We start from the raw sequence: 56,601 nt of genomic DNA on the forward strand, positions 1-56,601 counted from the left end.
ATGAACAAGACTCCTCAAAGAAGCACGAGGACAATGGCCGCAGCCGTTATCCCCGCATCGTGTAAAGAACATTGAACGTGCCGCGCAGCGTCAACCCATGGAATTACCAGAGATAGCGCACGCCCACGTTGGCCCCCCACGGCTGCTCGATCTTATTGCCGTTGCTGTAATCGAAATCGGCGTGGACCGACACTTTGTCAGTCAACGTCATCGCCACACCCGCGCCCAGCTCACCGCGCGAACCGGAGAGGTCATTGCTGAACTTGTTATCGTTGACCTGCACGTCGTTGTTATTGGCGAACTCGTGCACATACGCGGCACGCAGGTACGGCTGCAGCACGTTGCCTTCGCCCAGGTCGAAGTTGCGCCCGACCGTCGCACCGACCTTGCCCAGTAACGAGTGCGTGCGGTCGCCTTCGGCGGACAAGCCATTATCCAGGCGATAGTCCTTGCCCTCGATGATCACGCCCGACAGCTGTGTATAAGGTTCGACGAAGTAGTCGTCTTCCAACTTGATATGACGACCGAACTCCAGGGAGCCACCGACGCCGTGGCTGTCGTAGCTGCCCTTGGCCTTTTTGCCATCGCTCAGGCGGACGTCGGATTCGTTCTGGAAGCGGTTGAACTTGAGCACACCATCGAAGTAATAGCCGCTTTCCTCGTCCAGCCACGTGGTGTAGGCACCAAGGTAGAAACTGTCGACTTCACCGGTGGTACCGCGACTCAAATCCAGGTCGGACTTGCTGTAGCCACCCATCACCCCCACCAGCCACTGCCCGTCACCGACCGGCAACGGCGCATCGGCACCCAACGACAAGCCCTGCTGGGTTTGCTTATAAGCCACGCCAGAATTGGCGCTGACATTGAATTTGTTACCGTAGGCACGCATCCAGCCACCGGTCTTGCCTGGGTCACGGCGCACTTCGCCCATGCGACTGCGCAAAGTGCTGAGTTCGCCGTACCAGACCGTGGGTGCGGCATTGAACAGCGCCATCACTGATCGGGTACCGGGGCTTATCACTTTCGAAGCGGTGTTCAGGTACCAGTCGTTGTCGCCTTGCTTGATCAGGTTGTAGGAATAAGCGCCCAAGTCCACTTCCCCACCCAGCAGGGAGAACTGGGCATCACCGCCCCCGATGTGGACCACAGGAATCGCGCTCGCCGCCCCAGGTTCGGTGCCACTGCTGTCGAGCGCCACCACATGATTGCCGGTGGCCGTGCCGGTCACCGTCAACGTATCGACCTGGCCCGTGGTGAAGTTGGTGTGCATGTAGAACGTACCGTTGCCCGACAGCTCGCCCACGGTCAGTTTGAAGAACTCACCCGGGTTACCGAACTGGATGCCACCGCCGTTCATAGAGAGTTTCTCAACCTCGCCGTCGCCGACCATGATCCAGCGGGCTTCGTTGTTGACCGCCAAGCTCTCGACGTTTACCAGGTGACCGGTGAGTATCGCGAAGTTGTCCAACACCACGTTGGCGCTGCTGCCATCTTCCACGATGATGTCGCCGACCAGTTGACTGTTATCGGCGCTGAATTTCGCCGAAGAGCCATTGACGACTTCCAGCAGCGTACCGTTACCGCCCACCAGGGTAGAGCCGTTGTTGACCTGGATATTCACCCGTTCGGTGTTGGTCTGGGTCTGGCCGTCGACGATGATCGCCGAGCCGGCCAGCCCTTCGACACGGGAATTGTCCAGGATCAACGCGTTGTCGGCGGACAGGTTGAGGTCGGCGAACAGGTACACACCGTTGAGCCCACCGATGATGGTGCTGTCGGTGGCGGAGATCTTGCCGCCGAAACTACGCACGCCAATGCCATCGGCGTTGCTGCCAGTTACGGTGGAGCCTGCTTCGAGTGTCAATTGGCTGAGGGCACTGAGGGTTGCCCCCACTTGTCCACCGATGATCTCACTGTCGCTGACCACCGCGGTAGATCCACCGCTGGCCGTTTGCGCCAGGCGCAGCCCGATACGGCTGCTGACTATTTTGCTTTTATTGGCGATGGTCGTTTCACTGGCAGACAGATCGACCCCGTTGGTCGTGTCCTGAGCGGTGACCTGAGTCCCGTTGAGTGTGATATTCGACCCTGTGGTCGCCCGGATCTGGTGCGTCGTGGCGCCATTGGCCGTCAGCTTGCTTTCGTTCTCCACCAGGTAATCATCGGGCGTGGTGGTGGCGTCGATGGTCTTGGACGCACCATTGTCGATGAGTGTCTGCGCCAGACCGGTGGGGCTGAGCAACAACAATGGCGCGAGGGTCACGAGTTTGAGAAAACGCGCAAGCGGTGTGATGGAGAATGAGTGGCTAACGGGCATGGATAACTCCTGGATGAACAAGCGGTCTGGCAACCGTCGTGCCTGGCGTCTTACTGCCCGGGGCCGAACGATCAAAAGGCGGCAATCCTAAGCACTCGCTTCCTGGATATATGTAGGATTTATCCTTGTGTTTGTGAGACTTTTCTTGTTGCTTCCGTATGAAATATCAATCTAGGCGCCTTTCCTACAGGTCCGCACGGCAGGCGCGCCCGGGCAACAGGGGCCCGGGTGCCAGCTTCGAGGTTAAGGCCTTGGGATCTCGCACGGATCATTCGGTCGGTGGAAGGCTGTGCGGGTTGTCAACGGCGTCGATTCAAGCGTCTCCGAGCCGTCATCGTGGAAATACTGGATCTTCGCCCGGCCCCTGCGATTCGATGCGGCGTTCTCGTCATAAAGCGGCAGGATATGGGTCGTGTAAGGTTCCACCCGGATGGTGAAGCCGGTGAGAGGTGTACCGGCATCGCCCAACTTATAGGTGTCCCTGAATATCGCGGCGGTGATGGGATCTTCAGCTGCGCTGAGATCCTCCCCTCTCATGGGGGTGAACACCAATTCAATTTCATCACCATCCTCAAGCACTCCGGTTAGGTCAGGGATGGCGACCTGGAGCGCGCCATCGGCATCAAGCACCGAGCAGCCTGGATAACCGGTCGGGTTAGGGATGGTGGGAAAACTCGCAGGTGGCAGCTCAACCGCAATGGCATTGACATCGACCAAGGTTGGCGTGGATTCGAGATCATTCTCAATGCCTGGCGCGCTCAATTGATAGTGCACCGGCACGGTCCGGCCATTGCCACCGTCCTTGATGTAGTTCCAAGGAATGTCGACGGTTTGATCCTGGCCAGGTACGTGATCAGGATCTGTATCATCAAAGATGATCTGGGCCTCAACGACACGCGCGCCATTCCAGAAAAAATCGATGACATGACCGTTAACAGCCGCGTCGTACCAGGTAAAGGTGAATTTCGCGTCCTTGTCCTTGTCGGCCCGCGTCAACTGGTTGGTCTGGCTATTATCCCAATTCTTGACTTCACCTACGGTCAAGCTTGGATGCACCGGATCCGGCCAATCGGGAGACGGCCAGGGGACCCAGGGGATCGGCACCTCGAAGTTGACCTCGATATCGATGTCTTCAGGTCCGAATAGCCGACCTTTACGCACGACGTGATAACTGACGTTGGTCGTCTTGTTGCCGGTGGTGTTTTCGCCGTATTCCTCGAGCATGAGGAGTTTCGGTTCCACCAGTATCTCGATCCTGGGAGGTGGATTGGGGCCAACGGGTTGGTCGGCCAAGGTTGTATTTCCCCACTTCAACCGAATGTCGTCGTAGCTCTTGGGATCGTCATACATGGGAATCCACACGCTCACCCCCGACAAAGCATGCTCAACCACCAAGGGGCCCGGATCTGCCTGGGGGACTTCCGGATCTTTTAGATTGGTCGGTAGCGGCCCGAAGGTGAGGCTTATTTTCTGCCAAAGCGACAGAGCGCTGGGATTGGTCGCCTTGTCGATCAGGACGTAGATGAACACGCATTCGGCATCGCCAAACGCACGAATAAGATCGCCGTCGATTTCGATCGGGGTGTCTGAGATGCCCGGGGAGGGAACATCGTTGAAGAAAATCGGGGAGAGTCCACTCAGGTCCTCGGGAATGTCGGCGGCATCCACCAGGTAAACGGCGATTTTATCCGTCGCTTGCCAATCAGCGTAACCAGGAATTGTGGCAGTCAATTTGCTGCCAGGCGCCAGGTTTGTGTCGTCGAGGTACACGTCCGAAAACTTCAACGCCTCTGGCGGGTCGTGTCTATAAGGTGGTTGTTGATCGATAACGATCGGGGATATTGGTGAATCGTCTTCTTCATCCTGATAAGAGTGGTGGCGATACTTAAGACGACACGCAGCAAGTTGCGGAAGATCACTCGGCTGGATGAGCATCTCGTAAGGAAAGGTTTCCGTAAAGTCGGTAGCACCTGCCGGGATTACAAATTCATGATCAGCCACGACTTCAAAACGACCGGTGCCCCGATCAAGCAGAACTTCGATTTTTTCCGGGGCCTGGGGAGGCGGCAAGTTAGCCCACTTGGGAATTTTCACCTTCATTCCGTTCTTCAGACTGGGGCCGTTGATCAGACCGGTCGCAATGTCGACTATAGGATGATCGATGATTATCGACTGATCGCCCAACCCCGACCGGTGCTCGGTGCGCATCCTGAGATAAGCGCTGTGCGCCTCACGTCGCGCCAGTCTGTTATCCGCATTTGCCATGCTATCGCTCTCCCATTGACAACGTTCAGCCGTTGAAACGTCAACGGCCATCCAATTTTTCTGGCAGATCGATAACACCGGGCACGACACAACGCTTCCCATCGCTCTGCGCGGCAGCTGAGGCCTTGAGCGAATTAAGCACGCGTTTTCAATGACGCGATACTGTCAGAGTTGACAGGTAGCCAGGGCAAACTCAGCCCAACACCACAGCCACCAACACTGCCACTTCAAGCAACTCCAACAACGCCCCAGCCGTATCCCCCGTGCAGCCTCCGAGCCTGCGCAGCATCATCCGCCGCACGCCGACAAACACCGCGAAGGCAACAACCAGCCCACAGACACCCGCCCACCCCGCAAGCAGCACGCAGCCCAACGCGCACACCAATAACACCCACCAACCGGCACGCCGGGGCAGATGATCGGCCAGCGCCTGACCCAACCCGCCGGCCCGCACGTACGGCGTGGTGAGGAACAAGCCCAGCAACGCCGAACGCCCCAACACCGGCACGATGATCAACATCATGCCCTGCCCTTGCTCGCTCAACGCCAGCAGCGCGGTGAACTTGAGCAGCAGCACCAACACCAGGGTGATCACAGCGATCGGCCCACTGCGCGGATCTTTCATGATCAGCAGCGTGCGCTCGCGGTCGCCAAAACCGCCGAGCCAGGCGTCGGCACTGTCTGCTAGGCCATCGAGGTGCAGGCCGCCGCTGAGCAGCACCCACGCGGTCAGCAAGAGTGCGGCGTGCAGCAACGGCGGCGCACCCAGCAGCAGTGCATCGAGCAGCCACAACACGGCGCCGAACACCAGCCCCACCACCGGATAGAACAGCAGCGAACGGCCCAGCTGTTCAGGCTCGGGCATGCCGGGCAGGCGTACCGGCAGGCTGCTGAGAAATTGCAGGGCGATCCAGAACGGCAACATGTTCAAAGCACCTCTTCGAGCACTGAACCTGCCGCCACGGTCAGGGAAAACAGCGCGCCATGGGCCACTTCGACGTTGAGCAACTGCTCCCGAGGCAGGCCTCGGGCCTGGGCCAGCAGCAGGCGCATCACGCCGCCGTGGCTGACCAGCAAGACCCGTTGGCCAGCGTAGGCCACGTGCAGGCGTTCGATCGCCGTCAGGACGCGACTGGAAAATGCCAGCACCGGCTCGCCTTCAGGCGGCGTGAAGGCATAAGGGTCGGCCCAGAACCGGCCCAGCGCCTCGGCATCGGTGTCCATCAACGCCGCCGCGCTACGCCCTTCCCAGGCGCCGAAATGCAGCTCTTGCAGGTCTTTATCGACGTGCACCGGCAGGTTGAGCCGGGCGCCGAGTTGTTCGGCGAAACGGGCGCAGCGCTGCAAGGGCGAACTCACCAGGCGATCCCAGGGCCCGCCTTGGGCGACGGCTGTGTGCATCTGCTCCCAACCCTTCGTCGTAAGGGCGTCGTCGAGGCTGCCACGCAAGCCGCCGCCCAGTTCGGTTTCGCCGTGACGCAGCAGGTCCAGGCGCAGGGTCATGCCGGGCGATCCGCCACGGCCGCTTCGGCAAACGTCGCCATTTGCCCATGAAGGTCACAGGCCAGGCGCAACAGCGGCACTGCCAACGCCGCGCCACTGCCCTCGCCCAGGCGCAGGCCGAGGTCCAGTAGCGGTTCGGCGCCGAGGGTTTCCAGCACGTGGCGATGGCCCGGCTCGGCGCCGCGATGGCCGAACAGCAACCATGGTCGGCACGCCGAATTGATCCGCACCGCCACCAGGGCCGCGACGCTGCAGATGAAGCCGTCCACCAGCACGGCGACGCCCTGCTGGGCGCAGGCCAGGTACGCGCCGACCAACGCGGCGATTTCAAAACCGCCGAGGTTGAACAGGGTCTGCAACGGGTCGTGGCCCTGGGCAGCGTGCAGCGCCAGGGCCCGTTCGATCACCTGGGCCTTGCGGCTGACACCCGCCGCGTCCAACCCGGTACCCGGCCCGACCAGATGCGCCACCGGGCATTCGAGCAAGGCGCAGGCCAGGGCGCTGGCGGCGGTGGTGTTGCCGATGCCCATCTCGCCGCCGATGAACAACTGCGTCCCGGCCGCGACCGCCCGCGCCACGCTGTCGCGGCCGGCGTGCAAGGCTTGCTCGCCCTGGCTTACCGTCATGGCCGGGCCCTGGGCGAAATTCGCCGTGCCCGGACCGACGTTCAGGTGCCGTACGCCGGGCAGGTCCAGCGAAGGCGTGACGGTGCCCAGGTCCACCACTTCCAGCGACGCGCCCAGTTGCCGCGCCAGGACGCTGATGGCCGCGCCACCGCTGACGAAGTTGAGCAGCATCTGCCCGGTGACTTCCTGGGGATAGGCCGATACGCCTTCAGCGACCACACCATGGTCACCGGCAAAAATCGCGATCCATAGCTGATCGAGGCTCGGCTTGACCTGCCCTTGCAGGCCGGCCAGTTGCACCGCCACCGACTCCAGCCGGCCCAGGGAACCCGCCGGCTTGGTCAGTTGTTGCTGACGGGTCGTGGCCAGTTCCACGGCCTGGCTATCGACGGGCTTGCACGGGTCCAGCCACCAGCGATGATTCATAACGCAGTACCTTTGAGAGTCAGGGGCAGGCCGGCGACGCTCAGCACGACGCGCTGACAACGTTCGGCCAAGGCTTGATGCAGCCAACCGGCTTCATCGACGTAACGGCGCGTCAGCTCGCCCAGGGGCACGACACCCAGGCCGGTTTCGTTGCTGACGAAAATGACTTCGCCGGGGAGCGCGCTGATGCAGTCCAGCAGCGCTTCACGCTCGGCGACCAGCCGGTCGGGAGCGTCGAGCATCAGCAGGTTGGTGAGCCAGAGGGTCAGGCAATCCACTAGTAGGCATCGATCGCTTGTGGCGTTTTCCTGCAGTACCCGCGCCAGGGCCAAGGGCTCTTCCACCAGCGCCCATTCGGCCGGCCGCCGGGCGCGGTGCTGGGCGATGCGCGTGTTCATCTCGCCGTCCAGGGGTTGGCTGGTGGCGATGTAGGTCACGGGCAATTGGAAGTCTGTGGCGAGTTTTTCAGCCAGGCGACTCTTGCCGGAGCGGGCGCCGCCGAGGATCAGTTGCAGCATGGGTTGTTACCTTTTATTTGGCGGTGTTGCGACTGGCGCCATCGCGAGCAAGCTCGCTCCCACAGGGGACTTGTGTATGCCCACAAATCCAATGTTGGAACATTGGCTATCTTTTGTTAGCGGTGTGGCTGCCGGCCTCATCGCGAGCAGGCTCGCTCCCACAGTTGATCGAGGGTGTACATGAATGCTGTGGTCATCAGAGATCCAATGTGGGAGCGAGCCTGCTCGCGAAGAGGCCAGCCCAGCTACCCTTGGTTCCACAGAACCCACAAGAAATCTCCTGAGAACACAAATCCCCTGTGGGAGCGGGCTTGCTCGCGAAGGGGTCGGTACAGGCCCCTCAAATCCCACAGAGTTCACGCAACACCCCAGTATCCAGATGCCGCTCCACCAGATCCGCCAACCGCTCGATGTCCCGCTCGCGCAACCCGTGGTAATCCACCGCCTGTACATCCTGCAACCCGGCCCAGCGCAACAACGCGCTACTGGCCGCCGGTGATTCGAACAACCCATGCAGGTAAGTGCCGAACACCTGTCCGTCGAGGCTCTGGGCGCCGTCACAACGGCCGTCCTCCAGATGCACCGCCGGATTTTCCAAGGCCGGGCCGCTGGTCACGCCCGCGTGGATTTCGTAGCCGCTGACCTCAGCCTCTTCCAAGGCCAGCCGCCCGCGCACATTGCGCAACTGCTTCTCGTGTTCCAGCGTCGTTTCGAAATCCAGCAGGCCCAGCCCGGCACTGGAACCGGCCGCGCCTTCCAGCCCCAACGGGTCGTGAACCTGCTGGCCGAGCATCTGCAAACCACCGCAGATGCCCAGCAACTTGCCGCCGTAGCGCAGGTGACGATGGATCGCCGTCGCCCAACCGTTGGTACGCAGGTAAGCCAGGTCGCTGCGCACGCTTTTCGAACCGGGCAGGATGATCAGGTCAGCCGGCGGGATGGGCTGGCCGGGGCCGATGAATTGCAAGTCGACCTGCGGGTGCAGGCGCAGTGGATCGAAATCGGTGTGGTTGCTGATGCGCGGCAACACCGGCACCACCACCTTGAGCACCTGTTCAGCCTTGTCGGTTTGGCGCTGGTCGAGGCCGTCCTCGGCTTCCAGGTGCAGATCCATCACATAGGGCAACACGCCGATCACCGGTTTGCCGGTGCGCGCTTCCAGCCAGTCCAGGCCCGGTTGCAGCAAGGCGATGTCACCGCGAAAACGGTTGATGATGAAACCCTTGACCCGTGCCTGCTCGCTGGGGGAAAGCAACTCCAGCGTGCCCACCAGATGAGCGAACACCCCGCCGCGATTGATATCGGCGATCAGCAGCACCGGGCAATCCACCGCCTCGGCAAAGCCCATGTTGGCAATGTCACCGGCACGCAGGTTGATCTCCGCCGGCGAGCCGGCGCCTTCCACCATCACCACCGGATAGGCCGTGCTCAAGCGCGCATGAGAGGCCAGCACCGCTTGCATCGCGATGGCTTTGTAATCGTGATAAGCCACGGCGTTCATGGTGGTGACGGCGCGGCCATGAATGATGACCTGGGCGCCAGTGTCGCTGTTGGGCTTGAGCAGCACCGGGTTCATGTCGGTGTGCGGTTCAAGGCCGGCGGCCTGGGCCTGCACTGCCTGGGCGCGACCAATTTCGCCGCCGTCGGCCGTGACGGCGCTGTTGAGGGCCATGTTCTGCGGCTTGAACGGCACCACGCTTACACCCTGGCGTCGGACCCAGCGGCATAAAGCCGTGACCAAGGTACTTTTGCCGGCATCGGACGTGGTGCCCTGCACCATCACTGTGGTCATCGGTTGTCCTTGGCGTAGGCGTCGAAAGCCTGTTCGAGGCGCAGGAATTCGCTGTCATCGGCCGGCAGCCCAAAGCGCAGGCTGCTGGTATTCACGAACAGACGCAGGAGAATGCCGCGCTGGGCCATGAAATCGTGGAGCCCTTGGGCCTGTTCGGTGACCAGCCACTGGAACAATCCGCAACCGCCTTGCGGCTTGAAGCCTTGACGTTCGAGCAACAGCGCCAGGCGTTGGCTGGTGGCTTCGCAGCGTTGGCGCTGGCGCGCATGGGCGTCGGTGTCCAGCAAGCACGCCTGGCCCAGCACCCGGGTCGGCCCGCTGACCACCCACGGCCCGACCTGTTCGGCGAGCAACTTGAGCAAGCGCCGCTCGGCCAAGACAAACCCCAGGCGCACCCCGGCCAGGCCAAAGAACTTGCCGAACGAACGCAGCACGATCAACCCGACCAGCTGGGTATGCGCCGCCAGGCTCAGCGACGGCGTGACGTCCATGAAGGCCTCATCCACCACCAGCCAGCCACCGCGCTGGGCCAGGCGCGCATGCCAGTCCAGCAAGCGCTCGGGCGCCAGGCTCAGGCCCGTGGGGTTGTTCGGATTGACCACCACCAGCACGTCGAGGCTGTCGAGAAAGAAGTCCACTTCCGCCTCCAACACTTCGCGCACGATGTAGCCGCTGCGGCGCCAGGCTTCGGCGTGCTCGGCGTAACAGGGCGACAAGACGCCGACCTTGCCGCTGCGACGCAGGCGCGGCAACAGCTGGATGGCCATCTGCGAACCGGCCACCGGTAGCACATTCAGCGCACCGTAATAATCGCAGGCGGCCTGTTCCAAGCCGTCATCGGTTTCCGGCAAACGCGCCCAGGCCCGCAGGGGAATCGCCGGGACGTCGAACGGCCAAGGCGCCAGACCGCTGGACAAGTCGAGCCAATCCGCTTCGGCAATGCCGTATTGCCGGGCTGCGTTGCGCAAACGGCCACCGTGCTCAAGCATAAAACTCAGCTCCCAGGCAGAGAATCAGCAACCACAACCATACCCCGCGCTGGACCAATTGCCAGCCGCGGTCGATGGAATCGGCACTCGCCGGCACGCCCTCGCCCAAGGGCGGACGTTGGTGCAGTTCACCGTGGTAAACCGCCGCCCCGCCCAGCTCGACACCCAGCGCTCCGGCACCGGCGGCCATCACTGGTCCGGCGTTGGGGCTGTCCCAGGTCGGACCCTGGGTGCGCCAGCACTTGAGCGCCAGGCGGGTTTTGCCGAGCAGCGCGTAGGTCAATGCCACCAGGCGCGCCGGAATATAGTTGAGCACATCGTCGATTTTTGCCGCCGCCCAGCCGAAGCGCTCGAAGCGTTCGTTGCGATAACCCCACATGGCGTCGAGGGTATTGCTCAGGCGGTACAGCACCACCCCGGGCGCGCCGGCCACGGCGAACCAGAACAACGCGGCGAACACCGCGTCGCTGCCGTTTTCCAGCACCGATTCGGTGGCGGCGCGGGCCACGGCGGTTTCATCCAATTCAGCCGTTTCGCGACTGACCAGATAACCCACACGCTTGCGCGCCTCCTCCAGATCGCCGCTGCGCAACGCCCGCGCCACCGGCTCGACATGTTCACCGAGGCTGCGCAGGCCGAGGGCACAGTACAACGCCAGAATCTCCACCAACCAGCCCACCATCGGCGCCCACGAAAGGGCCGTGGCGAGCAAGGTCAACGGCACCACGGCGATGATCCACGCCGTCACCCCATGGCTGCGCCAACCACGTCCGCCGGAATTGAAGCGCTGTTCGATGCGCTCGGCAAAACCGCCGAACGCCACCAGCGGATGCCAGCGCCGGGGCTCGCCCAGCAGCGCATCCAGCGCCACCGCGGCGGCACTGAGCAGGGCCACACTCATGGGCTCGTTCCCCAACGGTTTTCATACAGCAGTTCATTGAGCGGACGGGGTTGCGCCCAACCTTCCAGGGCGAGCATCGGCGCCGGATAGAAACCCTCGACCGGGCCCAGGCAAAGAATCGCCAGCGGCTTGGCCCCGGCGGGCAACCCCAGCAAGTCGGCCAGGGCCTGGGGCTCGAACAACGACACCCAGCCCATCCCCAACCCTTCGGCACGGGAGGCCAGCCACAGGTTCTGGATCGCGCAGGACAGCGAGGCCAGGTCCATTTCCGGCAAGGTCCGGCGACCGAAAATGTGCCGCTCGCGATCCTCCATCAAGGCCGCCACCAGCACTTCGGCGCAGTCGTCGATGCCTTCGACCTTGAGCTTCATGAACTCGTCGCTGCGCTCGCCGAGGGCCTCGGCGGTACGGATGCGTTCTTCTTCCACCAGTTGGCGGATCTGCCCACGCAAGGCGCGATCGCTGATGCGGATGAATCGCCATGGCTGCATCAGGCCGACGCTGGGGGCCTGGTGCGCGGCTTCCAGCAGGCGGCGCAGCAAGGCCGGCTCCACCGTGCCACCGCTGAAATGGCGCATGTCGCGGCGCTCGGCGATGGCACGGTAGACGGCGTCGCGTTCGGCCTGGGAAAAAGTGGTGTTTGTCATGGCCTCTTCGCGAGCAGGCTCGCTCCCACAGTGACAGGCGCTGTACTTGAGATCACACAATCCCCTGTGGGAGCGAGCCTGCTCGCGAAGGCGGCCTCAAGGTCAGGCGCAAACAACGCCGCAATCGCCCGCGGATTGGACGGGAAATATAAATGCACATAGGAAGCCGTCATCCGCCCCTGTCGGAAAACCGCCTCCGCCCCTCGCCCGCCATTCGGGCTATGGCCACGGGCAATCGGCTTGAGCTCGGTGCTGGTCAGGGAGTGATGATAGGTATGCCCACGCAGGTTGCCTTCCGGCAAATCCACCGATTGCAGCGCCAGGGCTGCCAGGCGCTTTTGCATCTGCGCATCACCGGCCAGCAACCCCAGCAGTTCCGCGCGCACGCCGTCGACGTCGGTCAGTGAATCGAGCAGATACAACATGCCGCCGCATTCGGCGAGCAACGGCTTATTGGCGGCATGGTGCGCACGGATCGCCGCCAGCATCGGCGTGTTCCGGGCCAGCGCAACGTGGTGCAGCTCCGGATAACCGCCGGGCAAATAAAGGCTGTCCGCCTCGGGCAGTTCGCCGTCATGGATCGGCGAAAAGAAGCGCAACTGCGCGCCCATGGCCCGCAGCAGATCAAGGCTGGCGCCATAGGTGAAGGCGAACGCTTCGTCACGGGCCACGGCGATGCGCACCCCATCGAGCCACGGCTCAACGGCGACCACCTCGGGCGCGGCGAACGCCACGGCGGGCGGCAGCGCCACTTCGCAACTGCCGGCCAGGGCATCGGCGGCCGCGTCGAGGCGCGCGTCCAAGTCGTTCAACTCGCTGGCCTGGACCAACCCGAGATGACGACTAGGCAATTCGATGCCGGTTTCCCGGGACAGCGCGCCGTACCAACGCAGGCCTTCGGTCAGGCTGCCTTCGAGCAATTGCGCGTGACGCAAGGTGCCGACCCGGTTGGCCAGGACACCGGCGAACGGCAGGTCCGGTTGATAACGCGCCAGGCCCAGGGCCAGGGCACCGAAGGTCTGGGCCATGGCCGTGCCGTCGATCACCGCCAGCACCGGCACGCCAAAATGCCGCGCCAGGTCGGCGCTGGACGGCGTGCCGTCGAACAGTCCCATCACCCCCTCGATGAGGATCAGGTCCGCTTCAGCAGCGGCTTCCCACAACAACCGGCGACTTTCCTGCTCGCCGACCATCCACATGTCCAATTGATAGACCGGCGCGCCGCTGGCCCGCTCCAGGATCATCGGGTCGAGAAAGTCCGGGCCGCATTTGAATACGCGCACCTTGCGGCCCTGGTTGCGATGCAACCGGGCGAGCGCTGCGGTGACGGTGGTCTTGCCTTGGCCCGAGGCCGGCGCTGCGATCAGCACCGCCGGACAGCGGCGGCTGGTCATGGCGGGATCACTCACAGTTCGACGCCTTTCTGCGCCTTGATACCCGCCTGGAACGCGTGCTTGATCATGTCCATTTCAGTCACGGTGTCGGCCAGCTCGATCATCTCGGGCTTGGCGCCGCGACCGGTCACCACCACATGCTGCATCGGTGGGCGGGCCTGCAGATCGCTCAGCACCTGATCGAGGTCGAGGTAACCGTGCTTTAGGGCAATGTTCAACTCGTCGAGCACCACCAGGCCAATGGACGGATCACTGAGTAATTGACGCGATACGGCCCAGGCGGCTTCAGCGGCGGCGATGTCGCGCTGGCGATCCTGGGTTTCCCAGGTGAAGCCTTCACCCATGACGTGAAAGCGCACCTGCTCCGGGAAGCGACGGAAGAACAGCTCTTCACCGGTGCTGTTGCGGCCCTTGATGAACTGCACCACGCCGCACTGCATGCCGTGGCCCATGGCCCGTGCCAGCATGCCGAACGCCGAACTGCTCTTGCCCTTGCCGTTACCGGTCAGCACCAGCAGCAAGCCGCATTCGTTCGGCGAGTTGGCGATGCGCTCGTCGATCACGGCTTTCTTGCGCAGCATGCGCGCCAGGTGGCGTTCGTCGCGATCAGACGTATCGGTGATGAGGGAGTCGGTCATGGGGAAGCCTCCGCTGGGGATTGGATAACGGCGGGCGGGCACAAAAAAAGACGGCAACAAGCCTGGCATCGCCCACCGTGATGCCGTTGGATGGATCAGGCCGGTCTCCGGGCTCATGAGCGGCGTGGTGCCTGGCTGCGCGCCTTCCCATGTCATCCGACACAGTGGCCTGTACGCAGCGTTGACTCATTTACCGTTGCGGGGGCAGCGCCGGGTTCGTGTGCACTCACCGGCTTCCCTGTTTCACTCTGTCGAACTTGGTCACAGAGCACCTGAAACAAGCGGCGAAGGTTAGAGGGTTGGGGGTGGAGCGTCAATTAAAGCCGCCATCACTCACGCGCGGAACATTGGCCCGGATCAATAAAGTGACGTCAATCTTGTGCCACGCTACGGCAAGTGATATCAAATAGGCATCATGACCCGATATCACAAGAACAAGAGGGCAAAAACATGCAAGGCATGCTCATCAGCAATCCAAAGCTGGAATTCCTGCGCCCGCTGCTGGAACGCTGGTTTGATTGTATCGACCGCTACAACGCCGTGCGCGGCGATAACGACACGCCCTATTGGTTCGATGAACGGGCCAACCTTGGGTTGCTGTCGGCCGCTGCCTGGATGGCCGAAATGGTTACGCTGCAGAACGCCCCGACCCGCAAGCAGAACGAAGAAGGCGAACGTAACGTCAGCGCCGACCTGTTCATCGCCAGCACGGAAGAACGCGCCTTCATCCAGGCCACCCAACGCTGGCCCAAGGTCAACAACCTGAACCTGACCCAACCGCTGCTCGAAGCCACCAGCGATGCCAAGCGCATCAGCTACGCCAGCGACCTGAAGCTGGGCTGCCTGTTCGTCTCGCCGCAAAAAGCCCAGCAAAGCGCCACGCCCGAAGAACTGCAGGACATGATCGACGACCTGCAGAAAGAAAATACCTGCGCCGTGGCCTGGTACTTCCCTTACGCCTATCGCAAATTGCGCAACGAAGCCGGGCAGTACCATCCTGGTATCGCGGTGCTGTTCAAGCAGGCCCATGGTTGATTCGTTCAGCAAGGATCGGTGAGAGACCACTGTGGGAGCGAGCACTCGGATACTCACAAATCCTGCGCTCACCACAGTTCTCCTGTGGGAGCGGGCTTGCTCGCGAAAGCGGTGTGTCAGTTGGCGTTGATGTTGGATGTGCTGCCGTCTTCGCGAGCAAGCCCGCTCCCACAAAGGGTTGTTCAATGGTCACCAAATCTGCGTCCACTGCGGGATCTGCCTGAGTTGAACCATCGCGCGTCTACGCTCCTCTATGAATAACCACATGCATTCATAGGGACGCCAGCATGCTCAAGCCACCTCATCTTCTGATCGTCGCCCTTGCCGCCGGGCTTGTCGCTTGTGGCGAATCGTCCACCTTGCAAGTCTCCGACGGCACTGGCCCTGCACCGAAACTGCCCGAACCGAACAAGACCCTGATCCCCACCGTCAACATCGCCGAAGCCATCGGCTGGCCGCAAGGCGCCAAGCCAACCCCGGCCCAAGGCCTGCAAGTCGGCGCCTTCGCGGAAGGGCTGGACCATCCGCGCTGGCTCTACGTGCTGCCCAATGGCGATGTGCTGGTGGCCGAAACCAATGCCCCGCCCAAGCCAGACGATTCCAAGGGCATCCGTGGTTGGGTGATGAAAAAAGTCATGGGCCGCGCCGGTGCCGGGGTGCCCAGCCCCAATCGCATCACGCTGCTACGCGACGCCAACCACGACGGCATCGCCGAAACCCGTACGGTGTTCCTGGAAAACCTCAACTCACCGTTCGGCATGACCCTGGTCGGCAATGACCTGTACGTGGCCGATACCGACCGGTTGATCCGCTTCCCCTACAAAGAGGGTGACACGCAAATCAAGGCACAGCCGACCAAGGTCGTCGACCTGCCCGGCGGCACCCTCAACCACCACTGGACCAAAAACGTGATTGCCAGCCGCGACGGCAGCAAGCTGTACGTCACCACCGGCTCGAACAGCAACGTCGGGGAAAATGGCATGGAGGCCGAGGAAGGTCGCGCCGCCATTTGGGAAGTGGACCGTGCCAGCGGCAAGCACCGGATCTTCGCCTCAGGCCTGCGCAACCCCAACGGCCTGGCTTGGGAACCGCGCACTGGTGCGCTCTGGACGGCGGTGAACGAGCGGGACGAGATCGGCAGCGACCTGGTGCCGGACTACATCACCTCGGTCAAGGACGGCGCCTTTTATGGCTGGCCTTATAGCTATTACGGGCAGAACGTCGATGCCCGGGTCGAGCCACAAAACCCGGCCCTGGTGGCCAAGGCCATCGCCCCAGACTATGCCGTCGGCCCGCACACGGCATCATTGGGACTGACCTTCGCCGAGGGCAGCAGCTTGCCTGCACCGTTTACCGAAGGGGCTTTCATCGGCCAGCACGGCTCCTGGAACCGTAAGCCCCACAGTGGCTATAAAGTGATTTTCGTACCGTTCAACGGCGGCAAACCGGTGGGACAACCGATGGATGTGCTGACTGGTTTCCTGGACGCCGACGAAAAAGCCCAAGGCCGGCCAGTGGGCGTGGTGATCGACAAGCAGGGTGGGTTGTTGGTGGCTGATGATGTGGGGAACAAGATTTGGCGGGTGTCGAAAAAACAGGACTGAAACCGATCCCCGTGGCGAGGGAGCTTGCTCCCGCTCGGTTGCGTAGCAACCGCTAAAAGCTTGGGGCTGCTGCGCAACCCAGCGGGAGCAAGCTCCCTCGCCACAAGAGCGCTCCTGCGGCGCAAAAACTCAATCGTCAGGGATTGCGCGCCAGGTGCTCCGGTTGCAGCACACGCTTGGCGCCCAGATAGGCCCTCTGCCAATAAGCCTTGGACAGGCTGTCGAGCTTGACCGTGCCGCCCGTCGCCGGCGCGTGGACAAAGCGCCCTTCGCCGACATAGATCCCGGCGTGGCTGACCTGGGAGCCGCCGTTGGTGGCGAAGAACACCAGGTCACCGCTCTGCAACGCGTCCTTACCCACTTCTGGCGCCCGCATGCTGATCATTTCCCGGGTGGAACGTGGCAGGGCAATGCCGGCGGCGTCGCGGTATACATAACCGATCAAGCCACTGCAATCGAAGCCCGAATCCGGCGTGTTGCCACCCCAACGATAAGGCGTGCCCACCAGGCCCAGCGCCCGGAACAGTACGTCTTCGGCGGCCGGAGAAAAGGTTTGCGAGGGAGCAAAGACCACCGGGGCCCGTACGGGTGCTGGCGGCGGGGTACGGCTGGCACATGCACTGAGCAGTGCGGCGAGGAAGATGAGCGCGAGGCGGGCCGACGTCGACATATGCAGACAATCCTGATCTGGATGCGGCTTTTCTGCCGTGGGCATGAAAACAAGTCCGCCTGCGGAGTACGCAGGCGGATTGCCATCAATCAATGATCAAGGATTCTAGCGGCTATATGGCAAACTTCAAGTAAGACTTTAAGTTTGCCTTACAAACTGTGTGCTTACTTGCGAGCAGTGACCGTTGTCGGTGCCATGGCGAGGGCTCGCTTGGCTTCGATGAAGGTCTTGCTCCAGTAGCTGTCGCCCAGGCTGTCGATCCGCACGCCACCGCTGCGGCGGCTGCTGGAATGGATGAACTGGTTGTCGCCCAAGTAGATACCGGCATGGCTGACGCGACCGCGACGACCGTTGGTGCTGAAGAACAGCAGGTCACCGGGCTCCAGCTGGTTGCGCGCTACCAGGGGGGCGTTCACGTTGATCATTTCGCGAGTGGAACGCGGCAGGTTCATGCCGGCCTCTTCACGGAACAGGTAACCGATGAAACCGCTGCAATCGAAGCCGGCTTCAGAGGTACCACCAAAACGATAGCGGGTACCAATCAACGACATGCCGCGCTCCAGGATACTGTCAGCCAGTACTGGAAGCTGGTAAGGCTTGCTGCCGGCGAAGGCTGCGAGTTCTTTGTCGGAGGCCATTTCTTCCTGGAACGCAACGGAGGAAGACTGGGCAGTAACAGAGTTCTGGACCTGTGGCTGGGGCGCTTGCTGGGACACCGGAGTGTGGGCAGCGCAACCGAACAACAGGGTAACGAGTGCGAGAGGCACGAGGGGTGCGAAGCGATTTAGCATGGGCACGACCGTGGCTGAAGTAGTAAAGATGGCGAGACTATGCCTTCTATCAACCTCATTTGCAAATTCAATCGATGCAAATGTGACTTCTCGGTTTTACGTTTACATCTAAGCGCTTAAGCCCATTTTGACTGTGGCGAGGGAGCTTGCTCCCGCTGGGCTGCGCAGCGGCCCCTTTTGTGAGCGCTTCGCACTCAAGCGGGAGCAAGCTCCCTCGCCACATAAGATCTCGCCCAAAAAATTTTTACCAGCCCAGGGTTTCTTTCAAAAAAGGAATAGTCAGCTTGCGCTGGGCCTGGAGCGAGGCCTGGTCGAGGCGTTCGAGCAGCTCGAACAATGCGCTCATGCTACGGGTGCCGCGGGTGAGGATGAAATGCCCGACTTCGTCGGTCAGGTGCAGGCCGCGACGGGAAGCGCGCAGCTGCAAGGCACGGAGTTTGTCTTCGTCGGACAGCGGGCGCATCTGGAAAATCAGTGCCAGGGTCAGACGTGACTTGAGGTCCGCCAGCTTCACCGGCAGCTCCCGAGGCGAGGTCGAGGCGGCGATCAGCAAGCGTCGACCGCTGTCGCGCAGTCGATTGAACAGATGGAACAGCGCCTCTTCCCAGTCAGCCTTGCCGGCCACGGCCTGGAGATCGTCCAGGCACACCAGTTCGTACTGTTCAAGGTTGTCGAGGATTTCGACGCCGCGATCAAGCAACTCGGCCAATGGCAGGTACACCGCCGGTTCGCCCAGTTGCTCGAACCGCAGGCACGCGGCCTGCAACAGGTGCGTGCGCCCTACCCCGTCCTTGCCCCACAGATAGATCAGGCTTTCGGTCCAGCCGGCGTCGGCTTCGCAAAGCCGCTCGACATAGCCGAGTGCAGCGGCATTGGCGCCTGGGTAGTAATTGATAAAGGTGGCGTCATCACGCAGACGCACACCTAGGGGCAGCTGAATCGGTTTCATGCTGACTGAACAGTTCCTCGGGAACCGTTAGTGGCCTCTGTGTAAAGTGCGCAAAGTTTATACCCGTGACGCGGACCGCACAATGTGCCGGACCACGAGCAAAATCAAAGGTTTGCAGCGACAAGGGCGCGAAGCGTCAGTTTCCCTGACACCCCGCCTGCCCTTTGCCCTATAGATCGGGGTCTTCGACGCCACTGTAGATATCTGAATCTTTGTACAGATCGTGCATATGCCGTACCAGCACCATGATCACCGCGGCCACCGGCAGCGCCAGCAGGATCCCGGTGAAGCCGAACAACTCGCCCCCCGCCAGGATCGCAAAGATCACCGCCACCGGGTGCAGGCCAATGCGGTCGCCCACCAACAGTGGCGTCAGCACCATGCCCTCCAAGGCCTGCCCGACCATGAACACCGCCACGATGCCAACCATTGGGTACAAGTCGCCGCCGAACTGGAACAACCCGGCGACCAATGCCGCGCCAATACCGATCACAAAGCCCATGTACGGGACGATGGCCGCCAGCCCGGCGATCAAGCCAATCAATAGCCCCAGTTCCAGTCCGACCAGCATCAGCCCTGCCGCATAGATGAAACCCAGGGCCACCATCACCAGCAGTTGCCCGCGCACGAACGCCCCCAGCACTTCATGGCATTCGCCGGTCAGGGTCATGATGCGTTCTTCGCGATGACGCGGCAGCAGGCTGCGAATCTTCGCCATCATCAAGTCCCAGTCCCGCAGCAGATAGAAGGCCACCACGGGAATCAGCACCAGGTTCGCCAGCCAGCCGATCAGCGCCAGGCTCGAAGCCGTGGCCTGGCTCAACACCACGCCGACGATGTCGGTGGTCTGGCCCATGTGCTCGCTGATAGCGGCCTTGACCTTGTCGAACTTCCAGAAGCCGTCGGCCAACCCCAGTTTCGATTGCACCCACGGCACCGCGCTGTGCTGCAACCAGTCGAGCATCTGCGGCGCCAATTCGTACAAGCGCAGCAGTTGCTTGGCGAGCATCGGGATCAGCACCAGCAGCAACGCGACCACGATCAAGGTGAACAATGCAAAGACCGTCACCACGCCCCATGTCCGCGACAGGCCGAGTTTTTCCAGGCGATCCACCACCGGGTCGAACAGGTAGGCCAACAGCAACGCAACCAGGAACGGCGTGAGGATCGGGTGCAGCAGATAGATAAACGCGAACAGCAGGGCGACCCCACCCAACCAGAACCAACGCCGCGTATCGCCCATGAACCACTCCTAGCTATATAAAGAAAGACAACCTACCAGCGGAACCGCAAGTTGGCGGCCGGTGCAGGCGCAGGTGTTGCAACCGGGACCGAGCCATCGGCTGCGGGCGGTGCTTCAGGCACCGGCGCTACAGCCTCGCCTGCTGGAATTTCCTGCAATTTAGCCAGGGCCAATTGCGCCTTCAGTTGCTCGGCGCTGCCGTTGACCTTATAGACGATCCGATCCCCTTCGACCCGCTGCAACTGCCCACCGAACGGCTCGAGCAAACGCCCCAGCGCTGCATAACGCTCCAGGTTCATGCCCTGCACTTCCAGCAGTTGCTCGATGGCCACGCCCGGCTTGGCGACGAAACGCGGCGCCAGGCGCTGGCTCACCGCGAGCATGACCGCATCGGCCAGGGCCGCAGGATTTGCGCCCTGGGCGGTACCCTGTTCGCGCTGGTCCCCCAGCCACAGGCGCCAGGTGCCTTGCCATTGTCCGCCCTCTTCCTTGGCATGGACCGCCAGCAAAGCGTCCGTCGCGTAGCGCTCCGAAGCATCACGCAAAGGTGCCGGGTCGCTGCCTTCCAGGTTCGGCGCGGTGGCGACGATCTGCTCGCTCAAATCCGCCAGCGGCAGGTGCAGTGCCAGGCCCCGATGCTGTGCAGCACGCCGCAGCGGGGTGGCGCTGGCCTGGCCATCGCCCACCAGGCTGGAGCCTTCGACCGAATCGCTCAGCCACCAACCGAGGATCGACGGTCGGTTCGCGCTCCACAGCGACAAGCCTGCCGAGCGCAATGCCCGATCAGTGCTCGCCGGATCGAAGTCGACCTTGAGGCTTTCCGGCGGCCCGGCGTCGTAGCCATATTGAAGAATGATCTGTTGCGGGTCCTGGCGGATGGCCGCCAACCCGGGATTCTGGGCCGCCTTGGCGTCGCCGGTCAGGCGCAGCACCAACGTATCCAGGGCGCGCAGCGTCGCCTGGTTGCGCTCCTCCGGCGTTTGGCTGGCGACCGGTTCGAGCACTTGATAGAGGCCATTGACGGTTTCGGCATGGCTCGCCAGGCTGATCAGCGACAAGCAGCCCACGGACAAGAATTTGAACAAACGCATGGAAGATTCCCGGACATAACGGCTGGAACAGGCCGTGTGAAGAAGATTGAGCATGGCTGTGACCACAGCACCCGGCAAAACATTCACACGCCCGGTGGAAGTTTCGCACGGTCATCACCATAACCGGTTACCGCTACACCTTATACAGACGCGCTACGCAGTACCAATATAAGAAATATCGGTTTTTTTCCGTGGATATGTCCCTGCCCGTCGGCGCGAGGATGGCCGCTGCCCCTCAAGCCTGATAAAATCGCGCGCCTTCGCAGACCGGCAATGGCTGGGCTCCCGGAATAATTCGTACAACGGTTATTCAATGGCCCCGGCGTCGGTCGTTACCCAGAAATCCCCCCTAAAGGCCTGGATCATGAGCAAGCAACCCTCCCTGAGCTACAAGGACGCCGGTGTAGACATCGACGCCGGTGAAGCATTGGTCGAACGCATCAAGAGCGTCGCCAAGCGCACTGCGCGTCCGGAAGTCATGGGCGGCCTGGGCGGTTTCGGCGCCCTCTGCGAGATCCCGGCCGGCTACAAGCAACCGGTCCTGGTCTCCGGCACCGATGGCGTCGGCACCAAGCTGCGCCTGGCCCTGAACCTGAACAAGCACGACAGCATCGGCATCGACCTGGTGGCCATGTGCGTGAACGACCTGGTGGTCTGCGGCGCCGAGCCGCTGTTCTTCCTTGACTACTACGCCACCGGCAAACTGAACGTCGACACTGCCGCTCAGGTCGTGACTGGCATCGGCGCCGGCTGCGAACTGTCCGGCTGCTCCCTGGTCGGCGGCGAAACCGCTGAAATGCCTGGCATGTACGAAGGCGAAGACTACGACCTGGCCGGCTTCTGCGTCGGCGTCGTGGAAAAGGCCGAGATCATCGACGGCTCGAAAGTCGCCGCCGGCGATGCCTTGCTCGCCCTGCCGTCCTCCGGCCCGCACTCCAATGGCTACTCGCTGATCCGCAAGATCATCGAAGTCTCGGGTGCCGACATTGAAAACACCCAGCTCGACGGCAAGCCGCTGGCCGACCTGCTGATGGCCCCGACCCGCATCTACGTCAAGCCGCTGCTCAAGCTGATCAAGGACACCGGCGCCGTCAAGGCCATGGCCCACATCACCGGTGGTGGCCTGCTGGACAACATCCCGCGCGTACTGCCAAAAGGCGCCCAGGCCGTGGTCGACGTGGCGAGCTGGACCCGCCCGGCCGTGTTCGACTGGCTGCAGGAGAAAGGCAACGTCGATGAAACCGAAATGCACCGCGTGCTGAACTGCGGCGTGGGCATGGTCATCTGCGTGGCCCAGGAGCACGTCGAGACCGCCCTGAACGTCCTGCGTGAAGCCGGCGAGCAGCCTTGGGTCATCGGCCAGATCGCCACCGCGGCGGAAGGCGCTGCACAGGTCGAGCTGCAAAACCTTAAGGCGCACTGATGTCCGCAACCTGTGACGTGGTGGTGCTGCTGTCCGGCACCGGCAGTAACTTGCAGGCCTTGATCGACAGCACGCGGGCCGGCGAAAGCCCGGTCCGCATCCGCGCGGTGATTTCCAACCGCGCCGATGCCTACGGCCTGCAACGTGCCAAGGACGCAGGCATCGACACCCGCGTCCTGGATCACAAGGCGTTCGAGGGCCGCGAAGCCTTCGACGCCGCGCTGATCGAACAGATCGACACCTTCAATCCGCAACTGGTCGTACTCGCTGGTTTCATGCGCATCCTCAGCGCTGGCTTCGTGCGTCACTACCAGGGCCGCCTGTTCAATATCCACCCGTCGCTGCTGCCCAAATACAAAGGGTTACACACTCACCAGCGCGCGCTGGAGGCCGGAGACACTGAGCACGGCTGCTCCGTGCACTTCGTCACCGAGGAACTCGATGGCGGACCACTGGTCGTACAGGCAGTAATACCGGTAGAGTTGCACGACACGCCGCAAAGCCTGGCGCAACGGGTTCACGCCCGCGAGCACCAGATCTACCCGATGGCCGTGCGTTGGTTTGCCGAAGGAAGGCTGACCCTCGACGATCGCGGTGCCTCACTGGACGGCCAGTTGCTCGCCGCCAGCGGCCATTTGATTCGATACTAGGAGATTTTATGCGTCGCGCCCTGCTCTTCGCTTGCGCTCTGCTTGCCTTGCCCCTGGCACAGGCCGCAGACCTTCAACCGTTCTCCGCCAGCTACACCGCCGACTGGAAGCAGTTGCCCATGAGCGGCACTGCCGAGCGCAGCCTGACCAAGGAAGCCAACGGCACCTGGAAGCTGAGCTTCAAGGCTTCGATGATGATCGCCAGCCTGACCGAAGAAAGCACCCTGACCCTGGACAAGGACACCCTGCTGCCACAGTCCTACCACTTCGAGCGCGGTGGCCTGGGCAAGGCCAAGAAGGCCGACCTGGACTTCGACTGGAACACCAAGATGGTCACCGGCACCGATCGCGGTGACGCGGTCAAGCTGCCGCTCAACCGTGGCATGGTGGACAAATCCACTTACCAGTTGGCCCTGCAGCATGACGTGGCCGCCGGCAAGAAAAGCATGAGCTACCAGGTCGTGGACGATGGCGAGATCGATACCTATGACTTCCGCGTCCTGGGCTCGGAGAAGGTCGACACCAAGGCCGGCCAGATCGACGCAATCAAGGTCGAGCGCGTGCGCGACCCGACACAAAGCAAGCGCATCACCGTGCTCTGGTTCGCCAAGGACTGGGATTATCTGCTGGTTCGCCTGCAACAGGTCGAGACCGACGGCAAGGAGTACAACATCATGCTCCAGGACGGTACGGTCAATGGCAAGGCTGTGAAAGGCAGCTGATCGACGACGATAACAACAAGCCCCGCCGATGCGGGGCTTTTTATTGCCTGGACTTCATGACCACCACCCACCCTGTGGGAATAACCTGTGGGAGCGAGCCTGCTCGCGATGGCGCCGGATCAGCCAACTTCACCGCTGCTGACATACCGCTATCGCGAGCAGGCTCGCTCCCACAAGGTTTGGGCTCAGCCAGATAATTGCTTTTACAACATGAAACCTTCTTCATGAACGCCACCTGCGACCGAATGCCGCGCACCGCCTGGCCTGCAGGATTGCTGCGCTTTGCATGAAAACTTCTTAACCCGCCGAAGCATTTACTTAGCACGCTATCCAAACCTATAACAAAGTCCTGCACACGCCTTGCTGCAGATAACAAAGATTGGAGCTTGCAAGATGACTGTGAAAGTAACTGAACGCGACGACGCCCATATGTCCCATGAAGGCATCGCCGCCGGTATCCGGATTTGGGACGTGCATCAACAGGATTTGTTGGTAGGGATGTTCCACTCCGAGACGGATGCCCATAGCTACAGGGCTGAGCTGGAGCGCGAGGAGCGGCAGCGTTCGCGGGAGACCGCTGAATCCTGAAAACAACACATACCCTAATGTGGGAGCGAGCCTGCTCGCGAAAGCGGTACATCAGTCAAACAGTATTGGCTGACACACTGCTTTCGCGAGCGGGCTCGCTCCCACAGGTCGTCCACAAGTCTTGCGATCAGCTCATCCTTACCACATCAAATCATCAGGAATCTGGTAGGCCGCGTACGGATCATCGGCATCCACTTCTTCGGTCTGGGTGTTGAGCTGGACAATGCGCTTGGGGTCGCGTTCCTGGATTTTCAGCGCGGCCTCGCGCGGGATCACTTCGTAGCCACCGGCGTGATGGACGATCGCCAGGGAGCCACTGCTCAACTTGTTGCGCATCAGGGTATTGACCGAGATGCGCTTGACCTTCTTGTCGTCGACGAAGTTGTAGTAGTCCTCGGTGGTCAGCTTCGGCAGGCGCGAGACTTCGATCAATTGCTTGATCTGCGCGGCCCGGGCCTTCTGCTCGACCTTTTCCTGCTGCTGCCGGTTGAGTTCCTGGTCGCGCTTGACCTTCTCGGCCATGGCATCCTGCGCTGCGCGCTGTTGGGAATCATCCAGTTCGATCTGGCCTTTGTGGGCCAGGCGCTGCTGCTTCTGTTTCTCTTTGCCGACCTGCTTGGCCTGCTTTTGGTTGACCAGCCCTGCTTTGAGCAACTGGTCGCGAAGGGAAAGGCTCATGGTGCTTACTCACTTAGGCAACGGCCTCAGCCACAGCTGGGCAAATTCTTTTCCTGACGTTTGGCTTCGCCCCATAAGGCGTCCAACTCTTCGAGGGTGCAATCTTCCATTGGGCGATGGGTGTCGCGCAATGCCTGTTCGATAAATCGGAAGCGTCGCTCGAATTTCCCGTTGGCGTCGCGCAGCGCGGTTTCCGGGTCGACCTTGAGGTGGCGCGCCAGGTTCACCACGCTGAACAGCAGATCGCCGATCTCGTCGCTGATGGCCACCGGATCGTTGTCGGCCATGGCTTCGAGCACTTCGTCCAGTTCCTCCCGGACTTTATCAAGCACAGGCAAGGGCCCCGGCCAATCGAAACCGACCTGGCCGGCACGCTTTTGCAACTTCGCCGAACGGGACAGCGCCGGCAGCGCCGCCGGCACATCGTCGAGCAGCGACAATTGCTCGGGCGCCGTGGCCTTCTCGGCCCGTTCCTCGGCCTTGATTTCCTCCCAGCGCTGCTTGACCTGGTCTTCGTTCAGGCGCGGGATGTCCACGGGCGCATACAGGTCACCGGTAGGAAACACATGGGGATGACGGCGAATCAACTTGCGAGTGATGCTGTCGACCACGCCGGCGAATTCGAAGCGGTTTTCTTCCCGGGCCAGTTGGCTGTAATACACCACCTGGAACAACAGGTCACCCAACTCCCCCTGCAAATGATCGAAATCGCCGCGCTCGATCGCGTCGGCCACTTCATAGGCTTCTTCCAAGGTATGGGGGACGATGGTCCGGTAGGTTTGCTTGATGTCCCACGGGCAGCCGTACTGCGGGTCCCGCAGGCGATTCATCAGGTGGAGCAGGTCTTCGAGGCTGTACATCAATTCATCCCATGACAAAAAAAAGCCCTGTGGGAAATAATTCAATAAGCCAAGAGGAGTGAGCCTGTGGGAGCAAAGCTTGCTCGCGATAACGGTGGGTCAGTCTCCGGATAGGCTGGGGCCACCACCACAATCGCGAGCAAGCTTTGCTCCCACAGACTTTGCTCCCACAGGCCTGCTCCCACATTTTTGGAGTGCGCCTGACCTTTAACCCGGCGTTCGGTTACGCCGGGTTTCGATGATGTTCGGCAACTGGGAGATCCGCCCCAGCAACCGTCCCAGCGCATCCAGCCCCGGAATCTCGATGGTCAAGGACATCAGCGCGGTGTTGTCTTCCTTGTTCGAACGCGTGTTCACCGCCAGCACGTTGATCCGCTCGTTCAGCAACACCTGGGACACATCACGCAGCAGACCGGATCGGTCGTAGGCGCGGATGACGATGTCCACCGGGTACGTGAGTACCGGCACCGGGCCCCAACTGACTTGAATGATTCGCTCCGGCTCGCGACCGGCCAGTTGCAGCACCGAGGCGCAGTCCTGGCGGTGAATGCTCACGCCGCGCCCCTGGGTGATGTAGCCGACAATCGCATCCCCCGGCAATGGCTGGCAGCAACCGGCCATCTGGGTCATCAGGTTGCCCACGCCCTGGATCTGGATATCGCCGCGCTTGCCCGGCTTGTAGCCGGTGGCCTTGCGCGGGATCAGCTCCAGTTGCTCGTTGCCCCGCTCCGGCTCCACCAGTTGCTGGGCCAGGTTGACCAACTGCGCCAAGCGCAGATCGCCAGCACCCAGCGCGGCAAACATGTCCTCGGCGGTCTTCATGTTGGCTTTTTCGGCCAGCTTGTCGAAATCCACCTGCGGCAGGCCCAGGCGACCGAGTTCACGTTCGAGCAAGGTCTTGCCGGCGGCGACGTTCTGGTCGCGGGCCTGCAATTTGAACCAGTGGACGATTTTCGCCCGCGCCCGGGACGTAGTGATGTACCCCAGGTTCGGGTTCAGCCAGTCGCGGCTCGGCGTGCCGTGCTTACTGGTGATGATCTCGACCTGTTCACCGGTCTGCAGGCTGTAGTTGAGCGGCACGATCCGCCCGTTGATCTTGGCGCCACGGCAGTTGTGGCCGATCTCGGTGTGGACGCGGTAGGCGAAGTCCAGCGGTGTCGCGCCCTTGGGCAGGTCGATGGCGTGGCCGTCGGGGGTGAAGATGTAGACCCGGTCCGGCTCGATGTCGACGCGCAGCTGTTCGGCCAGGCCACCGATGTCGCCCAGTTCCTCATGCCACTCGAGCACCTGGCGCAGCCAGGAGATTTTCTCTTCGTAGTGGTTGGACCCGGACTTGACGTCGGTGCCCTTGTACTTCCAGTGGGCGCAGACGCCCAGCTCGGCTTCCTCGTGCATGGCGTGGGTGCGGATCTGCACTTCCAGGACCTTGCCCTCGGGGCCGATCACCGCGGTGTGCAGCGAGCGATAGCCGTTTTCCTTGGGGTTGGCGATGTAGTCGTCGAACTCCTTCGGAATGTGCCGCCACAAGGTGTGGACGATCCCCAGCGCGGTGTAGCAGTCGCGCATTTCCGGGACCAGTACGCGAACGGCGCGAACGTCGTAGATCTGGCTGAATTCCAGGCCCTTGCGCTGCATTTTTCGCCAGATCGAGTAGATGTGCTTGGCCCGGCCACTGATGTCGGCTTCGACGCCGGTGGCCTGTAATTCTTCGCGCAACTGGGTCATCACGTCGGTGATGAAGCGCTCGCGATCCAGGCGTCGCTCATGCAACAGCTTGGCGATCTGTTTGTATTGGTCCGGCTCCAGGTAGCGGAAGGACAAGTCCTCCAGCTCCCACTTGATGTGACCGATGCCGAGACGGTGGGCCAGGGGCGCATAGATGTCGAACACCTCCCGGGCAACGCGATTGCGCTTTTCGTCATCGGCGGACTTCACGGCGCGGATCGCACAGGTGCGTTCGGCCAGCTTGATCAGCGCGACGCGCACGTCGTCGACCATCGCCACCAGCATCTTGCGCAGGTTTTCCACCTGGCCCTGGGTGCCCAGCACCATGGACTGGCGCGGGCTGAGGCTGGCGCTGATGGCCGCCATGCGCAGCACGCCGTCGATCAACTTGGCCACCACGGTGCCGAAGCGCTGGCTGACCACCGGTAGCTGGATCTGCCCTTCGCGCACGCCGCGGTACAGCACCGCCGCCACCAGGGAGTCCTGGTCGAGCTTGAGGTCAGCGAGAATTTCGGCGATCTCCAGGCCCGTCTGGAAACTCGAGGTGCCTTCGGACCAGAGGTTCTTCGCCGCGTTGTGTTGCTGCTCCGCCTCGCGCGCAAACTCGCAGGCGGCCTTCAAGGCTTCGCGATCCAGTGCCGTGTCGATACTGACCGCGTGATCGAGCCAAGCCTCGAGATTGATACTGCCGTCGGTGTTGATCGGCTGGTGTGCTCTCACCTGTACCATCTTTACTTACCTTCCCTACGACGCAGATTCAATGCGTCAACTTCGCTGACCTTCGCTGTCCGTGTTTCCGCCCAAGGCTATGGCGGGTTGGCACGAACGGGTCAGTCGGACAAGCCATCCTGGCTCGCTTCAAATAACGCCATGGCCTCGACATGCGCCGTTTGAGGAAACATATCGAGAATCCCGGCACGTTTTAACCGGTAGCCCTGCTTGATCAGTTCGACCGTATCCCGGGCCAAAGTTGCCGGGTTGCACGAGACATAAACCAACCGTTTGGCCCCCAGGGACGACAGCTTGCGCACCACCTCGAAAGCACCGTCACGGGGTGGGTCCAAGAGTACCGCAGAAAAGCCTTCGCCGATCCATTCGGCATCCGCCAGAGGCTGGGATAAATCGGCCTGAAAAAAGGCAGTGTTATTCAAATTGTTGCTGACGGCATTGGCCGCCGCACGGTCCACCATGGTTTGCACGCCTTCGACAGCCACCACCTGGCGCACGCTCTTGGCCAGCGGCAAGGCAAAGTTGCCCAAGCCGCAGAACAGATCCAGCACCCGCTCCTCAGGGCGGGGCGCCAACCATTGCAACGCTTGGGCGATCATCGCCTCGTTGACGCCGGCGTTCACCTGGATGAAATCCCCGGGCCGGTACGCCAGCTCAAGGTCCCAGGCATCCAGGCGAAACCCCAGCGCCTGTCCGGGTTCGACCGGTTGCGGCTCACCTTCACCGTGTAGCCACAACTGGGCCTCATGAAACGCGCAGAAATCCTTGAGGATCGTCAGGTCGGCCTCCGACAGCGGCGCCATATGACGCAGCAATACCGCGAGGGACGAACCGGCGAACAATTCCACATGCCCCAACGCCTGGGGTTTGCTCAAGCGCCGCAGCATCTCCGGCAAACGGCTCATGATCGGCTGCAAGGGCTGTACCAGCACGGGGCAATCACCGATGGCGACGATGTCCTGGCTTCCAACGGCGCGGAAACCCACTTCGAGCTTTTTCGCTTTCTGGTCCCAACGCACCGCCACCCGGGCGCGACGTCGATAACCAAACTCCGACCCGCTCAACGGCGCGGCCCATTCTTGCGGCTCAACCCCAGCCACGCGCGACAACTGCTCGGCGAGCATGCGCTGTTTCAGGGCGAGTTGTTCGTCATGGGGCAAATGCTGGACGCTGCATCCGCCGCAACGACCGACATGGACACACGGCGCTGGTCGGCGCAGTCCACTGGACAGGAACACACGCTCGGTGCGCGCCTCGACCACTTTGCCATGGGCACCGAGCACCCGCGCCTCGACCTCTTCACCGGCCAGGGCACCGATGACGAACCAGGTCCGCCCGTCGACAAACGCAATGCCCCGGCCGTCGTTGGCCAGGCGCTCAATGGTCAAGCGCTGCTTTTTACCGGTGGGCACTTGCGGGGCCCGGCTTCCGCCGCTGGGCTGGAAGCGCAGGCCTCTCTCTTGCTTGGCCATCAGTTAGGCGCGTCGAAAATGCCGGTCGACAAGTAACGGTCGCCACGGTCACAGATAATCGCGACGATCACCGCATGCTCCACTTCCTTGGACAGGCGCAGCATCCCCGCCACGGCACCGCCCGAAGACACGCCGCAGAAGATGCCTTCTTCACGCGCCAGGCGACGGGTCACGTCCTCGGCTTCGCGCTGGGCCATGTCGATGATGCGGTCCACGCGGTCGGCCTGGTAGATCTTCGGCAGATACTCTTCGGGCCAGCGACGAATGCCGGGAATGGCCGAGCCTTCCATCGGCTGCAGGCCGATGATCTGCACGTTGGGGTTCTGTTCTTTCAGGTAGCGCGAGGTGCCCATGATCGTGCCGGTGGTGCCCATCGAGCTGACGAAATGGGTGATCGTGCCGTCGGTCTGGCGCCAGATCTCAGGGCCAGTGGAGGTATAGTGGGCCTCGGGATTGTCGCCGTTGGCGAACTGATCCAACACCTTGCCACGCCCCTCGGCCTGCATGCGCTCGGCCAGGTCCCGGGCGCCTTCCATGCCCTCCTCCTGAGTCACCAGGATCAACTCGGCGCCATAGGCCGTCATCGCCGCCTTGCGCTCGGCACTGGAGTTGTCGGGCATGATCAGGATCATCTTGTAACCCTTGATCGCCGCCGCCATCGCCAAGGCAATCCCGGTATTGCCGGAAGTCGCCTCGATCAGCGTATCGCCGGGCCGGATCTGCCCGCGCAATTCACCGCGGGTGATCATCGACAACGCCGGCCGGTCCTTGACCGAGCCCGCCGGGTTGTTCCCTTCGAGCTTGAGCAAAAGCGTATTGGTGGTCTCGCCGGGCAAGCGCTGCAAGCGGACCAGCGGAGTATTGCCGACGCAATCGGCGATGGTGGGGTACTGCAAAGTCATGGCGTATTCGCAATCCAGGCTGCGGGGGCGACTATCATACCGGCAAACCCGGCGAGGCCATATCACGCAAAGTGAGGGGGTTATGGCTTATGGGAATAAGCGAGGCGTGTGCTGCTTTGCGGGGGAGCTTGATCACTCGCCACCGGATCCTCGCGCGCGCGTGATGCTCAGGCCCATGGAGTCGATTCGGTACACCACAGGATGCTTTTTCCTACAGATCTGAGCGCTCGAATCGCCCATGGACGTCTGTTGTAAGCGCCGCCTGTAGGCACTCTTCCTGCTGGTTTGTAGGCTCGTTCCTTTTGTATTGATGACAAAGCGGCCAAAGCTATCTGGCTTGGCACCATGTTCTTTACAGTTGTAGCGCTAAACGTATTGGTAGGGAGTGAGCAATAACAATGGCCAACACGAAACAAAAAGATCCACAACCCAGCGCCCGGCGGACTTGCGGGCAACGCTTGCGCAGCCTATTGGAAGAATACGACATCTCTCCCTCAGGGTTTGCCAAGGTGCTCGGCATCAGCCCTCAATGCCTGACGAACTGGAGCACGCGGGGTATACCTCGACAGCGGGTGGAGCCATTGGCACGGTTGCTGAGTGTCAATGAAGTGTGGCTGGTGACTGGGGAGGGTGAGCGGGCACGTGACATACGTCGGGCGTAGGAGAGGATCTAACAGGTTCGCGGGGTTGGGACTGGTGGGTGCCCTCCCCGACGCTCCCCCACTCCTCGACTTTCCTTGCCTGATTGGAAAACGCGAATTGGCTGCCGGCATGCTGGTTGTGATCAATGGCTAACTGGGTGGCCAGACCTGTCCCAGCGCCAAGGTTTTATCGTTGACTTATACATAAAGTTAAAACCCCGCCTTCAAACCTTCCATCTGATCTCGAATGCTGCGCTCCCGATCCCCTTCTGAAGCCCATCCGCCATGATCGACCCGACACCCAGGTCGAAAAGTCTATCCACACCCCACCCCCGTCGACTTCCGTAAATCCATTGACAGCCTGGCTGCGCCGCTCGAGCTGGAGATGAAAGTTGCGCGCCGGTGAGAGCAAGCTTCCTCGCCATGGAGGCCACGCTCGATGATTTATGGGACGTTACCTGACCCAACGCAGCCCCAGGACGACAGGAGCGTATTCGAACAGGGCGAAGTTATAGAGACGTAGCCAACCTGCTGCTTCCTCCATATTCGCTCCATCTAACTGTCAGACCTGCCACTTTCTGTAGTACTTATTACCCCGCAAGGGAAGTTCTTTCCTCGCAGCACATAAAAGTCTGTAGGAACACGATTTTTTATCGGATCTTTCCCGCAACTCGTCGAGACATCCATGAACTAGCGAGCCATCAGATATACCGATAATATTATTACCAAGCAATTCATCACTCGCTCTCAACCAAGGAACAGACAATTGAAGAAAAACAATAAAGACTTAACAAAGCGAGAGCACGAGGTTTTGCAGTTACTTCTGCAAGGTGAAACAAACAAAAGAATAGCTTTAGCGCTCAGCATTAGCGATTTCACGGTGCGAGAATACGTCTCCTCAATTTTACGAAAGAAAGGTGTAAATTCCAGAGGTAAGTTAATCTCGGAGAAGTTAAATAAACCTTAAAAGTATTACGCGCTTTACACCCCTTCAGTATCGCACCATTAAAAACATAGAATCAAACTACTTACGCAGACGGGATCTCCTGAGCACAACACTTAACTGACACCAATATAAGCATACAAAGCAGGTAACCCATACACAACCATGAACATGATTCCCAAAAAAAAGTACAACTGCTTATATCCCTCCGAGACAACATAACCACACACTCTTTTCAAGATGAATTCAATACCTTTAAAAAACAACCCTATTGCTAAACCCGCCACAGCCCCTGTCACACCTTCCAACAACATAGACATCTCTCCATTGTAATCGAACACACAAACCACACCAATACAAAGGAGCTAGACACTCAACATCAGCCTACCCTCACTCATTTGAAGTAAAATATCGACAACCCGAGGCTCAAACCCAACAAAATCACAGATAAGTTATATTATGCTCCAAGCAAAACCTTTCAATCATTTTAATCACAAACTCTCGCTGCTCTTCAGGTATAAACCTTGGCAGTAAAAAAACCTCCCTTCGCCCAGGCATATTTATCACTACCTCAATTGGTGCAAACACACAATTTCTAACACTCACCTCAACAACACCTCGATCAAACGACACCGTCTTAAATCTACGTCTAAAGCAAATATATTCTCCTTCCAACCAAAACAATCTACGCCCCTTAAAACACAACATCGAAATAAACAAAAGCCAAATAAACACCACAAGCAAGACCAACCACAAACCCACCTTAAGAAAACTTAAAACATTAAGAATCAATACACTCCCCACCAAATAGACAGAGAAATCAAAATAATTCAATACCACTTCATTATTCACGCCACCCTCCTAATTAAAACACCAGATCACAGCTTACAGCGCCAACCACGACTTCAATCAAATACTGCCCCCCTGTAACATCGCAAATTCAGCAACCAGAACTCACCATTAACGAAGGCACCACAAATATAACGAACCACACAACAAACGGCAGTACAACCAGATGCTTATACATTTTGGGAAGCACATACCCACACCGATATTTTAGAACATAAGCAAAAGCCTCAATCGCCCCCATCAAAACACAACCACCCCCAAGAGAAAGAAGAACCGAGAACAGTATAAACCCCATATTTCACCTACTTAAAAGAACACCGCCGCGCCCAAAACTACGCAGCCGACCGAATTAACAGCCCGATAAAAAATAAAAATTTACTTTGAAGATCGCAACAAAAATGCATGTATTTCTTCCGTTTTGAAACCCACGAAGAATTCGTGCAAATCTTATATTTTCCATAGATCGCTCAACCTATCTATGCTGCGCCGACCAGCACCTTCGATTCAACGATAGCGACCAAATACCAAAATCTGCACCCTACACATGTAGGGGTGACCCAAACGGACGCCCATGAGAAGATCTACGTCCCGCCGCGGTACGGCATAACTTTCCAAGATCTTCAACAGACCAATGTAAGAAAAAGCCTCACACGTTACCTAAGCAACTTAGAAAGTGATTCTGAGGCTTGAGCTGAAAAATTTTCAATCAAAGAAAGCCGATTGCCTAGGCTTGCACTTCCATCCACAGCATGACTGCTCATCTTTTCGTACGACTGAGCACCAACCCATGGATCAATCACCCCCTCCTGCCATTCCGCGCCCACAGCCGTCCCCCTGGGCGGGAGCATCGAGGCGCGTGAGCAGATCGAAGATACGGTTGCATTCCTGGTCTGCCAGCGAACACCCACCAAACGATTGCAAATCCCACTGCAACAAGCCTCCGGTCGAACCGATGCACAGCAGACACCATTTTTCCAAAGATCCCCCGCCCGCAAATCGCTACACTGCGCAGGTGGTGCGTGCCGGATGCGCGCACAGTTCAATCAGACCGCTGGATGCAGGAGACAAGTGTGCTCAAGAAACTGGGAATCAAAGGCCGTGTGCTGTTGCTGACCCTGTTGCCAACCAGCCTGATGGCGCTGGTCCTGGGCGGCTATTTCACTTGGATGCAGCAAGCGGACCTGCATGCCCAGTTGCTGCAACGGGGCGAGATGATCGCCGAACAGTTGGCCCCGCTGGTCGCTCCGGCCATGAGCCGCCAGGACATCGATCTGCTGGAGCGCATCGCCACCCAATCCCTTGAGCAAGCGGACGTGCGCGCCGTGACCTTCCTCGCCCCTGACCGCGCGCCGCTGGCCCATGCCGGCCCGACCATGCTCAACCGGGCGCCGGAGGGCAACGGTGCGCAGTTGCTGCAACGCACCGGCAATGACGCCACGCGCTACCTGCTGCCGGTATTCGGCAAGCACCGCAACCTGGCGGGCGAGCTGATCCCCGAGGAGGCCGACCGCCTGCTGGGCTGGGTCGAGCTGGAGTTGTCCCACAGCGGCATGTTGCTGCGTGGCTATCGCAGCCTGTTCGCCAGCCTATTGCTGATCGGCGCTGGACTGTGCCTGACCGCGCTGCTGGCCTTGCGCATGGGCCGCACGATCAACCGTCCGCTGAGCCAGATCAAGCAAGCCGTGGCGCAACTCAAGGACGGCCACCTGGAGACCCGCCTGCCACCATTGGGTAGCCAGGAGCTGGATGAGTTGGCCTCGGGCATCAACCGCATGGCCAGCACCTTGCAGAACGCCCAGGAAGAATTGCAGCACAGCATCGACCAGGCCACCGAAGACGTGCGCCAGAACCTGGAAACCATCGAGATCCAGAACATCGAGCTGGACCTGGCCCGTAAGGAAGCGCTGGAAGCGAGCCGGATCAAATCCGAGTTCCTGGCGAACATGAGCCATGAAATCCGCACACCGCTCAACGGCATCCTTGGTTTTACCCACCTGTTGCAGAAAAGCGAGCTGACTCCACGCCAGCTCGACTACCTGGGCACCATCGAGAAATCCGCCGACAGCCTGCTGGGGATCATCAACGAGATCCTCGACTTTTCGAAGATCGAGGCCGGCAAGCTGGTGCTCGACAACATTCCGTTCAACCTGCGGGACCTGCTGCAGGACACCCTGACCATCCTCGCCCCCGCCGCTCACGCCAAGCAGTTGGAACTGGTGAGCCTGGTCTACCGGGACACGCCGCTGTCGTTGGTGGGCGATCCACTGCGTCTCAAGCAGATCCTCACCAACCTGGTGAGCAATGCGATCAAATTCACCCGCGAGGGCACTATCGTCGCCCGGGCCATGCTTGAGGACGAGCACGAAGACAGCGTGCAGTTGCGCATCAGCATCCAGGACACCGGCATTGGCCTGTCCAGCCAGGACGTGCGGGCACTGTTCCAAGCGTTCAGCCAGGCCGACAACTCGCTGTCGCGACAACCGGGTGGCACCGGCTTGGGCCTGGTGATTTCCAAGCGCCTGGTGGAACAGATGGGCGGCGAGATCGGCGTCGACAGCACACCTGGCGAAGGCTCGGAATTCTGGATCAGCCTGCGCCTGCCCAAGACCCGTGACGATGCCGAGGACCTGCCGGGCCCGCCATTGCTGGGCCGGCGCGTGGCGGTGTTGGAGAATCATGAACTGGCCCGCCAGGCCTTGCAGCACCAGCTCGAAGACTGCGGCCTGCAAGTGACGCCGTTCAACACCCTGGAGAGCCTGACCAACGGCATCACCGTCGCCCACCAGACCGACCAGGCGATCGATCTTGCCGTGTTGGGCATCACCAGCAACGACATGCCGCCGGAGCGCCTCAACCAGCACATCTGGGACCTTGAGCACCTGGGCTGCAAAGTGCTCGTGCTGTGCCCCACCACCGAACAGACCCTGTACCACCTTTCGGTGCCCAACCCTCACAGTCAGTTGCAGGCCAAGCCGGCCTGCACCCGCAAGTTGCGCCGTTCGCTGTCCGACCTGGTCAACCCCCGCCCGACCCGCAGCGAACCCAGCGAGCCGGTTTCCAGCCGCGCCCCGAAAGTGCTGTGCGTAGACGACAACCCGGCCAACCTGTTGCTGGTGCAGACCCTGCTCGAAGACATGGGCGCCAAGGTGCTGGCGGTGGAAAGCGGCTACGCGGCGGTCAAGGCCGTGCAGAAGGAAACTTTCGACCTGGTGTTGATGGACGTGCAGATGCCCGGCATGGACGGTCGCCAGAGCACCGAGGCGATCCGCCAGTGGGAAAGCGAGCGGCACTGCACGCCGCTGCCGATCGTCGCCCTCACCGCCCACGCCATGGCCAACGAAAAGCGCGCCCTGCTGCAAAGCGGCATGGACGACTACCTGACCAAACCCATCAGCGAACGGCAACTGGCCCAGGTGGTGCTCAAGTGGACCGGCCTGGCCCTGCGCAACCAGTCGCCGGAGCGCAGCAACGATGCCCAGGGTGCCAGCGAGCTGCTGGTGCTCGATCATGAAGAAGGCTTGCGCCTGGCCGCCGGCAAGGCCGACCTGGCGGCGGACATGCTGGCGATGCTGCTGGCGTCCCTGGAAGCCGACCGCGAAGCCATCCGCCAGGCCAGCGAGGCCAACGATCACAACGCCTTGATCGAACGGGTCCACCGCCTGCACGGCGCCACCCGCTACTGCGGCGTGCCGCAATTGCGTGCGGCCTGCCAGCGCAGCGAAACCCTGCTCAAGCAACAGGATCCCAAGGCCACCGCCGCCTTGGAAGAGTTGGAGCGGGCCATCAATCGCCTGGCCAGCGAGGCGCGTATCAGTGCCTGATCCAGGGCAATACCCTGGAAATCGGAATCACTGAAAATGTCCGCTGTCCCGGCCCGTAGGAGCTGCCGAGCGAAGCGAGGCTGCGATCTTTTGATCTTTCACTTGCGATTCAATGGTCAGCGCAAAGATCGCAGCCTCGTTGCACTCGACAGCTCCTACGGGCTTGTTTTTTCTGCCAGGAGGCCGCCATGCGCGTGATTTTTTTCAGCAGCCAGACCTACGACCGCGACAGCTTCACCCAGGCCCCGACACCCGCCGGCCTTGAGTTGCAGTTCCAGCCCGCCCGCCTGAACATGGACACCCTGGCCCTGGCCGAACGGCATGACGTGGTGTGCGCCTTCATCAACGATGACCTCAGCGCCCCGGTGCTGGAGCGGCTGGCCGCAGGCGGCACGCGGCTGATCGCCCTGCGCTCGGCCGGCTACAACCACGTCGACCTGCTCGCCGCCAAGCGCCTGGGCTTGAGCATCGTCCGGGTCCCGGCCTATTCGCCTCACGCCGTGGCCGAACATGCCGTGGCGTTGATCATGGCCCTCAATCGTTGCCTTCATCGCGCCTACAACCGCACCCGGGACGGCAATTTCAGCCTCCATGGGCTGACCGGCTTCGACCTAGTGGGCAAGACCGTCGGGGTGATCGGCACTGGGCAGATTGGCGCTACGTTCGCACGGATCATGGCCGGTTTCGGCTGCCAGTTGCTGGCCTACGACCCCTACCCCAACCCACAGGTCGAAGCCTTGGGCGCCCGCTATTTGCCTTTGGACGAATTGCTGGCGCAAGCTCAGATCATCAGCCTGCACTGCCCACTGAACGAACAGAGCCGACACCTGATCAACGCCCGAACGCTGGCCGCGATGCAACGCGGCGCCATGCTGATCAACACCGGGCGCGGCGGCCTGGTGGACACACCGGCCTTGATCGCGGCCTTGAAAAGCGGCCATTTGGGCTACCTGGGCCTGGATGTGTACGAGGAGGAGGCCCAGTTGTTTTTCAAGGACCGCTCAGACCTACCTTTGCAAGATGACGTGCTGGCACGGCTGCTGACCTTTCCCAACGTGATCGTCACCGCCCACCAGGCGTTCCTGACCCATGAGGCGTTGGCCGCCATTGCCATGACCACCCTGGACAACATCTCCGCCTGGGCGGCCGGCACGCCGCAAAACCTGGTGGATAGCTGATCCCCCAGGTCACCACCTCCTGTGGGAGCGGGCTTGCTCGCGAAGGCGGTGCTTCAGTTAGCCTATGTGTTGCTGACACACCGCCTTCGCGAGCAAGCCCGCTCCCACATTAGGAATGGAGTTTCGTCGGCAAGATTCGTGGTTGACCATCCCAACCCATGCCCCGTGCTAGCATGTCGCGCCTATTTGGAGGACCCATGGCCGAACACGATTTCCGCTACACCCTGATGAACCCGCAGCATACCTTGACAGAAGTCCGCGCCCTGGCGCCGGGCCGCTACCAGGTCACCGGCAATGGCGGTTCGATCCAGGCCAACGATGTGTTGCTCGTCACACTCAAGGGCAGCAAGGACTTGTCCATGCGCCTGACCGTGGACACCGTGCGGCACCTGCTCAAGCCCATGGGCCAATGGACCGCCATGACCACCGGCCCGGTGTTCGGCGAACTGGCGATCCATACCTGGCAGGTCAACTGCGATAGCTGCGCCAAAGAACTGAGCTTCGAATTCGCCGTCGATGCCAAGCTTGGCGTCAAGGCCGAGAAGCCGGCCGCCACCGCGCGAATCGCCGAACTGGGCTGGACCACCGTGGGTGAAAAACACCTGTGCCCGAAATGCCAGGAAGCTGCCTGATGAAACGTTTGGCCCTGTCCGCGTCGATCGGCATGAGCCTGATGGGGTGTGCCGCTGAACCTGTGCAGTTGCAACCTAACCGCAGCTACATCCTGGAGTGGATCGGCGAACGGCCATTGATGGACTACAGCCACCTGACCATCACCCTTGGGGATGACGGCCGCGCCTACGGCAACGGTGGCTGCAACCACTGGTTCGCACCCTACACCCTGGAAGGCCACCGCTTGAGCTTCGGCAAGATCGGCAGCACCCGCAAACTCTGCGCCCCGGCGGTGATGGAGCAGGAGACGCGTTTCTTGCAGGCCTTGGAAAAGGTCGAACGCTGGGACGTCTCGCCCATTGAGCAAATGCGCTTCTGGCCGGCCCAGGGCAAGCCGTTGCGGTGGTGGCTGGAGGAAGGCTGAGGCCTGACCCTGCAGACACCCCAGTTTGGACCAGGGACATGGTTGACCCTGTGGCGAGGGAGCTTGCTCCCGCTGGGCTGCGCAGCGGCCCCCTCCATTCTGTCTGACACATCAAAGTGACAGGTACATCTGGGGCCGCTTCGCGGCCCAGCGGGAGCAAGCTCCCTCGCCACAAAAGCTCCCTGTCACAGAACCTATATAACCAAACGCCCTATGTCAGTTCGGGATCACTTGAGTGCCTGCAACGCCTCAAGCCTGGCCATCACCCCCGCCGCCGTCTGCTCCCCCAGCAACTGTTCGCGCACCTTGCCCTGGTTGTCGATGATGTAGGTCACCGGCAACCCTTCGCTGCGAGGCAGGTCGAAAATCTCGGCCGGGTCTCGCGCCAGCACCGTGAAGCGAATCCCCATCTTGTCGCTGGCATTCTTGAGTTCTTCACCCTGCACCTGGTCGAAGTTGACCCCGAACACGCCGATGTTGCGCCCCTTGAGCTGTTCGGCCAGGGCATTGAACTCCGGGATCTCGGTGCGGCACGGCGCGCACCACTCCGCCCAGTAGTTGAGCACCAGCCATTGTTTGTCCAGCCGCTGGGAGGCGATGGCCTGGCCGTTCTGATCCACCCCGTAGTCGTTTCCGCAACCGGCGAGCAACAGGATGCCCATGAATGTCAGTGCCGCCGTCAATCGCCTTGTCATGTGCCAATCCTTGTCTGATGTGAACGCTGCTGCGACCCTTCGCCTCTCTAAGGTGCTAGGGACTTCGCGGCACAGTAGAATAGCCGCCACCTTACGCAAGATGCGACCCGCTCATGACCGATCTGACGCTTTATCACAACCCGCGCTGCTCGAAATCCCGCGGTGCGCTGGAACTGTTGGAGGCCCGCGGCCTGGCGCCGACCGTGGTCCGCTACCTGGAAACCCCGCTCGACGCCGCGCAACTGGAGCGCCTGCTGGCCAAGCTCGGCATCAGCGCCCGGCAGTTGCTGCGCACCGGCGAGGACGAATACAAGGACTTGAACCTGGCCGACGAAAGCCTGAGCCAGGCCCAGTTGATCGCCGCCATCGCCGCCCACCCGAAACTCATGGAACGGCCGATCCTGGAAGCCGGTGATAAGGCCGTGATCGGCCGTCCGCCGGAAAAGATCCTGGAGATCCTGCCGTGACCACGCCGTATATCCTGGTGTTGTATTACAGCCGCAGCGGCTCCACCAACGAAATGGCCCGGCAGATCGCCCGTGGTGTCGAGCAGGCCGGGCTGGAGGCCAGGCTGCGGACGGTGCCGGCGATTTCCACCGAGTGCGAAGCGGTGTCCCCGGACATTCCGGAGCAAGGCCCGCTCTACGCCAGCCTCGATGACCTGAAGAACTGCGCCGGCCTGGCCCTGGGCAGCCCGACCCGGTTCGGCAACATGGCCGCGCCGCTCAAGTACTTTCTCGACGGCACCAGCAACCTGTGGCTGACCGGCGCGCTGGTGGGCAAGCCGGCCGGGGTCTTCACCTCCACCGCGAGCCTGCACGGCGGCCAGGAAACCACTTTGCTGTCGATGATGCTGCCACTGTTGCACCACGGCATGCTGATCACCGGCCTGCCCTACAGCGAATCGGCCCTGATCGACACCCTGGGCGGCGGTACGCCCTACGGCCCGAGCCATCACGCCGGGGCCGACGGGAAAAGCGGCTTGAACGAGCATGAAGTCGCCCTCTGCCGGGCCCTGGGTTCGCGCCTGGCGAAAACCGCCCTGTTGCTGGAGAACGGCCGTGGCTAAGAAGCCGAAGATCCTGCCTTCCATCCAATGGCTGGAACCGCGCGTACGCCTGGCCCGTGTCCTCAGCCTGCTGTGCTTTTTCGGCCTGGTGGGATTACTCAGCGCGTATTACCTGCTGATCGCCGACCTGCACGGCGCCCGGCCCTGGGTGATTCTGCTGATCGAACTGGTGCCACTGCTGATACTTGCGCCCGGCATGCTCAGCGGCAGTGCCCGTGGACATTCGTGGATGTGCTTCGTGGTGAACCTGTATTTCATCAAGGGCGCATTGGCGGCCTATGACCCGAACCGGCAACTGTTCGGCGTGCTGGAAATGGCGGCAAGCGTGGCGGTGTTCTGCTCGGCCTTGCTGTATGTGCGCTGGCGGTTTCAGTTGAATCGGCGGTTGGCTGGCGAAGGCGAGCCCTCCGTCGCCTGATAGGCCGCCTTCGCGAGCAAGCCCGCTCCCACAGGGATTGGTGAACGCCGAACATTCCCTGTGGGAGCGGGCTTGCTCGCGAATGGAGCGACGCGGTCTCAATGATTGACTGTATAAGCCAGCATCATCGATATCTGCGACATCGGCCGCCCACCGCTCTCTTCATGCCACTGGTTGAAGGCATTCTGCACCGTCGCCAGGTCCCGCAGGCTGGTGGGGACTTTGTCGATGATGTCTTGGGCGTTGAGCGCCGCCACCACGTCATAACTGGGCACGAAGGTGTCCTTGCCCATCATCCGCAAGAAGCGCGGCGCCGACAGGCCGCCCAATTGATGGCCGTGCTTCTTCAGGTAGGTCCACAGGCCAACGATATCGGTCACCGGCCAGTCGGCGACCAGCGCGCCGAAGCTGCCCTTTTCATGGGCCACGTCCAATATCAACTGCGCGTTGCGCGGTACGCTCTTGAGCTTGCCCAGGTGGCGGATGATCCGCGCGTCCTGCATCAGCCGCTCCAGGTGTTCGGCGCTCATCAGTACGACTTTTTCCGGGTCGAACTTGAAGAACACTTCTTCGAAGGCCGGCCACTTGGCGTCTACCAGGCTGTGCTTGAGCCCGGCGCGGAACACTCGCAGCGCCATGGTCGAGAGGTAGCGGTCGTCGCTGATCTTGCGCAGTTGCGCCGGGGTCTTGGGAACAGGCAGGTGGGCTTCCAGTTCAGCTGCCGAACCGAAGCGGTTCAGACAGTACTCGTGCAGCCACTTGTAATCGCGCATGCCCTCTCCTGAGTTAAAAAATGAAAACGGCGCTCGCAAGCGCCGTGAATAGGTGTCGCTGCGACCGTCAGAGATTCACCACATTGACGAACCGCGGCGTGGCGTTTTCGTCGATGCGCAGGTTGGTGAAATCGAACAGGTTGCGGTCCGCCAGTTGCGACGGAATGACGTTCTGCAAGCCGCGGAAAATGCTCTCGGTGCGGCCCGGGGTCTTGCGTTCCCATTCCTGGAGCATTTCCTTGACCACTTGGCGTTGCAGGTTTTCCTGGGAGCCGCACAGGTTGCAGGGGATGATCGGGAACTGCTTGAAATCCGAATAGGCCTGGATGTCTTTCTCGTTGCAATAGGCCAGCGGGCGAATGACCACGTTGCGCCCGTCATCGGCACGCAGCTTGGGCGGCATGGCCTTGAGCGAGCCGTTGTAGAACATGTTCAGGAAGAAGGTCTCGACGATGTCGTCGCGGTGGTGCCCCAGCGCCATCTTGGTCGCACCGATTTCGTCGGCGAAGGTGTAGAGCGTGCCGCGGCGCAGGCGTGAGCACAGCGAACAGGTGGTCTTGCCTTCGGGGATCAGTTCCTTGACCACCGAATAGGTGTCTTTCTCGACGATGTGGTATTCCACGCCCAGCGACTCGAGGTAGGCCGGCAGCACGTGCTCGGGGAACCCGGGCTGCTTCTGGTCCATGTTCACCGCGACGATGTCGAACTTGATCGGCGCCACCTTCTGCAAATGCATCAACACGTCGAGTAAGGTGTAGCTGTCCTTGCCGCCGGACAGGCAGACCATGACCTTGTCGCCGTCCTCGATCATATTGAAATCGGCGACCGCCTCACCGGCCAGGCGGCGCAGGCGCTTTTGCAGTTTGTTCTGGTTGACCGTAAGAGTGCCCATGACGCGAAATCCGTGAGGTGTGACGAAAGGCCGGCATTTTACGCAAAAAATCCCCGCTGTGGCACGGCCCTTGTGGCGAGGGAGCTTGCTCCCGCTCGGCTGCGAAGCAGACGCCAACAGGACGACCCCAGAGGGTCGCTTCGCAACCCAGCGGGAGCAAGCTCCCTCGCCACAGGGAATCTATTCGCCAGCTAAATTGTGCATACAGATCAAGCCGCGATTAGCCGGCCCCGCTACAGCGCGATTTGCTCTAAGCCCCCCATCCCCCTCGGGGTAACTCCTTTCTATACTGCGACATAAGGTCGCACACATATCCAGACCTTTACTTACTTGGCCGTTTTGGCCCGTAGGCGCTCCGTTGGGGGGCGATGGCAATAACAAAGGAGTGACTGACTATGATCCATCATGTCGTGGGGCTCTTTACCCACCCTGATCAAGAATGGAAAGAAATCCGTGGCGATCAGGAGGAAAGCATCAGCCACATGTACCTCACCCACACGCTGATCCTGGCGGCCATTCCCGCGGTTTCGGCGTTCATCGGCACCACGCAGGTGGGATGGGTCATCGGCAATCGTCCACCGGTCATGCTCACCCAGGAAAGCGCGCTGTGGATGACCATCATGTCGTACCTGGCCATGTTGGGCGGCGTGGCGGTCATGGGGGCCTTCATCCACTGGATGGCGCGCACCTATGACGCCAATCCGAGCCTGGCCCGTTGCGTTGCGTTCGCCACCTACACCGCGACACCTTTGTTCATCGGCGGCCTCGCGGCGCTCTACCCGCACATGTGGCTGGGGATGATCGTTGGCACGGCAGCAATCTGCTACACGGTCTACCTGTTGTACGTCGGCCTGCCGACGTTCATGAACATTCCCCAGGACGAAGGTTTTCTGTTTTCCAGCTCGGTGCTCGCCGTCGGCCTGGTGGTGCTGGTGGCCATCATGGCGTTCACAGTGATCGTCTGGGGGCTGGGCGTCGGCCCGGTCTATACCAGTTGAACTTCTATACCCATTGAAGAATGCCCTCCCATAAAAAAGCAGGATCTGCCGACACAGGCCGCCGCAAGGCGGCCTTCCTGTGTGCGAAACGACCATTGGGCACCTGGACGATTCGCAACGGCCGGCGCTTGCGGCATACTCGGGCTTCTGGAGACCCGTAAAGCATGCTCGAGCAACTCAATACCCGCGTCGAAGAGTGTTACCAACAAGCCGAAGCCTTTTTCAAACGTCCTTTCAAACGCCCGGTGGTCAGCTTCAAATTGCGCGGCCAGAAGGCCGGTGTCGCGCACCTGCATGAAAATCTGCTGCGCTTCAATCCTCAGTTGTACCGGGAAAATGCCGAGGACTTCCTCAAGCAGACCGTCGCCCACGAAGTCGCGCACCTGATCGCCCACCAACTGTTTGGCGACCGTATCCAAGCCCATGGCGAGGAATGGCAGCTGATCATGCGCGGGGTGTACGAACTGCCGCCCAACCGTTGCCACACCTACGAAATCAAACGCCGCACCGCAACCCGCTATATCTATAAGTGCCCTTGCGACGGCAGCGACTTTCCGTTCACGGCCCAGCGCCACAGCCTGGTGCGCCAGGGGCGGCGGTATTTGTGCCGCAGCTGTCGCGGTACCTTGGTGTTCAGTGGGGAGACTCGGGTCGAATAGCGATTTTTTGTAGTGCTTGGACTGGCCCCTTCGCGAGCAGGCTCGCTCCCACAAGGGTCTTTGCAAACGCCAGAGATCCAATGTGGGAGCGAGCCTGCTCGCGAAGGGGCCATTGAGGGCACTACAAAACCACCTTGGCACTGCGCAATTGAGCGATTCGCTCAACACTGAACCCCAACGCCCCCAACACCTGATCCGTATGCGCCCCCAGCCTCGCCCCTATATGCCGAGGCTCGGGCAGCCCTTGGGAAAACTTCAATGGACAGGCCATCTGCGCCTGACTTGAACCCTCCCCACGGGGCACCTGTGTCACCAGTTCCCGAGCCTGTAGCTGCGGATGCCGCACGGCTTCTTCCAGGCTCAACACCGGCTCGACACAAGCATCAATCCCGGCAAACAAACTGCACAGCTCGGCAAAATCCCGCTTTTCGAACTCGGCCTGCAACGCCTGCTTGAGGACGTGTTGCTGTTCAGGCTTGGGCGACAACCCCGTGGCCGCCAGTTCCGGCCGCCCCAAAGCCTCGCACAGCGCCTGCATAAAGGCCGGTTCCAGGCTGCCCACCGACATCCAGCGACCGTCACGGGTGCGGTAATAATCATAGAAGCTGCCGCCGTTGAGCATCTGGTTCTCCCAACCCGGTTCCACGCCACAGGCCAGGTAACCGGCGCCGGCCATGGCGTTGAGGCTGAACACGCAGTCGGTCATGCTCACGTCCAGGTGCTGTCCCTGCCCGGTCTGCTGACGGGCGATGACTGCCGCTAGCAGCCCGATCACGCCGTGCAATGAACCACCGGCGATGTCCGCCGCCTGGATCCCCAGCGGCAACGGCCCGCTGCCGGCACGGCCGGTATGGCTGGCCAGCCCCGCCAGGGCCAGGTAGTTGATGTCGTGACCGGCACGGTCCTTATAGGGGCCGGTCTGGCCGTAGCCAGTGATCGACACGTAGATCAGCCGCGGATTGATGGCCTTCAAGGCCTCGTAGCCCAGGCCCAGCCGCTCCATCACGCCGGGGCGAAACTGTTCCAGCAGGATGTCGTAGTCCCCCAGCAACTGCGTGACCACCTCCAACGCCTCCGGCTGCTTGAGGTCCAGGGCCAGGCTGCGCTTGTTGCGGTTGAGGTAGGCATGGCTGGCCGATACGCCTTGGTCATGGGGCGGCAGCACCCGCAGCAGGTCTTGGCGGGTCGGCGACTCGACGCGCAACACCTCGGCCCCCATGTCCGCCAGCAACAGCGAGGCGAACGGGCCGGGCAACAGGGTCGAGAAGTCCAGAACCTTGAGCGATGCCAGTGGACCTTGCATGGGCGATCTCCGAGAGGGTGATGATTGAAGACTAGGCAGGGATGGAGGGTGGGGCAATCACCGGGGGCATCGTTCGGGCTGACCAATCCGCTCAGTCCGGGACCATCGTGGCGAGGGAGCTTGCTCTCGCTGGGTTGCGAAGCAACCCCAATATGTATCTGCCACCGCGTAGCTTCAGGTAATTCGCAGGGGGCCGCTGCGCAGCCCAGCGGGAGCAAGCTCCCTCGCCACAGAAGCGCGCCAGCTTCAAAATCGAGAACCAATAAAAAACCCGCCGAAGCGGGTTTTTCATTGCAGCCTGAAGATTACTTCATAGCGCCTGGAGCAGAGGTTTCAGCCGCTGCAATCTGCGCCGCCGCGATCTGCTCGTCATCTTCACGGACGTCGGAGATACCACGACCGCCGGAAGCCAGCTCGGTCTGCAACTGGTCTTCGTCCAGCTCCTTGACCCACTTGGCAACCACGATCGTGGCAACGGCGTTGCCCACCAGGTTGGTCAGGGCGCGGGCTTCGGACATGAAGCGGTCGATACCCAGGATCAGTGCCAGGCCAGCCACCGGCAAGGTGCCTACGGCCGACAGGGTCGCCGCCAGTACGATGAAGCCGCTACCGGTCACGCCAGCCGCACCTTTGGACGACAGCAACAGCACCAGCAGCAGGGTGATCTGGTGAGTCAGGTCCATCGGGGTGTCGGTGGCCTGGGCGATGAACACCGCAGCCATGGTCAGGTAGATCGACGTACCGTCGAGGTTGAACGAGTAGCCCGTCGGGATGACCAGGCCTACGACCGACTTCTTGGCCCCCAGGCGTTCCATCTTGATCAGCATGCGTGGCAGGGCCGATTCCGAGGAGGAAGTACCCAGCACGATCAGCAGTTCTTCACGGATGTAGCGGATCAGCTTGACGACGCTGAAGCCATGGGCGCGGCAGATGGCGCCCAGTACCACCAGCACGAACACCACGCAGGTGATGTAGAAGCAGATCATCAGCTGGCCCAGTTGCACCAGCGAACCGACACCGTAGGCGCCGATGGTGAAGGCCATGGCACCGAACGCACCGATAGGCGCCAGTTTCATGATCATGTTGATGATGATGAACATGACGTGGGCGAAGCGATCGATGAAGTCCAGGACCGGCTTGCCGTAGGCACCCAGGCGATGCAGGGCGAAACCGAAGAGCACCGAGAACATCAGCACTTGCAGGATGTCGCCGTTGGCAAACGCGCCCACGATGGTGTTCGGGATCACGTTGAGGATGAAGGCGATGATGCTCTGGTCTTTACTGGCATTGATGAAACCAGCGATCTTGCTGGTGTCCAGGGTCGACACGTCGATGTGCATGCCGGCGCCCGGTTGCACGACGTTGACCACGACCAGGCCGATCAGCAGGGCAATGGTGGAGACGATTTCGAAGTACAGCAGCGCGTAGCCGCCGGTCTTGCCCACCGATTTCATGTTCTGCATGCCGCCGATACCACTGACGACGGTACAGAAGATGATGGGAGCAATGACCATTTTGATCAGTTTGATGAACCCGTCGCCGAATGGCTTGAGGGCAACACCGGTCTGCGGGTAGAAGTGGCCGAGCAAAATGCCGATGGCAATGGCTACGATCACCTGGAAATACAGGGATTTGTACAGTGGCTGACGAGTCGTCATGGCAAACCTTCCTCAAGAGTCCCGCATGACGACTTCCACCTGTCGTCCACGGCACCTCAATTGCGAACCCTCCTGCACTGGAGGGATTTGTTTTGTTCGGCTGCACGCGGCAGACCTGCAGGCTCTATCGCAAAGCCCGTGCCATTTTTTGGAAAAGCCCTACAACCGTTATTACAGAAGGCGTCGTGGATTACTCAACGGTTAAACACGGCGGCGAAAGATGGCGGATTTCCGCCAACGGGGTGTTTATCACTCCGGGATTTGGCGGATATCCGCCTTGTCCAACCTCGTCCCCCTGCTACCATCGCCCGCTTAACGGACGGATTTCTGCCATGCGCCAACGCACGATCGCCAGCCACTTCGCCCGCGCCGCCTTGGGCGGTGCGCGGCGGCAAGGCTTCGACTATTTGCCTTTGCTGCAACAGCTGGGCATCAGCCCCGAACTCTTGGATGAGCCGCGCGCGCGGATTGCGCCGGAGCAGTTCGCCCGCCTGTTGCAGGCCCTGTGGCTGGCAATGGAGGACGAGTATTTGGGGTTCGGCCGGGCACCGAGTAAACCCGGGACGTTTGCGATGATGTGTCACGCGTTGATCCACTGTCGGACCCTGGGCAAGGCCCTGCAGCGCGGCTTGTTGTTCTATGGTTTATTCCCCGACGCCCCGCGCCTGACGCTGGAAACCGAAGGCGAACGCGTGCGGCTGGTGCTGGACGATTCGACGCTGTGGGACCCGGATCACTTCCTGACCGAAAGCCTGCTGGTGGTCTGGCATCGCCTCGCCAGTTGGCTGATCGGCCAGCGGATCGGCCTGGAGCAGGTGACGTTCGGCTACACCAAGCCCGCCCACGCGGCTGAGTACGACTTGTTGTTCCCCTACCCGTTGGCATTCGACGCACCCGGCAGCAGCCTGTTGTTCCACAGCCGCTACCTGGACATGCCGCTGTTGCAGGACGAACGCACCCTCAAGCATTTCCTCGAACACTCCCCCGCCGACCTGCTGTCGCGCCCGGACGATGGCCACAGCCTCAGCAGCCAGCTGCGCCGCCTGCTCAGCCGCGACACGGCGCGCTGGCCGGACCTGGACACCGTCGCCGCCCATTTGCACATCAGCCCGCAGACCTTGCGCCGGCATCTGCGAGAGGAAGGCACCAGCTTCCAGGAACTCAAGGATCAACTGCGGCGGGATATCGCCATCTACCATCTGGGGCGTGCCGAGCTGTCGTTGCAGCAGATTGCCGAGCAGTTGGGTTTCTCCGAACCTTCGGCGTTTCACCGGGCGTTCAAGAAGTGGACGGGAGTGACGCCGGGGGCTTATCGGGAGTTGGAGAGCTGAGTGATCACATCCAACTTCTGTGGTGTATCCACCGTCTCCTGTGGCGAGGGAGCTTGCTCCCGCTCGAGTGCGCAGCGCTCGCAAGTTTTTGGGGCCGCTTCGCAGCCCAGCGGGAGCAATCTCTGGCCACAAAGGCCGGCAAACACACCGAAAATACTTCAGTCAAACCACCGGAAAGTGAATCCGGAACGCCGCCCCGCCCAGCTCTGAATCCCCCAGGGTCAACTTGGCGCCGTAGCTGTCGATGATGTCTTTCACCACCGCTAGGCCAATGCCTTGCCCCGGATGCTGGCGATCCAGCCGCTCGCCACGCTGGAGAATCCGCGCCCGTTGATCCGGCGGCACGCCCGGCCCGTCGTCCTCGACACTCAACTCCGTGCCGCCGAGGGTCTGGTGCATGCTCACGCGCACCTCGCCCAGGCACAGCCGATAGGCGTTCTCCAGCAGGTTGCCGAGCATTTCCAGCAAGGCGCCCTGTTCGATCGGCACCTGGCAGTGCTCCGGCAGGTCGAAACTGACGGTGACCCGCTTGTCGCGATAGACCTTGTCCAAGGTGTCGCACAGGCTTTGCAGCACCGGGCGCAAGCGCACCTGATGGCGCACCAGCCCACTCTTGCGCAGGCTGGCGCGCTGCAATTGGTAGCCGATCTGCTGGCTCATGCGCTCGATCTGGGTTTGCAGCACCCAGGCCTGGCCACGGTCCTCGGGGCGCCGGGCCATGTCTTCGCTGACGCCCTGCAATACGGCCAGCGGGGTTTTCAGGCTGTGGGCCAGGTCATCGAGGGAGTCGCGATAACGGCTGCGCTGTTCCCGCTCGCTATAAAGCAAGCGGTTGAGGGAGCCGGTCAGGCGCAACAGTTCCCGGGGGTGTTCGGTGCTGAGGCTTTCCCGGGCCCCGCTTTCGATTTCGTCCAGCTCCTGGCTCAGGCGCCGCAACGCCCGCAGCCCCCAGGTCAGGCCGATCCACAATAGCGCCAGCAACACCGCCAGGGCCGCGCCAAAGCCCAGGTAGAGATTGTCCCGCAGGCCCTGCAAGGTCACCTCGTAGTCGCGCACCGGTTGCAGGGTAACGATGCTGAACGCCGCGCTCTGGCCGCCGAGCAGCTTGATCTCGACGTCGTAGACAAAAAACTCCTGGCCATTGCTCTCGCGAATGCGGGCGAACTGGTTGCCCTGGCCGTCATAACGCGGCGTGTAGTTGATGTTTTCTTCCTGGGTCGCCTTCGACCGCCAGACCAGCCGCCCCTCGCGATCATAGATATAGCCCAGCAGGCGGGCGTCGGCGAGGTTGAAGCGTTCATCGGGCAACTGCGCCGGCATCTTCAAGCGGTTGTTTTCCACCCGGGCGGCGGAAATCAGCGTGGTCACGTCCGAGGCCAGGCGTTGCTCGATGGATTCCTGCAAGGCCAGGCTGAACGCCCCTTGCATGGCCGGCAGCAAGGCCAGCATGAACAGCACCGCCAGGGTCATGGCGGCCAGCATCAGCCGCAGCCGAAGCGAACGAATCACTGGCAGCGCTCGTTGAACAGATAACCCAGGCCCCGCACGGTGTCGATTGGCTTGAAGCCGGCCGGGGCCTCCAGCTTACGGCGAAGGCGTCCTACCAGCACTTCGATGACATTGGGATCGCGCTCGCCGTCATCGGGGTAAAGCTGCTCCATCAAGCGGTCCTTGGCCACCACCTGCTGGTGATGACGCATCAGGTACTCGAGGATGCGGTATTCGTAGGCGGTCAACGCCAGCGGCTCCTCGTCGAGGGACGCCTGCTTGCGGTTGAGATCCAGCAGCAACGGCCCGGCGACGATGGTCGACTGGGTGAAGCCGCTGGAGCGGCGCAACAGGGCGTTCAACCGAGCCTCCAGCTCTTCGAACTGGAACGGCTTGACCACGTAGTCGTCGGCACCGGCGGCCAGGCCTTCGACCTTGTCCTGCCAGTTGCCGCGGGCGGTCAGGATCAGGATCGGAAACGTCTTGTCCTGGGCCCGCAGCCGGCGAATCAGCTCCAGCCCGCTGATGCCGGGCAGGCCCAGGTCGATCACCGCCAAGTCATGGTTGAACTCCCGGGCCTGGTACAAGGCCTCCTCGGCATTGGCCACGGCCTGCACCACATGGCCGCTGTCGGTGAGCCGGGTTTGCAGGTGATGACGCAACAGCGCTTCGTCTTCGACGACCAGTAATTTCATGGAGCCTCTCCCCAGGCAAATCAAACAATCCAGTGCGGCGCACCTCAACGAAAGGCGCCGGATCGTCTTCGACCGATCCGGCTGGATCTCCTCACCGTGCCCTCGCCTGCTTAGAACGTGTAGTTGGCGGACAGGTAGGTCTGGGCGCTGCTGGTCAGGTCCAGCGAGCCAACCTTGGCGCCACCGTGCGGGCTCATCTCGGTGCTGGCGTTGCTGCGCAGGTAACGGTAACCCAGTTCAATCGAGGTGTTTTGCGAAATTTGTTGCAGCACGCCGCCCTGCAAGCCCACCGCGTAGCCGATGTCGCTGTCGCGACTGAAGCCAGGCGAATCCTGGGTCAGCTTGGTCAGGCCCGCCGTGCCGCCACCGAACAGTTTGGTGCTGCCGGTGACCGGATAGAACACATCGTAGCTGCCCAACAGGTTTTCCTGGCGCAACTTGATGCCGTTGTGGGTGCCCGAGACGTTGTCGTAGGTGGCGTAGTAGCGGCCCTGGTCGTTCTGCTTGCCCAGGCGCAGGCCATAGGTGGTGTCCTTGCCGATGATGCCGTCGGCGTTCGGGTTGTTCAGGGCGCTGTTCAAGGCGTCGGACTTCTTCACCTTGTCGCTGGTCTGGCCCAGGGTCAGGCTGGCGAAATTGTCATCGGCGTGGGCCATGGCGCTGGCGCCCAGCACGGTGAAAGCCAGCAGCAGTTTTTTCATAGCAGTCATGATCAAGTTCCTTTGCAGCGTGGATGTGTTGTGAAGTCGCCGTCACCTTAACCAGCGGTCCCTGAACACCCGTTGAACGTTCTCTGAACCGGCGCTGAATGAATCGGCTAATCTGTGCGGACCACTTTTTATAAGGAGATCCGTCATGCGCAGGCTGCTAGCTGTTGTACTTCTGGCCATGAGCGGTGTGAGCCACGCCGCCATCCAGACCCAGGAGATCCCCTACACCAGTGCCGACGGCACCCAGCTGATCGGTTATTACGCTTATGACGACGCCGTCAAAGGCCCGCGCCCAGGCGTGGTGGTGGTGCATGAATGGTGGGGGCTGAACGATTACGCCAAGCGCCGTGCCCGTGATCTCGCGGGCCTGGGCTACAGCGCCCTGGCCATCGACATGTACGGCGGCGGCAAGAACACCGAGCACCCCAAGGACGCCATGGCCTTCATGCAGGCGGCGCTCAAGGACGGCAAGGCGGCCAGCGACCGCTTCCAGGCCGGTCTCGACCTGCTGAAAAAACAGCCCCAGACCGATCCGGACAAACTCGCTGCCATTGGCTACTGCTTCGGCGGCAAAGTCGTGCTCGACGCGGCTCGCCAGGGTGTGCCACTGGCCGGCGTGGTGAGCTTCCACGGTGCGCTGGTGACCAATACCCCGGCCACGCCAGGCAGCGTCAAGGCCAAGGTGCTGGTGGAGCATGGTGCCCTGGACAGCATGGTTACCCAGGACAACGTGACCGCGTTCAAGAGTGAGATGGACAAGGCCGGTGTCGACTATAAATTCGTCAACCTCGAAGGCGCCAAGCACGGTTTCAGCAACCCCGATGCCGACCGCTTGAGCCACGGCGAGCATGGCGGACCGGACATCGCCTACAACAAGGAAGCCGACGAGAAGTCGTGGGCGGATATGCAGAAGTTCTTCAAGAAAATCTTTGGCTGAGCACACTTCTTTCAGCTGAAAAAATGATGTTTTTGTGGCGAGGGAGCTTGCTCCCGCTTGAGTGCGTAGCGCTCACAGATCTTTTGGGGCCGCTTCGCAGCCCAGCGGGAGCAAGCTCCCTCGCCACAAAAGCCAGCCATGCCTCACATAAACGCCACGCCACTACCCAGCCTCCCACCAACCCGGCAAAATGCCCGGCATGAAGACACTTCCCACCCTCCCTGCCTGTTGCTCGCCCCTGGATGAGCACTGGCTATTGCCCGACGCCCTGCCCGATACGGTGCTGCTGAGCACCCGCTTCGACCCGTTGTTGCTGGTGGGCGCCGACTTCACCAACAGCGTCATCGAGCCACCGGCGAGCATCCAGCGTTCGGTGGCCAAGCGTCAGGCAGAGTTCCTGGCCGGGCGGATCTGCGCTCGGGCGGCGTTGCAGCGACTCGATGGCCAGATCTGCGTACCGGCCATTGGCGAAGACCGCGCCCCGGTGTGGCCGGCGCATATCAGCGGCTCGATCACCCATAGCACGGGCCGGGCAGCGGCCATCGTCGCGAAAAAAGAACACTGGCAAGGCTTGGGCATGGACGTGGAGAACCTGCTCGACCCCGAACGCGCCGAACGCCTGGCCGGTGAAATCCTCACCTCGCCAGAGCTGCAACGCATGACCCGGCTCGCCCGTGATGACCAGGCCTTGTTGGTGACCCTGACCTTTTCAGTGAAGGAAAGTCTGTTCAAGGCGCTGTACCCCATTGTCAGGCAGCGTTTTTATTTCGAGCATGCCGAGGTTTTGAATTGGAGCCCCGATGGACAGGTGCGATTGCGTCTGCTGACGGACCTGTCGGCCGAGTGGCGCCATGGCAGTGAGCTGCAGGCGCAGTTTGGGTTGAAGGATGGGCAGTTGTTGAGCCTGGTGGGGATCAGGGCCTGAGACTTGTTGTGCCTGGAATGCCGCCTTCGCGAGCAAGCCCGCTCCCACAGATGGAATGCATTCCAAAATGTGGGAGCGGGCTTGCTCGCGAAGGGGGACTATCGATCACTGCATCTCTCAAGACCTATCCTGATGCCTCGGCCAACTCAAGCTGAAGCACGCCCCACCCAGGCTCTTGCTCTTGCCGATCAATGCCCGGCCATCGTGCCAGTGGATGATCCGCCGCACGATCGACAACCCCAGCCCATGACCGCCCGACGCACGGGCGCGGCTGTCGTCCAGGCGCAGGAACGGCTTGAAAATCCGCTCCCATGCCGCTTCCGGCACGCCGGGCCCGTCGTCTTCCACATCCACCCGGCAGCGCAACTGGCCCACCTGATAACTGACCGTGACCTTGGAATGGGCGTGGCGCATGGCATTGCCCACCAGATTCTGCAAAGCGCGATGCAGGAAGCGTGGCTCGGCCTCGACCCAGGCGCCGTCGCAATCAGCGGCCGACAGGCAGAGGCCGCGCTCGACGATGACTCCGACCCGCAACGGCCCCAGTTCATCGATCACCTGATTGACCAGCGCATCCAGATCCACCCGCTGGAAATTCAACGCCGGTGAGCCTTGTTCCAGCCGCGCGTAGGTGAGCATTTCGTCCACCAGCCGATCCAGGTCTTCGATGTCGTGGTCCATGCCCGCCAGGTATTTGTCCCGGGCCTGGGGCGTGGTGGCGCTGCCGAGCATTTCCAGGCCGAAGCGCAGGCGCGCCACCGGGGTGCGCAATTCGTGGGACACCGCCCGCACCAGCTCGCGCTGGATCGCCAACAGTTGCTGCAGGTGTTCGGCCATGCCGTTGAACGCCGCAGCCAGTCGCCCGACCGAGTCGGCGCCTCGGGCGGGCACCCGGGTTTCCAGGCTGCCCTGGGCGATCTGGGTGGCGGCCGATTCCAGGCCACGCAACCGTCGCTCCAACTGACGCACCAACAGATAGACGATCAAGCCGATCAGACTCAAGCCCAGCGCCGCGATCAGCACCAGCCATTGCGGTGGATAAGGGTTCATCTGGTACAGCGGGCCGATCTCCAGTACCCACGGCGTACCGACCATGCCAGCGAAGACCCGGATGGAGTCGCCGCCCTTGCCGAGGGCCATCACCGTATCGCCCTCGGACACGCGACGGCGCTGGTCTTCGTCCATGTCAGCCTGCTCGGCGGTCATGAGCCGCAGGTCGAAACCAAAGCCTTTTTCCTGCTCCAGTTGCGCCAACCGCTTGGGTTGCTCGGCCACCGGGTAACGCACCAGTTCGTCGGCCAACAGGTAAATGGTCGCGCGGGCCAGTTGCTCGCTGATCTGCTGGACTTCCCCCACCAACATCAATTGCTCGGCATCATTGACCAGCCGGTAGACTTTTGCCGCGTGCGGCCCGGTCTGCTCGACCAGCGCCTGGCCGCGCAGTACGCGGGTGCGCTGGCCGAGGTCGAGGTCGGTCTGGGTGAAGGTCTGCAACGCCAGGGGAATGCCCAGCAGGCGCTCCCACACCGCCAGCGCCCGGCGGCGCTCGGTGTCGTTCATCGGCCGCAGGTTGTCGGCCATCAACGAAAACGTGCCGTGGGCCAGGCGCTCGCGGTATTGCTCGCCGCGGGTCTGGTTGAGCAGGTGCAGGGCCAGCACACCGAGGATCGCCACCAACACCAGCGCCGCGCACATGCCGCCGTAAATACGCAGGAAGATCGAATTCACGGCGCCAGGTCTACGCAAGCTTCAGGAACGAACAGGTAGCCTTTGCTGCGGATGGTCTTGATCAACCGTGGATGGTCCGGGTCGTCGCCGATCTTGGGGCGGATGCGCGAGATGCGCACGTCGATGGAACGGTCCTGGCCGTCATAACCAATGCCGCGCAGGGCGGTGAAGATTTCTTCCCGGGACAGGATGCGCCCGGCATTGGACACCAGCAGCCACAGCAGGTCGAATTCGGCGCTGGTCAGCTCGATACCGTTGCCCTGCAACCAGGCTTCGCGCAGGGCATCGTCGACCACCAGCGGGCCGAATTGCAGGCGCCGCGGCTTCTGCGCCGTACTCGGCTCCGGCTCGCTGCGCCGCAGCAGGGCCTGGATGCGCGCCAAGAGCAGACGCGGGCGAACCGGCTTGCAGACGTAGTCATCGGCGCCCAGGTCCAGGCCCTGGATCTGATCGGTGTCGTCGGTACGAGCGGTGAGCATCAGGATCGGCCCGTCATACTGCTGGCGCACTTTACGGCAAATGCTCAGGCCGTCTTCGCCGGGCAGCATCAGGTCGAGGACCACCAGGTCCGGCTGCTCGGCAATGATCCGCGCCGCCGCCACCGCACCGTCGCCTTCGATGGCGACACGCAACCCGTTGCTTTCGAGGTATTCCCGGGTCAGCTCGGCCAGACGCTGGTCATCCTCGACGATCAATACCTGCCAGG

General features: G+C 61.5%; 54 protein-coding genes and 1 riboswitch (2 of these 55 running past the window's edge). Of the genes, 19 read left to right on the forward strand and 35 right to left on the reverse strand.

All coding sequences use genetic code 11. The annotated features are described in order from the left end of the window. The 13 genes from HU767_RS05815 to cobO all read right to left on the reverse strand — a co-directional run. On the reverse strand, positions 1-2 hold a 2-nt sliver of the coding sequence (locus HU767_RS05815; RefSeq protein WP_186728762.1) for a hypothetical protein. The gene continues 1,456 nt to the left of window position 1, outside the view; only 2 of the gene's 1,458 nt are visible here; only part of the start codon is in view: it crosses the left edge, with 2 bases visible at positions 1-2; its stop codon lies beyond the left edge, outside the window. Positions 3-103: 101 nt separating this feature from the next. Next, positions 104-2,317, reverse strand: a complete 2,214-nt coding sequence (locus tag HU767_RS05820) for an autotransporter outer membrane beta-barrel domain-containing protein (protein ID WP_186706998.1) — start codon at positions 2,315-2,317, stop codon at positions 104-106. A 243-nt stretch (positions 2,318-2,560) separates the two neighbouring features. Beyond that, positions 2,561-4,633: a hypothetical protein gene (locus HU767_RS05825; protein ID WP_186728764.1), complete on the reverse strand. Its 2,073-nt coding sequence runs from the start codon at positions 4,631-4,633 to the stop codon at positions 2,561-2,563. 142 nt (positions 4,634-4,775) lie between these two features. Further along, on the reverse strand, positions 4,776-5,507 hold the full coding sequence (locus HU767_RS05830; RefSeq protein ID WP_186728766.1) for an adenosylcobinamide-GDP ribazoletransferase: 732 nt from the start codon (positions 5,505-5,507) through the stop codon (positions 4,776-4,778). Between the two features lie 2 nt (positions 5,508-5,509). Beyond that, complete coding sequence (gene cobC / locus HU767_RS05835) at positions 5,510-6,085, reverse strand: alpha-ribazole phosphatase family protein (RefSeq protein WP_186728768.1); 576 nt, start codon at positions 6,083-6,085, stop codon at positions 5,510-5,512. Then, a complete protein-coding gene (cobT, locus tag HU767_RS05840; protein ID WP_186728770.1) occupies positions 6,082-7,137 on the reverse strand; it encodes a nicotinate-nucleotide--dimethylbenzimidazole phosphoribosyltransferase in 1,056 nt (351 codons plus the stop codon). Before cobT ends, cobC begins: the two co-directional genes overlap by 4 nt. Beyond that, entirely contained in the window at positions 7,134-7,655 is a 522-nt protein-coding gene (gene cobU, locus HU767_RS05845; RefSeq protein WP_186728772.1) for a bifunctional adenosylcobinamide kinase/adenosylcobinamide-phosphate guanylyltransferase, read from the reverse strand. The genes cobT and cobU overlap by 4 nt, the downstream gene beginning before the upstream one ends. A 340-nt stretch (positions 7,656-7,995) precedes the next feature. After that, the gene (locus tag HU767_RS05850) at positions 7,996-9,447 is read right to left on the reverse strand and encodes a cobyric acid synthase (RefSeq protein WP_186728774.1); all 1,452 of its coding nucleotides are present in this window, start codon (positions 9,445-9,447) and stop codon (positions 7,996-7,998) included. Next, a complete protein-coding gene (cobD, locus tag HU767_RS05855; RefSeq protein ID WP_186728776.1) occupies positions 9,444-10,436 on the reverse strand; it encodes a threonine-phosphate decarboxylase CobD in 993 nt (330 codons plus the stop codon). The genes HU767_RS05850 and cobD overlap by 4 nt, the downstream gene beginning before the upstream one ends. Continuing rightward, entirely contained in the window at positions 10,429-11,337 is a 909-nt protein-coding gene (gene cbiB / locus HU767_RS05860; RefSeq protein WP_186707006.1) for an adenosylcobinamide-phosphate synthase CbiB, read from the reverse strand. Before cbiB ends, cobD begins: the two co-directional genes overlap by 8 nt. Continuing rightward, positions 11,334-11,984, reverse strand: a complete 651-nt coding sequence (bluB, locus tag HU767_RS05865; RefSeq protein WP_186707007.1) for a 5,6-dimethylbenzimidazole synthase — start codon at positions 11,982-11,984, stop codon at positions 11,334-11,336. Before bluB ends, cbiB begins: the two co-directional genes overlap by 4 nt. Beyond that, the gene (locus HU767_RS05870; RefSeq protein ID WP_186728778.1) at positions 11,981-13,378 is read right to left on the reverse strand and encodes a cobyrinate a,c-diamide synthase; all 1,398 of its coding nucleotides are present in this window, start codon (positions 13,376-13,378) and stop codon (positions 11,981-11,983) included. Before HU767_RS05870 ends, bluB begins: the two co-directional genes overlap by 4 nt. Before the next feature lie 11 nt (positions 13,379-13,389). Beyond that, positions 13,390-14,001, reverse strand: a complete 612-nt coding sequence (gene cobO / locus HU767_RS05875; RefSeq protein WP_186728858.1) for a cob(I)yrinic acid a,c-diamide adenosyltransferase — start codon at positions 13,999-14,001, stop codon at positions 13,390-13,392. Between the two features lie 95 nt (positions 14,002-14,096). Beyond that, positions 14,097-14,307, reverse strand: a riboswitch (cobalamin riboswitch). A gap of 159 nt (positions 14,308-14,466) precedes the next feature. Here cobO and HU767_RS05880 point away from each other — a divergent pair. Both HU767_RS05880 and HU767_RS05885 read left to right on the forward strand, forming a co-directional pair. Further along, entirely contained in the window at positions 14,467-15,051 is a 585-nt protein-coding gene (locus HU767_RS05880; RefSeq protein ID WP_186707009.1) for a hypothetical protein, read from the forward strand. Positions 15,052-15,338: 287 nt separating this feature from the next. After that, a complete protein-coding gene (locus HU767_RS05885; RefSeq protein WP_186728780.1) occupies positions 15,339-16,655 on the forward strand; it encodes a sorbosone dehydrogenase family protein in 1,317 nt (438 codons plus the stop codon). A 136-nt stretch (positions 16,656-16,791) separates the two neighbouring features. Here the strand turns inward: HU767_RS05885 and HU767_RS05890 are convergent, their stop codons facing one another. The 5 genes from HU767_RS05890 to HU767_RS05910 all read right to left on the reverse strand — a co-directional run bounded on the left by HU767_RS05890 (position 16,792) and on the right by HU767_RS05910 (position 21,399). Further along, on the reverse strand, positions 16,792-17,325 hold the full coding sequence (locus tag HU767_RS05890; protein ID WP_186707011.1) for a C40 family peptidase: 534 nt from the start codon (positions 17,323-17,325) through the stop codon (positions 16,792-16,794). A gap of 164 nt (positions 17,326-17,489) precedes the next feature. After that, positions 17,490-18,116, reverse strand: a complete 627-nt coding sequence (locus HU767_RS05895; RefSeq protein WP_186707012.1) for an NlpC/P60 family protein — start codon at positions 18,114-18,116, stop codon at positions 17,490-17,492. 244 nt (positions 18,117-18,360) lie between these two features. Continuing rightward, complete coding sequence (hda, locus tag HU767_RS05900) at positions 18,361-19,065, reverse strand: DnaA regulatory inactivator Hda (protein ID WP_003178999.1); 705 nt, start codon at positions 19,063-19,065, stop codon at positions 18,361-18,363. A 169-nt stretch (positions 19,066-19,234) separates the two neighbouring features. After that, complete coding sequence (locus HU767_RS05905; protein WP_186728782.1) at positions 19,235-20,308, reverse strand: AI-2E family transporter; 1,074 nt, start codon at positions 20,306-20,308, stop codon at positions 19,235-19,237. 32 nt (positions 20,309-20,340) lie between these two features. Beyond that, positions 20,341-21,399, reverse strand: a complete 1,059-nt coding sequence (locus HU767_RS05910; protein ID WP_186728784.1) for a DUF2066 domain-containing protein — start codon at positions 21,397-21,399, stop codon at positions 20,341-20,343. 364 nt (positions 21,400-21,763) lie between these two features. Here HU767_RS05910 and purM point away from each other — a divergent pair, with 364 nt between their 5' ends. The 4 genes from purM to HU767_RS05930 all read left to right on the forward strand — a co-directional run bounded on the left by purM (position 21,764) and on the right by HU767_RS05930 (position 24,782). After that, positions 21,764-22,822: a phosphoribosylformylglycinamidine cyclo-ligase gene (gene purM / locus HU767_RS05915; RefSeq protein ID WP_186728786.1), complete on the forward strand. Its 1,059-nt coding sequence runs from the start codon at positions 21,764-21,766 to the stop codon at positions 22,820-22,822. Then, entirely contained in the window at positions 22,822-23,472 is a 651-nt protein-coding gene (purN, locus tag HU767_RS05920; protein WP_186728788.1) for a phosphoribosylglycinamide formyltransferase, read from the forward strand. Before purM ends, purN begins: the two co-directional genes overlap by 1 nt. 8 nt (positions 23,473-23,480) lie before the next feature. Then, the gene (locus HU767_RS05925) at positions 23,481-24,194 is read left to right on the forward strand and encodes a DUF3108 domain-containing protein (RefSeq protein WP_186707016.1); all 714 of its coding nucleotides are present in this window, start codon (positions 23,481-23,483) and stop codon (positions 24,192-24,194) included. Positions 24,195-24,587: 393 nt separating this feature from the next. Continuing rightward, the gene (locus tag HU767_RS05930) at positions 24,588-24,782 is read left to right on the forward strand and encodes a hypothetical protein (RefSeq protein WP_186728790.1); all 195 of its coding nucleotides are present in this window, start codon (positions 24,588-24,590) and stop codon (positions 24,780-24,782) included. A gap of 138 nt (positions 24,783-24,920) precedes the next feature. Here HU767_RS05930 and HU767_RS05935 read toward each other — a convergent pair whose 3' ends face one another. The 5 genes from HU767_RS05935 to cysM all read right to left on the reverse strand — a co-directional run bounded on the left by HU767_RS05935 (position 24,921) and on the right by cysM (position 31,148). Further along, positions 24,921-25,460 carry a DUF2058 domain-containing protein gene (locus tag HU767_RS05935; protein ID WP_186728792.1) on the reverse strand — a complete coding sequence of 180 codons (540 nt, stop codon included), beginning with the start codon at positions 25,458-25,460 and terminating at the stop codon, positions 24,921-24,923. Positions 25,461-25,486: 26 nt separating this feature from the next. Beyond that, complete coding sequence (gene mazG, locus HU767_RS05940) at positions 25,487-26,320, reverse strand: nucleoside triphosphate pyrophosphohydrolase (protein ID WP_186728794.1); 834 nt, start codon at positions 26,318-26,320, stop codon at positions 25,487-25,489. A gap of 207 nt (positions 26,321-26,527) precedes the next feature. Beyond that, entirely contained in the window at positions 26,528-28,774 is a 2,247-nt protein-coding gene (gene relA / locus HU767_RS05945) for a GTP diphosphokinase (protein WP_186707019.1), read from the reverse strand. A gap of 101 nt (positions 28,775-28,875) precedes the next feature. Beyond that, positions 28,876-30,246, reverse strand: a complete 1,371-nt coding sequence (rlmD, locus tag HU767_RS05950) for a 23S rRNA (uracil(1939)-C(5))-methyltransferase RlmD (RefSeq protein WP_186728797.1) — start codon at positions 30,244-30,246, stop codon at positions 28,876-28,878. After that, on the reverse strand, positions 30,246-31,148 hold the full coding sequence (cysM, locus tag HU767_RS05955) for a cysteine synthase CysM (RefSeq protein ID WP_186707021.1): 903 nt from the start codon (positions 31,146-31,148) through the stop codon (positions 30,246-30,248). The genes rlmD and cysM overlap by 1 nt, the downstream gene beginning before the upstream one ends. 1,407 nt (positions 31,149-32,555) lie before the next feature. Here cysM and HU767_RS05960 point away from each other — a divergent pair. Next, positions 32,556-32,756 carry a LuxR C-terminal-related transcriptional regulator gene (locus tag HU767_RS05960; RefSeq protein ID WP_186728798.1) on the forward strand — a complete coding sequence of 67 codons (201 nt, stop codon included), beginning with the start codon at positions 32,556-32,558 and terminating at the stop codon, positions 32,754-32,756. Positions 32,757-32,848: 92 nt separating this feature from the next. On the opposite strand, the gene HU767_RS05965 is transcribed toward HU767_RS05960, so the two are convergent. Together HU767_RS05965 and HU767_RS05970 are read right to left on the reverse strand one after the other, a co-directional pair. Beyond that, positions 32,849-33,046, reverse strand: coding sequence for a hypothetical protein (locus HU767_RS05965; RefSeq protein WP_186707023.1), 198 nt, complete (start codon positions 33,044-33,046; stop codon positions 32,849-32,851). A gap of 127 nt (positions 33,047-33,173) precedes the next feature. After that, positions 33,174-33,584, reverse strand: coding sequence for a hypothetical protein (locus HU767_RS05970; protein WP_186707024.1), 411 nt, complete (start codon positions 33,582-33,584; stop codon positions 33,174-33,176). Between the two features lie 1,067 nt (positions 33,585-34,651). On the opposite strand from HU767_RS05970, the gene HU767_RS05975 reads away from it, so the two are divergent. The 4 genes from HU767_RS05975 to HU767_RS05990 all read left to right on the forward strand — a co-directional run bounded on the left by HU767_RS05975 (position 34,652) and on the right by HU767_RS05990 (position 39,616). Continuing rightward, entirely contained in the window at positions 34,652-37,402 is a 2,751-nt protein-coding gene (locus HU767_RS05975) for a response regulator (RefSeq protein WP_186728800.1), read from the forward strand. Positions 37,403-37,590: 188 nt separating this feature from the next. Further along, positions 37,591-38,580, forward strand: a complete 990-nt coding sequence (locus HU767_RS05980; protein ID WP_186728802.1) for a 2-hydroxyacid dehydrogenase — start codon at positions 37,591-37,593, stop codon at positions 38,578-38,580. A 197-nt stretch (positions 38,581-38,777) separates the two neighbouring features. Further along, positions 38,778-39,212 carry a hypothetical protein gene (locus HU767_RS05985; protein WP_003204688.1) on the forward strand — a complete coding sequence of 145 codons (435 nt, stop codon included), beginning with the start codon at positions 38,778-38,780 and terminating at the stop codon, positions 39,210-39,212. Beyond that, positions 39,212-39,616, forward strand: coding sequence for an META domain-containing protein (locus HU767_RS05990; protein ID WP_186707027.1), 405 nt, complete (start codon positions 39,212-39,214; stop codon positions 39,614-39,616). The genes HU767_RS05985 and HU767_RS05990 overlap by 1 nt, the downstream gene beginning before the upstream one ends. Before the next feature lie 227 nt (positions 39,617-39,843). Here the strand turns inward: HU767_RS05990 and HU767_RS05995 are convergent, their stop codons facing one another. Continuing rightward, positions 39,844-40,311 (reverse strand): TlpA disulfide reductase family protein, encoded by a 468-nt coding sequence (locus HU767_RS05995; protein WP_186707028.1) that lies wholly within the window; start codon positions 40,309-40,311, stop codon positions 39,844-39,846. A 113-nt stretch (positions 40,312-40,424) separates the two neighbouring features. Here HU767_RS05995 and arsC point away from each other — a divergent pair, with 113 nt between their 5' ends. The 3 genes from arsC to HU767_RS06010 are packed head-to-tail and all read left to right on the forward strand — an operon-like array spanning position 40,425 to position 41,798. Continuing rightward, positions 40,425-40,778, forward strand: coding sequence for an arsenate reductase (glutaredoxin) (arsC, locus tag HU767_RS06000; RefSeq protein ID WP_186728804.1), 354 nt, complete (start codon positions 40,425-40,427; stop codon positions 40,776-40,778). Beyond that, entirely contained in the window at positions 40,775-41,380 is a 606-nt protein-coding gene (gene wrbA / locus HU767_RS06005; RefSeq protein WP_186728806.1) for an NAD(P)H:quinone oxidoreductase, read from the forward strand. The genes arsC and wrbA overlap by 4 nt, the downstream gene beginning before the upstream one ends. Continuing rightward, a complete protein-coding gene (locus tag HU767_RS06010; protein WP_186707031.1) occupies positions 41,373-41,798 on the forward strand; it encodes a DUF2069 domain-containing protein in 426 nt (141 codons plus the stop codon). The genes wrbA and HU767_RS06010 overlap by 8 nt, the downstream gene beginning before the upstream one ends. 98 nt (positions 41,799-41,896) lie before the next feature. Here the strand turns inward: HU767_RS06010 and HU767_RS06015 are convergent, their stop codons facing one another. Next, on the reverse strand, positions 41,897-42,571 hold the full coding sequence (locus HU767_RS06015) for a DNA-3-methyladenine glycosylase I (RefSeq protein ID WP_109753950.1): 675 nt from the start codon (positions 42,569-42,571) through the stop codon (positions 41,897-41,899). 67 nt (positions 42,572-42,638) lie between these two features. Beyond that, a complete protein-coding gene (ttcA, locus tag HU767_RS06020) occupies positions 42,639-43,463 on the reverse strand; it encodes a tRNA 2-thiocytidine(32) synthetase TtcA (RefSeq protein WP_003178962.1) in 825 nt (274 codons plus the stop codon). 395 nt (positions 43,464-43,858) lie between these two features. Here ttcA and HU767_RS06025 point away from each other — a divergent pair, with 395 nt between their 5' ends. Both HU767_RS06025 and HU767_RS06030 read left to right on the forward strand, forming a co-directional pair. After that, positions 43,859-44,461, forward strand: coding sequence for a Yip1 family protein (locus tag HU767_RS06025; protein WP_186707032.1), 603 nt, complete (start codon positions 43,859-43,861; stop codon positions 44,459-44,461). 164 nt (positions 44,462-44,625) lie between these two features. Next, a complete protein-coding gene (locus tag HU767_RS06030) occupies positions 44,626-45,120 on the forward strand; it encodes a SprT family zinc-dependent metalloprotease (protein WP_186707033.1) in 495 nt (164 codons plus the stop codon). A 121-nt stretch (positions 45,121-45,241) separates the two neighbouring features. Here HU767_RS06030 and HU767_RS06035 read toward each other — a convergent pair whose 3' ends face one another. Beyond that, entirely contained in the window at positions 45,242-46,423 is a 1,182-nt protein-coding gene (locus HU767_RS06035) for a CaiB/BaiF CoA-transferase family protein (RefSeq protein ID WP_186728808.1), read from the reverse strand. Between the two features lie 305 nt (positions 46,424-46,728). Then, entirely contained in the window at positions 46,729-48,081 is a 1,353-nt protein-coding gene (locus HU767_RS06040; RefSeq protein WP_186728810.1) for a dicarboxylate/amino acid:cation symporter, read from the reverse strand. A gap of 332 nt (positions 48,082-48,413) precedes the next feature. On the opposite strand from HU767_RS06040, the gene HU767_RS06045 reads away from it, so the two are divergent. Beyond that, a complete protein-coding gene (locus tag HU767_RS06045; RefSeq protein ID WP_186707036.1) occupies positions 48,414-49,412 on the forward strand; it encodes an AraC family transcriptional regulator in 999 nt (332 codons plus the stop codon). Between the two features lie 162 nt (positions 49,413-49,574). Here HU767_RS06045 and HU767_RS06050 read toward each other — a convergent pair whose 3' ends face one another. The 3 genes from HU767_RS06050 to HU767_RS06060 all read right to left on the reverse strand — a co-directional run bounded on the left by HU767_RS06050 (position 49,575) and on the right by HU767_RS06060 (position 52,305). After that, entirely contained in the window at positions 49,575-50,921 is a 1,347-nt protein-coding gene (locus tag HU767_RS06050) for an ATP-binding protein (RefSeq protein ID WP_186728812.1), read from the reverse strand. Then, positions 50,918-51,595, reverse strand: coding sequence for a response regulator (locus tag HU767_RS06055; protein WP_053124352.1), 678 nt, complete (start codon positions 51,593-51,595; stop codon positions 50,918-50,920). Before HU767_RS06055 ends, HU767_RS06050 begins: the two co-directional genes overlap by 4 nt. Positions 51,596-51,705: 110 nt before the next feature. After that, positions 51,706-52,305 carry a hypothetical protein gene (locus HU767_RS06060; protein ID WP_186707038.1) on the reverse strand — a complete coding sequence of 200 codons (600 nt, stop codon included), beginning with the start codon at positions 52,303-52,305 and terminating at the stop codon, positions 51,706-51,708. Between the two features lie 145 nt (positions 52,306-52,450). Between HU767_RS06060 and HU767_RS06065 the strand changes: the two genes are divergently transcribed. Together HU767_RS06065 and HU767_RS06070 are read left to right on the forward strand one after the other, a co-directional pair. Next, positions 52,451-53,242, forward strand: a complete 792-nt coding sequence (locus HU767_RS06065) for a dienelactone hydrolase family protein (RefSeq protein WP_186728814.1) — start codon at positions 52,451-52,453, stop codon at positions 53,240-53,242. 199 nt (positions 53,243-53,441) lie between these two features. Further along, positions 53,442-54,167: a 4'-phosphopantetheinyl transferase superfamily protein gene (locus HU767_RS06070; protein ID WP_186728816.1), complete on the forward strand. Its 726-nt coding sequence runs from the start codon at positions 53,442-53,444 to the stop codon at positions 54,165-54,167. 117 nt (positions 54,168-54,284) lie between these two features. On the opposite strand, the gene HU767_RS06075 is transcribed toward HU767_RS06070, so the two are convergent. After that, entirely contained in the window at positions 54,285-55,895 is a 1,611-nt protein-coding gene (locus HU767_RS06075) for an ATP-binding protein (RefSeq protein ID WP_186728818.1), read from the reverse strand. Beyond that, a protein-coding gene (locus HU767_RS06080; RefSeq protein ID WP_186707042.1) for a response regulator crosses the window boundary here: on the reverse strand, positions 55,892-56,601 show its 3' portion. It continues 13 nt past the right edge of the window; only the last 710 of its 723 coding nucleotides appear in the window; its start codon lies off the right edge, out of view — the gene reads right to left on this strand; the stop codon is at positions 55,892-55,894. The genes HU767_RS06075 and HU767_RS06080 overlap by 4 nt, the downstream gene beginning before the upstream one ends.

Origin of the sequence: Pseudomonas sp. SWRI179 (assembly GCF_014268705.1) — a bacterium.
In the GTDB taxonomy this organism is placed as follows: Bacteria; Pseudomonadota; Gammaproteobacteria; order Pseudomonadales; family Pseudomonadaceae; genus Aquipseudomonas; species Aquipseudomonas zanjanensis.

What these genes read in the sequence shown, in the direction of transcription:
- HU767_RS05935 (WP_186728792.1), bottom strand. Translation starts at nt 25,460, where the DNA reads ATGAGCCTTTCCCTTCGCGACCAGTTGCTCAAAGCAGGGCTGGTCAAC.
- relA (WP_186707019.1), bottom strand. Translation starts at nt 28,774, where the DNA reads ATGGTACAGGTGAGAGCACACCAGCCGATCAACACCGACGGCAGTATC.
- cobC (WP_186728768.1), bottom strand. Translation starts at nt 6,085, where the DNA reads ATGACCCTGCGCCTGGACCTGCTGCGTCACGGCGAAACCGAACTGGGC.
- purN (WP_186728788.1), top strand. Translation starts at nt 22,822, where the DNA reads ATGTCCGCAACCTGTGACGTGGTGGTGCTGCTGTCCGGCACCGGCAGT.
- HU767_RS06025 (WP_186707032.1), top strand. Translation starts at nt 43,859, where the DNA reads ATGATCCATCATGTCGTGGGGCTCTTTACCCACCCTGATCAAGAATGG.
- HU767_RS05825 (WP_186728764.1), bottom strand. Translation starts at nt 4,633, where the DNA reads ATGGCCGTTGACGTTTCAACGGCTGAACGTTGTCAATGGGAGAGCGAT.
- HU767_RS06055 (WP_053124352.1), bottom strand. Translation starts at nt 51,595, where the DNA reads ATGAAATTACTGGTCGTCGAAGACGAAGCGCTGTTGCGTCATCACCTG.
- HU767_RS05965 (WP_186707023.1), bottom strand. Translation starts at nt 33,046, where the DNA reads ATGTTGTTGGAAGGTGTGACAGGGGCTGTGGCGGGTTTAGCAATAGGG.
- HU767_RS05980 (WP_186728802.1), top strand. Translation starts at nt 37,591, where the DNA reads ATGCGCGTGATTTTTTTCAGCAGCCAGACCTACGACCGCGACAGCTTC.
- HU767_RS05885 (WP_186728780.1), top strand. Translation starts at nt 15,339, where the DNA reads ATGCTCAAGCCACCTCATCTTCTGATCGTCGCCCTTGCCGCCGGGCTT.
- HU767_RS06035 (WP_186728808.1), bottom strand. Translation starts at nt 46,423, where the DNA reads ATGCAAGGTCCACTGGCATCGCTCAAGGTTCTGGACTTCTCGACCCTG.
- HU767_RS05985 (WP_003204688.1), top strand. Translation starts at nt 38,778, where the DNA reads ATGGCCGAACACGATTTCCGCTACACCCTGATGAACCCGCAGCATACC.
- HU767_RS05890 (WP_186707011.1), bottom strand. Translation starts at nt 17,325, where the DNA reads ATGTCGACGTCGGCCCGCCTCGCGCTCATCTTCCTCGCCGCACTGCTC.
- cbiB (WP_186707006.1), bottom strand. Translation starts at nt 11,337, where the DNA reads ATGAGTGTGGCCCTGCTCAGTGCCGCCGCGGTGGCGCTGGATGCGCTG.
- cobD (WP_186728776.1), bottom strand. Translation starts at nt 10,436, where the DNA reads ATGCTTGAGCACGGTGGCCGTTTGCGCAACGCAGCCCGGCAATACGGC.
- HU767_RS05870 (WP_186728778.1), bottom strand. Translation starts at nt 13,378, where the DNA reads ATGACCAGCCGCCGCTGTCCGGCGGTGCTGATCGCAGCGCCGGCCTCG.
- HU767_RS05830 (WP_186728766.1), bottom strand. Translation starts at nt 5,507, where the DNA reads ATGTTGCCGTTCTGGATCGCCCTGCAATTTCTCAGCAGCCTGCCGGTA.
- purM (WP_186728786.1), top strand. Translation starts at nt 21,764, where the DNA reads ATGAGCAAGCAACCCTCCCTGAGCTACAAGGACGCCGGTGTAGACATC.
- HU767_RS05910 (WP_186728784.1), bottom strand. Translation starts at nt 21,399, where the DNA reads ATGCGTTTGTTCAAATTCTTGTCCGTGGGCTGCTTGTCGCTGATCAGC.
- arsC (WP_186728804.1), top strand. Translation starts at nt 40,425, where the DNA reads ATGACCGATCTGACGCTTTATCACAACCCGCGCTGCTCGAAATCCCGC.
- HU767_RS05880 (WP_186707009.1), top strand. Translation starts at nt 14,467, where the DNA reads ATGCAAGGCATGCTCATCAGCAATCCAAAGCTGGAATTCCTGCGCCCG.
- HU767_RS05995 (WP_186707028.1), bottom strand. Translation starts at nt 40,311, where the DNA reads ATGACAAGGCGATTGACGGCGGCACTGACATTCATGGGCATCCTGTTG.
- rlmD (WP_186728797.1), bottom strand. Translation starts at nt 30,246, where the DNA reads ATGGCCAAGCAAGAGAGAGGCCTGCGCTTCCAGCCCAGCGGCGGAAGC.
- HU767_RS05850 (WP_186728774.1), bottom strand. Translation starts at nt 9,447, where the DNA reads ATGACCACAGTGATGGTGCAGGGCACCACGTCCGATGCCGGCAAAAGT.
- HU767_RS06030 (WP_186707033.1), top strand. Translation starts at nt 44,626, where the DNA reads ATGCTCGAGCAACTCAATACCCGCGTCGAAGAGTGTTACCAACAAGCC.
- HU767_RS06060 (WP_186707038.1), bottom strand. Translation starts at nt 52,305, where the DNA reads ATGACTGCTATGAAAAAACTGCTGCTGGCTTTCACCGTGCTGGGCGCC.
- HU767_RS05905 (WP_186728782.1), bottom strand. Translation starts at nt 20,308, where the DNA reads ATGGGCGATACGCGGCGTTGGTTCTGGTTGGGTGGGGTCGCCCTGCTG.
- HU767_RS06040 (WP_186728810.1), bottom strand. Translation starts at nt 48,081, where the DNA reads ATGACGACTCGTCAGCCACTGTACAAATCCCTGTATTTCCAGGTGATC.
- HU767_RS05895 (WP_186707012.1), bottom strand. Translation starts at nt 18,116, where the DNA reads ATGCTAAATCGCTTCGCACCCCTCGTGCCTCTCGCACTCGTTACCCTG.
- HU767_RS06070 (WP_186728816.1), top strand. Translation starts at nt 53,442, where the DNA reads ATGAAGACACTTCCCACCCTCCCTGCCTGTTGCTCGCCCCTGGATGAG.
- HU767_RS05930 (WP_186728790.1), top strand. Translation starts at nt 24,588, where the DNA reads ATGACTGTGAAAGTAACTGAACGCGACGACGCCCATATGTCCCATGAA.
- cobU (WP_186728772.1), bottom strand. Translation starts at nt 7,655, where the DNA reads ATGCTGCAACTGATCCTCGGCGGCGCCCGCTCCGGCAAGAGTCGCCTG.
- cysM (WP_186707021.1), bottom strand. Translation starts at nt 31,148, where the DNA reads ATGACTTTGCAGTACCCCACCATCGCCGATTGCGTCGGCAATACTCCG.
- HU767_RS06015 (WP_109753950.1), bottom strand. Translation starts at nt 42,571, where the DNA reads ATGCGCGATTACAAGTGGCTGCACGAGTACTGTCTGAACCGCTTCGGT.
- HU767_RS05990 (WP_186707027.1), top strand. Translation starts at nt 39,212, where the DNA reads ATGAAACGTTTGGCCCTGTCCGCGTCGATCGGCATGAGCCTGATGGGG.
- mazG (WP_186728794.1), bottom strand. Translation starts at nt 26,320, where the DNA reads ATGTACAGCCTCGAAGACCTGCTCCACCTGATGAATCGCCTGCGGGAC.
- HU767_RS05925 (WP_186707016.1), top strand. Translation starts at nt 23,481, where the DNA reads ATGCGTCGCGCCCTGCTCTTCGCTTGCGCTCTGCTTGCCTTGCCCCTG.
- HU767_RS05820 (WP_186706998.1), bottom strand. Translation starts at nt 2,317, where the DNA reads ATGCCCGTTAGCCACTCATTCTCCATCACACCGCTTGCGCGTTTTCTC.
- bluB (WP_186707007.1), bottom strand. Translation starts at nt 11,984, where the DNA reads ATGACAAACACCACTTTTTCCCAGGCCGAACGCGACGCCGTCTACCGT.
- hda (WP_003178999.1), bottom strand. Translation starts at nt 19,065, where the DNA reads ATGAAACCGATTCAGCTGCCCCTAGGTGTGCGTCTGCGTGATGACGCC.
- HU767_RS06065 (WP_186728814.1), top strand. Translation starts at nt 52,451, where the DNA reads ATGCGCAGGCTGCTAGCTGTTGTACTTCTGGCCATGAGCGGTGTGAGC.
- cobT (WP_186728770.1), bottom strand. Translation starts at nt 7,137, where the DNA reads ATGAATCATCGCTGGTGGCTGGACCCGTGCAAGCCCGTCGATAGCCAG.
- ttcA (WP_003178962.1), bottom strand. Translation starts at nt 43,463, where the DNA reads ATGGGCACTCTTACGGTCAACCAGAACAAACTGCAAAAGCGCCTGCGC.
- HU767_RS06045 (WP_186707036.1), top strand. Translation starts at nt 48,414, where the DNA reads ATGCGCCAACGCACGATCGCCAGCCACTTCGCCCGCGCCGCCTTGGGC.